General features: G+C 34.8%; 62 protein-coding genes (1 of these 62 running past the window's edge). 14 read left to right on the top strand and 48 right to left on the bottom strand.

Going from position 1 to position 57,671, the window contains the following annotated elements:
• The 15 genes from ACWNMZ_RS11255 to ACWNMZ_RS11185 all read right to left on the bottom strand — a co-directional run.
• Positions 1 to 1,666, bottom strand: partial view of a stage V sporulation protein D gene (locus tag ACWNMZ_RS11255; RefSeq protein ID WP_031534292.1) — the 5' portion only. 245 nt of this gene lie to the left of the window's left edge; only the first 1,666 of its 1,911 coding nucleotides appear in the window; the start codon lies at positions 1,664 to 1,666; its stop codon lies beyond the left edge, outside the window.
• Between the two features lie 316 nt (positions 1,667 to 1,982).
• Entirely contained in the window at positions 1,983 to 2,306 is a 324-nt protein-coding gene (locus tag ACWNMZ_RS11250; RefSeq protein ID WP_235251140.1) for a hypothetical protein, read from the bottom strand.
• 182 nt (positions 2,307 to 2,488) lie between these two features.
• Positions 2,489 to 2,887, bottom strand: a complete 399-nt coding sequence (locus ACWNMZ_RS11245) for a nuclease-related domain-containing protein (RefSeq protein ID WP_449598628.1) — start codon at positions 2,885 to 2,887, stop codon at positions 2,489 to 2,491.
• A 126-nt stretch (positions 2,888 to 3,013) separates the two neighbouring features.
• Complete coding sequence (locus tag ACWNMZ_RS11240; protein ID WP_251627355.1) at positions 3,014 to 5,137, bottom strand: penicillin-binding protein; 2,124 nt, start codon at positions 5,135 to 5,137, stop codon at positions 3,014 to 3,016.
• 3 nt (positions 5,138 to 5,140) lie between these two features.
• Positions 5,141 to 5,500 carry a cell division protein FtsL gene (gene ftsL, locus ACWNMZ_RS11235; protein WP_235251148.1) on the bottom strand — a complete coding sequence of 120 codons (360 nt, stop codon included), beginning with the start codon at positions 5,498 to 5,500 and terminating at the stop codon, positions 5,141 to 5,143.
• A gap of 24 nt (positions 5,501 to 5,524) precedes the next feature.
• Entirely contained in the window at positions 5,525 to 6,457 is a 933-nt protein-coding gene (rsmH, locus tag ACWNMZ_RS11230) for a 16S rRNA (cytosine(1402)-N(4))-methyltransferase RsmH (RefSeq protein ID WP_031534285.1), read from the bottom strand.
• 63 nt (positions 6,458 to 6,520) lie between these two features.
• The gene (gene mraZ / locus ACWNMZ_RS11225) at positions 6,521 to 6,952 is read right to left on the bottom strand and encodes a division/cell wall cluster transcriptional repressor MraZ (protein ID WP_031534283.1); all 432 of its coding nucleotides are present in this window, start codon (positions 6,950 to 6,952) and stop codon (positions 6,521 to 6,523) included.
• Positions 6,953 to 7,201: 249 nt separating this feature from the next.
• Entirely contained in the window at positions 7,202 to 7,501 is a 300-nt protein-coding gene (locus ACWNMZ_RS11220) for a TIGR04104 family putative zinc finger protein (protein ID WP_031534281.1), read from the bottom strand.
• A 326-nt stretch (positions 7,502 to 7,827) separates the two neighbouring features.
• On the bottom strand, positions 7,828 to 9,462 hold the full coding sequence (gene bshC / locus ACWNMZ_RS11215) for a bacillithiol biosynthesis cysteine-adding enzyme BshC (protein ID WP_235251173.1): 1,635 nt from the start codon (positions 9,460 to 9,462) through the stop codon (positions 7,828 to 7,830).
• A gap of 337 nt (positions 9,463 to 9,799) precedes the next feature.
• The gene (locus tag ACWNMZ_RS11210) at positions 9,800 to 10,195 is read right to left on the bottom strand and encodes a DUF3397 domain-containing protein (RefSeq protein WP_031534276.1); all 396 of its coding nucleotides are present in this window, start codon (positions 10,193 to 10,195) and stop codon (positions 9,800 to 9,802) included.
• Complete coding sequence (locus tag ACWNMZ_RS11205) at positions 10,188 to 11,105, bottom strand: 2-dehydropantoate 2-reductase (RefSeq protein WP_031534274.1); 918 nt, start codon at positions 11,103 to 11,105, stop codon at positions 10,188 to 10,190. The genes ACWNMZ_RS11210 and ACWNMZ_RS11205 overlap by 8 nt, the downstream gene beginning before the upstream one ends.
• A 341-nt stretch (positions 11,106 to 11,446) precedes the next feature.
• Positions 11,447 to 12,013: an RsfA family transcriptional regulator gene (locus ACWNMZ_RS11200; RefSeq protein ID WP_031534273.1), complete on the bottom strand. Its 567-nt coding sequence runs from the start codon at positions 12,011 to 12,013 to the stop codon at positions 11,447 to 11,449.
• Positions 12,014 to 12,163: 150 nt separating this feature from the next.
• Entirely contained in the window at positions 12,164 to 12,613 is a 450-nt protein-coding gene (locus ACWNMZ_RS11195; protein WP_031534271.1) for a DUF523 domain-containing protein, read from the bottom strand.
• A gap of 173 nt (positions 12,614 to 12,786) precedes the next feature.
• Positions 12,787 to 12,960: a 50S ribosomal protein L32 gene (rpmF, locus tag ACWNMZ_RS11190; protein ID WP_016200993.1), complete on the bottom strand. Its 174-nt coding sequence runs from the start codon at positions 12,958 to 12,960 to the stop codon at positions 12,787 to 12,789.
• Between the two features lie 93 nt (positions 12,961 to 13,053).
• Positions 13,054 to 13,566, bottom strand: a complete 513-nt coding sequence (locus ACWNMZ_RS11185) for a YceD family protein (protein ID WP_031534268.1) — start codon at positions 13,564 to 13,566, stop codon at positions 13,054 to 13,056.
• Positions 13,567 to 14,041: 475 nt separating this feature from the next.
• Between ACWNMZ_RS11185 and ACWNMZ_RS11180 the strand changes: the two genes are divergently transcribed.
• A complete protein-coding gene (locus ACWNMZ_RS11180) occupies positions 14,042 to 15,256 on the top strand; it encodes a nucleotidyltransferase (RefSeq protein ID WP_031534266.1) in 1,215 nt (404 codons plus the stop codon).
• 82 nt (positions 15,257 to 15,338) lie between these two features.
• Here the strand turns inward: ACWNMZ_RS11180 and ACWNMZ_RS11175 are convergent, their stop codons facing one another.
• Positions 15,339 to 16,130: a patatin-like phospholipase family protein gene (locus ACWNMZ_RS11175; RefSeq protein WP_031534264.1), complete on the bottom strand. Its 792-nt coding sequence runs from the start codon at positions 16,128 to 16,130 to the stop codon at positions 15,339 to 15,341.
• A 208-nt stretch (positions 16,131 to 16,338) separates the two neighbouring features.
• Between ACWNMZ_RS11175 and ylbJ the strand changes: the two genes are divergently transcribed.
• On the top strand, positions 16,339 to 17,559 hold the full coding sequence (gene ylbJ, locus ACWNMZ_RS11170; protein WP_031534261.1) for a sporulation integral membrane protein YlbJ: 1,221 nt from the start codon (positions 16,339 to 16,341) through the stop codon (positions 17,557 to 17,559).
• Between the two features lie 161 nt (positions 17,560 to 17,720).
• Here ylbJ and coaD read toward each other — a convergent pair whose 3' ends face one another.
• From coaD to ACWNMZ_RS11110, 12 genes are all read right to left on the bottom strand, one after another.
• Entirely contained in the window at positions 17,721 to 18,212 is a 492-nt protein-coding gene (gene coaD, locus ACWNMZ_RS11165; RefSeq protein ID WP_031534259.1) for a pantetheine-phosphate adenylyltransferase, read from the bottom strand.
• Between the two features lie 4 nt (positions 18,213 to 18,216).
• Positions 18,217 to 18,783 (bottom strand): 16S rRNA (guanine(966)-N(2))-methyltransferase RsmD, encoded by a 567-nt coding sequence (gene rsmD, locus ACWNMZ_RS11160; protein WP_031534257.1) that lies wholly within the window; start codon positions 18,781 to 18,783, stop codon positions 18,217 to 18,219.
• Between the two features lie 557 nt (positions 18,784 to 19,340).
• Positions 19,341 to 19,616, bottom strand: a complete 276-nt coding sequence (locus tag ACWNMZ_RS11155; RefSeq protein ID WP_031534255.1) for a YlbG family protein — start codon at positions 19,614 to 19,616, stop codon at positions 19,341 to 19,343.
• 154 nt (positions 19,617 to 19,770) lie between these two features.
• Positions 19,771 to 20,217: a YlbF family regulator gene (locus tag ACWNMZ_RS11150; RefSeq protein ID WP_031534253.1), complete on the bottom strand. Its 447-nt coding sequence runs from the start codon at positions 20,215 to 20,217 to the stop codon at positions 19,771 to 19,773.
• A gap of 76 nt (positions 20,218 to 20,293) precedes the next feature.
• Positions 20,294 to 20,722: a hypothetical protein gene (locus ACWNMZ_RS11145; RefSeq protein WP_048717759.1), complete on the bottom strand. Its 429-nt coding sequence runs from the start codon at positions 20,720 to 20,722 to the stop codon at positions 20,294 to 20,296.
• A gap of 94 nt (positions 20,723 to 20,816) precedes the next feature.
• A complete protein-coding gene (locus ACWNMZ_RS11140; RefSeq protein ID WP_031534251.1) occupies positions 20,817 to 21,056 on the bottom strand; it encodes a YlbE-like family protein in 240 nt (79 codons plus the stop codon).
• A 14-nt stretch (positions 21,057 to 21,070) separates the two neighbouring features.
• Positions 21,071 to 21,490 (bottom strand): YlbD family protein, encoded by a 420-nt coding sequence (locus tag ACWNMZ_RS11135; protein WP_031534249.1) that lies wholly within the window; start codon positions 21,488 to 21,490, stop codon positions 21,071 to 21,073.
• Between the two features lie 227 nt (positions 21,491 to 21,717).
• Positions 21,718 to 22,776, bottom strand: a complete 1,059-nt coding sequence (locus ACWNMZ_RS11130; protein ID WP_449598636.1) for a CAP domain-containing protein — start codon at positions 22,774 to 22,776, stop codon at positions 21,718 to 21,720.
• 203 nt (positions 22,777 to 22,979) lie between these two features.
• Entirely contained in the window at positions 22,980 to 23,447 is a 468-nt protein-coding gene (locus ACWNMZ_RS11125) for a DUF420 domain-containing protein (protein WP_031534245.1), read from the bottom strand.
• 123 nt (positions 23,448 to 23,570) lie between these two features.
• A complete protein-coding gene (cyoE, locus tag ACWNMZ_RS11120) occupies positions 23,571 to 24,488 on the bottom strand; it encodes a heme o synthase (RefSeq protein ID WP_031534243.1) in 918 nt (305 codons plus the stop codon).
• Between the two features lie 410 nt (positions 24,489 to 24,898).
• The gene (locus ACWNMZ_RS11115; protein WP_031534241.1) at positions 24,899 to 26,137 is read right to left on the bottom strand and encodes an FtsW/RodA/SpoVE family cell cycle protein; all 1,239 of its coding nucleotides are present in this window, start codon (positions 26,135 to 26,137) and stop codon (positions 24,899 to 24,901) included.
• Between the two features lie 225 nt (positions 26,138 to 26,362).
• Positions 26,363 to 26,644, bottom strand: a complete 282-nt coding sequence (locus ACWNMZ_RS11110) for a YlaN family protein (protein ID WP_031534239.1) — start codon at positions 26,642 to 26,644, stop codon at positions 26,363 to 26,365.
• Positions 26,645 to 26,893: 249 nt separating this feature from the next.
• On the opposite strand from ACWNMZ_RS11110, the gene ACWNMZ_RS11105 reads away from it, so the two are divergent.
• The gene (locus tag ACWNMZ_RS11105; RefSeq protein ID WP_031534237.1) at positions 26,894 to 27,382 is read left to right on the top strand and encodes a hypothetical protein; all 489 of its coding nucleotides are present in this window, start codon (positions 26,894 to 26,896) and stop codon (positions 27,380 to 27,382) included.
• Positions 27,383 to 27,444: 62 nt separating this feature from the next.
• On the opposite strand, the gene ACWNMZ_RS11100 is transcribed toward ACWNMZ_RS11105, so the two are convergent.
• Positions 27,445 to 28,773, bottom strand: coding sequence for a PhoH family protein (locus tag ACWNMZ_RS11100; RefSeq protein ID WP_035415906.1), 1,329 nt, complete (start codon positions 28,771 to 28,773; stop codon positions 27,445 to 27,447).
• A gap of 223 nt (positions 28,774 to 28,996) precedes the next feature.
• On the opposite strand from ACWNMZ_RS11100, the gene ACWNMZ_RS11095 reads away from it, so the two are divergent.
• Both ACWNMZ_RS11095 and ACWNMZ_RS11090 read left to right on the top strand, forming a co-directional pair.
• Positions 28,997 to 29,605 (top strand): YhcN/YlaJ family sporulation lipoprotein, encoded by a 609-nt coding sequence (locus ACWNMZ_RS11095; RefSeq protein ID WP_031534233.1) that lies wholly within the window; start codon positions 28,997 to 28,999, stop codon positions 29,603 to 29,605.
• A gap of 81 nt (positions 29,606 to 29,686) precedes the next feature.
• Positions 29,687 to 29,887: a YlaI family protein gene (locus ACWNMZ_RS11090; RefSeq protein ID WP_031534230.1), complete on the top strand. Its 201-nt coding sequence runs from the start codon at positions 29,687 to 29,689 to the stop codon at positions 29,885 to 29,887.
• Positions 29,888 to 30,281: 394 nt separating this feature from the next.
• On the opposite strand, the gene typA is transcribed toward ACWNMZ_RS11090, so the two are convergent.
• Positions 30,282 to 32,114, bottom strand: coding sequence for a translational GTPase TypA (gene typA / locus ACWNMZ_RS11085; protein WP_031534229.1), 1,833 nt, complete (start codon positions 32,112 to 32,114; stop codon positions 30,282 to 30,284).
• Between the two features lie 339 nt (positions 32,115 to 32,453).
• On the opposite strand from typA, the gene ACWNMZ_RS11080 reads away from it, so the two are divergent.
• Positions 32,454 to 32,648: a DUF5325 family protein gene (locus ACWNMZ_RS11080; RefSeq protein ID WP_031534228.1), complete on the top strand. Its 195-nt coding sequence runs from the start codon at positions 32,454 to 32,456 to the stop codon at positions 32,646 to 32,648.
• Between the two features lie 4 nt (positions 32,649 to 32,652).
• Here ACWNMZ_RS11080 and ACWNMZ_RS11075 read toward each other — a convergent pair whose 3' ends face one another.
• A complete protein-coding gene (locus tag ACWNMZ_RS11075; protein WP_031534226.1) occupies positions 32,653 to 33,453 on the bottom strand; it encodes an inositol monophosphatase family protein in 801 nt (266 codons plus the stop codon).
• Between the two features lie 290 nt (positions 33,454 to 33,743).
• A complete protein-coding gene (locus ACWNMZ_RS11070; RefSeq protein ID WP_031534224.1) occupies positions 33,744 to 33,938 on the bottom strand; it encodes a hypothetical protein in 195 nt (64 codons plus the stop codon).
• Between the two features lie 260 nt (positions 33,939 to 34,198).
• Here ACWNMZ_RS11070 and ACWNMZ_RS11065 point away from each other — a divergent pair, with 260 nt between their 5' ends.
• Positions 34,199 to 34,819: a DUF1054 domain-containing protein gene (locus ACWNMZ_RS11065; RefSeq protein ID WP_031534223.1), complete on the top strand. Its 621-nt coding sequence runs from the start codon at positions 34,199 to 34,201 to the stop codon at positions 34,817 to 34,819.
• 159 nt (positions 34,820 to 34,978) lie between these two features.
• Here ACWNMZ_RS11065 and ACWNMZ_RS11060 read toward each other — a convergent pair whose 3' ends face one another.
• Positions 34,979 to 35,251 (bottom strand): UPF0223 family protein, encoded by a 273-nt coding sequence (locus ACWNMZ_RS11060; RefSeq protein ID WP_031534221.1) that lies wholly within the window; start codon positions 35,249 to 35,251, stop codon positions 34,979 to 34,981.
• Between the two features lie 379 nt (positions 35,252 to 35,630).
• Here ACWNMZ_RS11060 and ACWNMZ_RS11055 point away from each other — a divergent pair, with 379 nt between their 5' ends.
• Positions 35,631 to 37,100 (top strand): aminotransferase class I/II-fold pyridoxal phosphate-dependent enzyme, encoded by a 1,470-nt coding sequence (locus ACWNMZ_RS11055; protein ID WP_251627356.1) that lies wholly within the window; start codon positions 35,631 to 35,633, stop codon positions 37,098 to 37,100.
• Positions 37,101 to 37,211: 111 nt separating this feature from the next.
• Positions 37,212 to 37,547 carry a hypothetical protein gene (locus tag ACWNMZ_RS11050; RefSeq protein ID WP_251627357.1) on the top strand — a complete coding sequence of 112 codons (336 nt, stop codon included), beginning with the start codon at positions 37,212 to 37,214 and terminating at the stop codon, positions 37,545 to 37,547.
• A gap of 208 nt (positions 37,548 to 37,755) precedes the next feature.
• On the opposite strand, the gene ACWNMZ_RS11045 is transcribed toward ACWNMZ_RS11050, so the two are convergent.
• From ACWNMZ_RS11045 to ACWNMZ_RS11020, 6 genes are all read right to left on the bottom strand, one after another.
• On the bottom strand, positions 37,756 to 38,001 hold the full coding sequence (locus ACWNMZ_RS11045; RefSeq protein ID WP_031534215.1) for a hypothetical protein: 246 nt from the start codon (positions 37,999 to 38,001) through the stop codon (positions 37,756 to 37,758).
• A 217-nt stretch (positions 38,002 to 38,218) separates the two neighbouring features.
• Complete coding sequence (lpdA, locus tag ACWNMZ_RS11040; RefSeq protein WP_031534213.1) at positions 38,219 to 39,628, bottom strand: dihydrolipoyl dehydrogenase; 1,410 nt, start codon at positions 39,626 to 39,628, stop codon at positions 38,219 to 38,221.
• Between the two features lie 3 nt (positions 39,629 to 39,631).
• Positions 39,632 to 40,912 (bottom strand): dihydrolipoamide acetyltransferase family protein, encoded by a 1,281-nt coding sequence (locus ACWNMZ_RS11035; protein ID WP_251627358.1) that lies wholly within the window; start codon positions 40,910 to 40,912, stop codon positions 39,632 to 39,634.
• Positions 40,913 to 41,002: 90 nt separating this feature from the next.
• Entirely contained in the window at positions 41,003 to 41,980 is a 978-nt protein-coding gene (locus ACWNMZ_RS11030; protein ID WP_031534209.1) for an alpha-ketoacid dehydrogenase subunit beta, read from the bottom strand.
• A gap of 3 nt (positions 41,981 to 41,983) precedes the next feature.
• Positions 41,984 to 43,099, bottom strand: a complete 1,116-nt coding sequence (pdhA, locus tag ACWNMZ_RS11025) for a pyruvate dehydrogenase (acetyl-transferring) E1 component subunit alpha (protein WP_031534208.1) — start codon at positions 43,097 to 43,099, stop codon at positions 41,984 to 41,986.
• Between the two features lie 725 nt (positions 43,100 to 43,824).
• Positions 43,825 to 44,508, bottom strand: coding sequence for a YkyA family protein (locus ACWNMZ_RS11020; RefSeq protein ID WP_251627360.1), 684 nt, complete (start codon positions 44,506 to 44,508; stop codon positions 43,825 to 43,827).
• A 295-nt stretch (positions 44,509 to 44,803) separates the two neighbouring features.
• Here ACWNMZ_RS11020 and def point away from each other — a divergent pair, with 295 nt between their 5' ends.
• The 3 genes from def to rnjA all read left to right on the top strand — a co-directional run bounded on the left by def (position 44,804) and on the right by rnjA (position 48,052).
• A complete protein-coding gene (def, locus tag ACWNMZ_RS11015; protein WP_031534205.1) occupies positions 44,804 to 45,358 on the top strand; it encodes a peptide deformylase in 555 nt (184 codons plus the stop codon).
• 814 nt (positions 45,359 to 46,172) lie between these two features.
• A complete protein-coding gene (locus ACWNMZ_RS11010) occupies positions 46,173 to 46,385 on the top strand; it encodes a DNA-dependent RNA polymerase subunit epsilon (RefSeq protein WP_031534203.1) in 213 nt (70 codons plus the stop codon).
• Positions 46,385 to 48,052, top strand: a complete 1,668-nt coding sequence (gene rnjA / locus ACWNMZ_RS11005; protein ID WP_251627362.1) for a ribonuclease J1 — start codon at positions 46,385 to 46,387, stop codon at positions 48,050 to 48,052. Before ACWNMZ_RS11010 ends, rnjA begins: the two co-directional genes overlap by 1 nt.
• Positions 48,053 to 48,224: 172 nt before the next feature.
• Here rnjA and ACWNMZ_RS11000 read toward each other — a convergent pair whose 3' ends face one another.
• Together ACWNMZ_RS11000 and ACWNMZ_RS10995 are read right to left on the bottom strand one after the other, a co-directional pair.
• On the bottom strand, positions 48,225 to 48,884 hold the full coding sequence (locus tag ACWNMZ_RS11000) for a potassium channel family protein (protein ID WP_031534199.1): 660 nt from the start codon (positions 48,882 to 48,884) through the stop codon (positions 48,225 to 48,227).
• Between the two features lie 228 nt (positions 48,885 to 49,112).
• A complete protein-coding gene (locus ACWNMZ_RS10995; protein ID WP_031534197.1) occupies positions 49,113 to 49,568 on the bottom strand; it encodes a TlpA family protein disulfide reductase in 456 nt (151 codons plus the stop codon).
• A 130-nt stretch (positions 49,569 to 49,698) separates the two neighbouring features.
• On the opposite strand from ACWNMZ_RS10995, the gene ACWNMZ_RS10990 reads away from it, so the two are divergent.
• Positions 49,699 to 50,550, top strand: a complete 852-nt coding sequence (locus ACWNMZ_RS10990) for a mechanosensitive ion channel family protein (RefSeq protein WP_251627364.1) — start codon at positions 49,699 to 49,701, stop codon at positions 50,548 to 50,550.
• Positions 50,551 to 50,630: 80 nt separating this feature from the next.
• Here the strand turns inward: ACWNMZ_RS10990 and ACWNMZ_RS10985 are convergent, their stop codons facing one another.
• From ACWNMZ_RS10985 to ACWNMZ_RS10965, 5 genes are all read right to left on the bottom strand, one after another.
• The gene (locus ACWNMZ_RS10985) at positions 50,631 to 51,758 is read right to left on the bottom strand and encodes an N-acetyldiaminopimelate deacetylase (RefSeq protein ID WP_031534193.1); all 1,128 of its coding nucleotides are present in this window, start codon (positions 51,756 to 51,758) and stop codon (positions 50,631 to 50,633) included.
• A 97-nt stretch (positions 51,759 to 51,855) separates the two neighbouring features.
• Positions 51,856 to 52,566, bottom strand: a complete 711-nt coding sequence (gene dapD, locus ACWNMZ_RS10980) for a 2,3,4,5-tetrahydropyridine-2,6-dicarboxylate N-acetyltransferase (protein ID WP_251627366.1) — start codon at positions 52,564 to 52,566, stop codon at positions 51,856 to 51,858.
• Positions 52,567 to 52,665: 99 nt separating this feature from the next.
• On the bottom strand, positions 52,666 to 53,559 hold the full coding sequence (locus tag ACWNMZ_RS10975; RefSeq protein ID WP_031534189.1) for a LysR family transcriptional regulator: 894 nt from the start codon (positions 53,557 to 53,559) through the stop codon (positions 52,666 to 52,668).
• A gap of 107 nt (positions 53,560 to 53,666) precedes the next feature.
• Positions 53,667 to 54,113: a cyclic-di-AMP-binding protein CbpB gene (gene cbpB / locus ACWNMZ_RS10970; protein WP_031534187.1), complete on the bottom strand. Its 447-nt coding sequence runs from the start codon at positions 54,111 to 54,113 to the stop codon at positions 53,667 to 53,669.
• Positions 54,114 to 54,442: 329 nt separating this feature from the next.
• Positions 54,443 to 54,679: a YkuJ family protein gene (locus ACWNMZ_RS10965; protein WP_016200943.1), complete on the bottom strand. Its 237-nt coding sequence runs from the start codon at positions 54,677 to 54,679 to the stop codon at positions 54,443 to 54,445.
• A 412-nt stretch (positions 54,680 to 55,091) separates the two neighbouring features.
• Between ACWNMZ_RS10965 and ACWNMZ_RS10960 the strand changes: the two genes are divergently transcribed.
• On the top strand, positions 55,092 to 55,325 hold the full coding sequence (locus ACWNMZ_RS10960) for a glutaredoxin domain-containing protein (RefSeq protein WP_031534183.1): 234 nt from the start codon (positions 55,092 to 55,094) through the stop codon (positions 55,323 to 55,325).
• Between the two features lie 97 nt (positions 55,326 to 55,422).
• On the opposite strand, the gene ACWNMZ_RS10955 is transcribed toward ACWNMZ_RS10960, so the two are convergent.
• Together ACWNMZ_RS10955 and ACWNMZ_RS10950 are read right to left on the bottom strand one after the other, a co-directional pair.
• Entirely contained in the window at positions 55,423 to 56,025 is a 603-nt protein-coding gene (locus tag ACWNMZ_RS10955) for a DUF3993 domain-containing protein (protein ID WP_048717754.1), read from the bottom strand.
• A 92-nt stretch (positions 56,026 to 56,117) separates the two neighbouring features.
• Positions 56,118 to 57,335, bottom strand: coding sequence for an EAL domain-containing protein (locus ACWNMZ_RS10950; RefSeq protein ID WP_251627400.1), 1,218 nt, complete (start codon positions 57,333 to 57,335; stop codon positions 56,118 to 56,120).
• Positions 57,336 to 57,671 lie beyond the last annotated feature (336 nt).

Genomic DNA, 57,671 nt, shown 5'->3' with positions numbered 1-57,671 from the left:
CCATAATCGCCCCAACGATTGGCGCTGCAACAGCACTACCAAATTGCACCGTTCCTTTTGGATTATCTACTGCAACATAGACGACTAATTCTGGGTCATCAGCAGGTGCAAAGCCGATAAAGGAAAGGATATAGTTATTTTCTAAATATTTTCCTCCTGATGCTTTTTGGGCAGTTCCTGTTTTCCCGCCAACTCGATATCCTTCCACAAAAGCTTTACCTCCAGAACCTTTTGCAACAACGTTTTCTAATGCTCTTCTCACTTCTTTTGACGTTTCCTCTGAAATAACCTTTCTTTTTGCAACAGGCTCTTTCTCCATAATGACGTCCCCTGTAGCTGGATCAATTAACTCCTTTGCTACATATGGAGTATACAAAGTTCCGCCATTAATTGCTGCTGATAACGCTGTTACTTGCTGAATTGGCGTTACAGCAACCCCTTGCCCAAACGCTGTAGTTGCTTGCTCAACTGGCCCTACCCTATCCATGTTAAACAAGATTCCTTTTGACTCTCCTTGTAAATCAATGCCCGTTTTCTGTCCGAATCCAAAATCGCGAATATATTGAAAAAGTGTATCTTTTCCAAGACGTTCCCCTAATTCCACAAAGCCAGGGTTACAGGAATTTTGAACGACTTCTAAGAATGTTTGCGAACCGTGACCACCTCGCTTCCAGCATTTCAACTTCGCTCCACCAACTTCTGCGTAGCCTTTATCATAAAAAGTATCCTTGTCTAAATCTACTTTTCCTTCTTCAAGTGCAGCTGCCAGTGTAATAATCTTGAATGTGGATCCTGGTTCATACGAACTCCAAATAGGTAAATTTCGATTATAGACAGTAGAATCTACATTTTGGAAGTCTGCAGGGTCAAATCCAGGACGACTAGACATCGCCAATACCTCTCCAGTTTTCGGATTCATAGCAAGTGCAATTATCGATTCAGGAGAATACGTTTGCTCAGCAATATCCAATTCCCTTTCTACAATCGTTTGGATCCTTGTATCAATTGTAAGCACTAAATCATTTCCATTGACTGGTGCCTCATAAGCATCCGCCATATCATTCATTCTTTGTCCTTTTGCATCAGAGTAATATTGAACAGATCCTTTTTTTCCCTTTAACTCATCATCATATTCTAGTTCCAAACCAATTAGCCCCTGATTATCAATACCCGCAAACCCCAACACATGGGATAAGTAATTTCCGAACGGGTATGATCGCTTGGAATCCTCTCCAATATAGACACCATCTATATCAAGCGCTCGAACTTTTTTCGCTTTTTCATGCGTAATTTTCCTTCCTTCTTTTAAACGAACACTCATCTCCTTTTGAATAATCTGCTTATAGACAGATTCCTTATCCGCTTCCAATACTGCCGCAAGCTTATCCGCTGTGCCCGCTGGATCTTTAATTTGGCGTGGTACTATATAAACCGTTGGCGCACTGACATTTGTTGCAAGCGCTATTCCATTGCGATCCAAAATTTCTCCCCGCTGTGGCTCAAAAGCAATTTGTCGACTCCATAAATTTTTCGCTTTCGTTGTAAGCTCGTCCCCCAGAAAAAATTGAACATAAGCTAATCTTGCATCAATAATAAGAAAAATTATTATCCCAGCAACTAATGCTATCAATAATCGTTTCCGAACGGTTACGTTTGAAACCCGCATACAGATGGAACCCCTTTTATACTAGCTCGATTAAAATATATGCTTGTACGAAAAGGAATAGAACGTAGAGTATTTGTTGGGGGATAGGGGTGTTGAGTGGGGTGGGGATGTTTTAGGATATCTTGACTTAATTAGGGGTTTGCTTTTTTGATGAACGCTGGTTTCTTTTGCGCTTCTAGGAATTTTGGTTTTCATTTCATTGATGAACGCTACTTTCTCTTGCGCTTTCGGGAATTTTGGTTTTCATCCCCCTAATGAACACCACTTCTCACATCTTCTTTGAATAACGGTTTTCACACCTTTTATAAAGAATCCTTCACTCATAATACGCCCATTGATGCACTCCAATAAGTGTATATTGCTTATCTAATATTCTCTTAATTCTTCGCATCTCTCCTGAAATCAGGCACCATTCATACATTTCTTTTGTCGTTATCTTTCTTTCTGGAAAAAGCAGCTTAAACTCTTCTACACTTCGTAAAACCGCTTCCTCCAAGCTTTCTGTATTTCCACATGCATCACATTTTATGATCGATCGTTCTGTTGAAACGGTCAATGAGTTACATTTATCACAAAGGATTCCTTTCTTAAGTTCATCAAAATTATAACTTGGAAGTCTTCGGTAAGGTGATTCGTCCATATGGAGAGCAATCAGCTTTCCGCTAAGTCAATATGCTGTTTATTTACTTTTGTTATATTTTTTTCTAATGATTTAATGTAACGATTTAATGGAGTAGGGTAAAGACAAGGCAAATAAAAAGGAGCTTGATGTAAGGTGAATTCGGGGTTTACAAATACAACATGAGGTATAATTGGAATGGACTAGCCAAGCTGATGAATTAGTTGTCTTAAGGAAGACTCTGTTCGTTTTAATTGAGTAATAGGATTTTTCATTTCCATTTTATTACAACGCTTATAGAATCGATCCTTTTCATAGTAAAAATCTCCTTCATAGTTCTTAATTTCATAGAGATGAAGTGCTTCTCCTTCGATCAGTATAGTATCAACTTGAAATGTTGTTTGGTTCGATTGCAGTAATAAATCATTTAATATAACATAATCTTCCGTGAATTTTCCGAGTAATGTATCAAATTTTCGCTCTCCTTCCCAGCCTTTTATTTGATTAGTGTATTTCCGCTTCCTTTCCTCTGATAATTCCATCCCGCTATTCAATGATTTTAACATAGCTAATTCTGGCGGTTTCTGTCTCTGCTTGTACAAATTTTATCCCTCCTGTTATTCTTTAGAGTGTAAAAACAACTCTTGTTTTTTAGTATACTATACCTTTTCCTACTCTACTAAAAAAAGCCCCACCACATCCCAAAAAATGTAGTGAAGCTTCCTCTCTTATTCCGGTTCCTTTAACTTAACCGTTAACGTATCATTTTCTTTTACCTTTGAACCTGCCTTTATGCTTTGGGAAGATACGTACCCGCTTCCTGAGCTTTCCAGCTTTAATTTATTTAGGTCTGCTACTTTTAAAACATCTCGTAAAGACCAGCCCTTCATATTAGGGACTGTTTCATTACCATTTGTTTTTAAGATTACCTTTTCCCCTTTTAGATAGGTTTCGCCTTTATCAGGAAGCTGTCCTTCAACTGTTTTACCTTCTCCGATAATAATAGCATTTAGGCCTTTATCTTTCAGGACTTTCTTTGCTTCTTCTGCAGTCATTCCACTTAAATTTGGAATTTCAATCGGATCAGAAACTTTTTCTTCCGTTGGAACAATATCCATATATTGAAGACTACTCTTCATAACAGAAGTAAAAATTTCTGCAACAGGCTCAGAACCCACTTCTGTATCTTTAAGTTCTGGCTGCTGTACAGCTACATACATAATCAATTCTGGATCATCTTTCGGAGCCATTCCTAAAAAGGAAAAAATATAATTTTCCTTGCCAGTTAGATAACCGCCACCGCTTTTAGGAATTTGTGCCGTTCCAGTTTTACCAGCAACAGAATATCCATCAATATCGAATTTTTTGTATCCTGTTCCCTTAGGACTAGTTATTACCGTTTCAAGAATATCACGCACCTCTTTTGCCGTTTCAGCAGAAATAGGAGTTCCCGTCACTTCTGTCTTGCCTTTTTTAATAATCTCGCCTGTATTTGGATCTTTGATTTGCTCGATTACGTACGGCCTCACCATTTTCCCATCGTTAGCAACAGCAGTGGCTGCTTGAATTTGTTGAATCGGTGTTAATGCTGTTCCTTGCCCAAAAGCCGTCGTGATTTTTTCAATTGGCCAGTTAAAAACAATGGAACTATTCGCTTCTCTTGGTAAATCAATACCTGTCGGCTGATCTAAACCAAATTTCGTCAAATATTCCCTAAACGTATCAAACCCTATTTTTTCTTTAGCAAGTTTTGCGAAGGCTACATTGGAAGATCGTTGAACCCCTTCCAAATAAGAAATAGGGCCCCAACCAACACCACCATTATGATCGCCAATTCCCTCATATCTACCTGACTTGTATTCTTCATTAGGTTTAAATACTCCTTCTTCCACAGCAGCTGCCAAAGTAAATATTTTCATTGTAGAACCTGGTTCATAATTGGTTTCAATTGCTTCATTATGCCAAGAATCTGTAATTCCATCCCTTGTTTCAGGATCAAAAGATGGTCTTTGACTCATCGCTAAAATTTCTCCTGTTTTCGGATTAGCTACAATTGCAATCATTTTTGCAGGATTATATTGATCATCCACTTTATTCATTGTATCTTCTAAAAAGGATTGAATTTTCTTATCAAGGGTCAAATAAACATCATCCCCATTTTTTGCAGGCTCAATTTTGTCCTTACTGTTTGGTAAAATATATCCCCAAATATCTTTGCTATACTCCATGCTGCCATCCGTACCTGTTAACAAATTGTTTAGACTTTCTTCAATGCCAAGCCTACCGGTTTCTTTGCCATCTGATTCTTCTAAATAGCCAATTACATGGGAAGCAAAAATCCCATTCGGATAAAATCGTTTTTTGCCTTCAACGATTTGTATGCCAGGGAGGTTCAAATCTTCAATTTTCTTTTTGGTTTCATAGGAGAGGTCTTTACCAGCATTCCCAAATTCCACTTGCTTGGCGTCCTCTTTTGTTAAAATTCTATAAATCTCTGATTCTTCTAAATCAATATATTTAGCTAGCTCTCTAGCCGTCTTTTCTGGATTATCCACATGAACCTTTTTGTCTAAATTCTTACTTAATGAGGCGTCTGTTACAGCCACTAGCTTATATGAAACAGCATCTTCTGCAATCACTTCGCCATTACGGTCTAAAATACTGCCTCTTGATGCTTCTAACACACGAGATGTATTATGTTTTTTTTCTGCTTGAGCAGCTAGCTCAACTCCTGATACTTCTCCTGTTGCCTGAATATAAACAAAGCGAATAACTAAAACAAAAAAGAGCAGACAAAATAAAATAAATAGGATGGCTGCTCCAAAATTAATATTAGGCTGCTTTCGAATCATTGCTTAATGCACAACCTTTACATTATCTTTACTAAAATCAAGTCCTAATTTACTAGCTACTTCGCGTAAACGCTCAAAGCTGCTTAATTCCTTTACTTGTGTGTCTAATTCCTTATTGGACTTTTCAATAGAATTAATGGAGCTTTGTGTCACTTGAATTTCTTTATTCACTTGATAAATTTCACTTTGATTGCTGACAATTTTCACACCGCCAAAACAAATAATCGCTATAAAGGCAATTCCTAAAACTTTCTCTCCAGGAGATAATAATGATTTTGTTTGTTTAATGACCTTTTTAACCGACTGTTTTTCCTCTTGATGCTGATACTGATCCTGTTGAATTTTTCTAGCTAAATTACTCATTTAATTACCTCCTGCATACATGGATTATTGTTTTTCAGCAACACGTAATTTTGCTGATCTCGCTCTGTTATTAAATTCCAATTCTTCCTCTGATGGAGTAATTGGCTTTCTCGTAATTAATTTCAATTCTGGTTTAAATTCATCTGGAATAATTGGAAGTCCTGGCGGCAATGGCGGCAGGTCGCTCGCTTTTTTAAATGTCGACTTACAGATTCTGTCTTCAAGGGAATGAAAAGTGATAACACTAATTCTTCCGCCTGGATTTAATAACTTCATTGCTTGCTCTAACGATGATTCAAATACACCTAGTTCATCATTAACCGCAATCCGTATTGCTTGAAATACTCTTTTTGCAGGATGTCCACCTTTTCTTCTTGCAGGTGCTGGAATTGCCTCTTTTATTAATTCAACCAGCTCTCCTGTCGTTTCGATTGGCTTACTTTCTCTTGCTGCCTCAATTTTTCTTGCAATTTGCTTAGAGAATTTCTCCTCGCCATAACGAAAGAATATTTTAACTAACGATTCATACGACCATGAATTAACGACATCATATGCAGTAACATCTGCTTCATTATCCATGCGCATATCAAGTGGCGCATCATGATGATAGCTGAACCCACGCTCAGGAGTATCCAATTGAGGAGAAGAAACACCTAGATCATATAGAACGCCATCAACATGGGTAATTCCTAAATGATGAATCTCTTCTTCCAAATAGCGAAAATTACTTTTGACAATTGTTAACCTGTCCTTGTAAGGAGCTAATTTCTCTTCTGCATTTTTTATAGCTACTTCATCTTGATCGAACGCTATTAATCTTCCACTCCCTGATAATCTCGAAAGAATTAACTCGCTATGCCCAGCTCCACCTAATGTACAATCTACATAGATTCCATCCGGCTTAATGTTAAGGGCATCGACCGCTTCATTGAGTAAAACTGTTGTATGATTAAACATGAATCCACACCTGTCTATAAATTTTCTTGTAAGTAATAATTAGTATGTACATGATGATAAAAATTAAATATCGAATCCAATCATATTCTCTGCAATTTCTCCAAAAGAATCCTCTGATTCTGAAAAATAATTTCCCCACTCTTGTTTGTCCCATATTTCAATACGATTAGAAACACCTAAAATAACACATTCCTTCTCTAACTGTGCATATTGAAACAGGGGCGTTGCAATATTTATGCGTCCTTGTTTGTCAATTTCGCATTCTGTTGCTCCGGAAAAGAAAAAACGGGTAAATGCTCTAGCATCTTTTTTCGTTAATGGTAATTGCTTGAGCTTTTCTTCTATAATCTCCCATTCGCTAAGGGGGTAACCAAAAAGGCATCGATCGAGGCCACGGGTTAGGATAAAGGTTTCACCTAAGTTATCTCTGAATTTAGCAGGCACAATAATACGTCCTTTTGCATCGACATTATGATGATATTCCCCCATAAACATACCCTTGTCCCCCACTTTCTAACCTCAATGTACCACAATCCCCCACTTTCCTCCACTATTAAATTTAATTCTAGCTATTTTGTTTATTTCCTGCAACAAAATTAATAATTTTGAAAAGACCGACAAAGCTTATTTCTACTGTTAAGAGTACATAAAAAGCTTGGCTAGAAAAAATTCTAACCAAGCTTTTTTGTATTTATCTACATTTTATTATTCTTAATCCATGGAGGCTTTATAGAAAAGGATCATTTACTTCCATAATGCTTCCTCTTCATTAGATAATTCCATTAGAAAAGGAAGTAGAACCATTACGATGATAAAGTAAGCAAGATAAATTCCAATTATTTGGTATGCTGAAATATTAAATAAACGGAGGAAAATAAGAAAGAGAGATAAAAAGGATACAACAACAGTTTTCTTCCGTGCTTTTTTAGAATAATACTGTTTTTGGCCACATTGAGGACAGTCTATAGCGGGATTTAAAGTAAACATCTTTTTAAAGGTTTGTTTCCAGCTCCAATCTTTGCCGCATTTTTGACAAGTTGGCATTTAATTATCACTCCTTTTTCATTCATTTTCATCATAATAAAAATAGTATACCAATCCTTCTACTATTTGGCATACTATTTTCTCTTGTTTATTTAGGCTGTTTTCGTAAAGTTTGTTGCGATTACCCGCAGCCGGAATACACTTCGCTTTCCGTGTGGCGAAGCTTAAGCCTCCTCAGCTTCGCCTCCGGGGTCTCAGACTGTCTCGCTAATCCCACAGGAGTCTTCGTGTATTCCGGCTGCTAATTGTTTCCAACTAATTCTTTTTCCTATTGAAAAAACAACAATCCTTTAGAAAACAGCCTTTATATAAAAGGAAAAACTGCATTATAATTTAATTACTTTATGGGTTCCATCAAAATCCATCGGTAATTTCATGACATCTTCAAGAAAATCAAGACCATACTTGTTTAAGAAATAAGTAATGTTCCAGACTCTCTCTTGAGGAGAACCTTCTGGTTTTAAATTTTGCTCAATGCGGCTAAACTTATTTACAATGACTTCATGCTTTAATTTAACCGAATCATTCACTTTATTCTGTAGAAACTCGATTTGACTCCTTAAAAAGTCTTCATTTTTCTCCATAAGTGGGAGTAAACCTTTATACTCGGATGTCATTTCCTGTTCAAGCAAATCGTATTTGGTTTCAATAACACCTTTTAACTCATTCAGTAATTGAGCTATCTTTTCATTTGAAACAGACTGTAAAAATTGCTCACACTTTTCTGATGTTCCATTTATCAGAATATCCTTCATCGATAATTCTAATTCTGTGATATCAGCTTCTACACTTCTCTCTAATAAAGTAATATTTAGACGAGGTACGATAGGTGGCATTTTGATCCCTAAATGCTCAAACGCTCCTTTAAGTTCCGCCCAATAAGCTATCTCTCCTGGTCCGCCTATAAACGCTAGTGTTGGAAAGAGAAGATCTTGTGTTATTGGCCTGGTAACGACATTATTGCTTAGCTTCTGAGGAAATTCACTTGCCATTTCCCTTAATTCCTCGAATGTAAAAGATACGGTTTTATCTTTTCCGATAAAACGTCCTTCTGCTTTATCGTATTGCAATAATATTCTTTCTTGCTCCCCCTCATCATAATAAAACAAGTTAGCTGGATTTTCCGCCATTTCAATAACAAGAGAATAACCGCTATCCTGCACTAGTTTTTGCTGTTCTGAAACGGCATCCGCCAACTTGTGAAATTCATTGATTTGCTTTAGAAAAATTTCTTTCTCTAGCTTACGAATTTCTTTATCACCAGAATCAACCAAAAGTAGGCCGTAATCTTTAAATAAACTCATTGTCATATAGCTAAAAAAGTCAACAATTGTCTTGGATTCGTGAACAGCTGACTGTAAAAGCTGCAATAACGGCTTAGAATGCTCTGTTTCCCCATACGATTCCACCACTGTTTCCAGCCAGTCTATACAGACCTGTTTTTCTAGTGCTATATCGGAAGCCATTCTTTTATCCAATACTCTTTGCGGAAATACAACCTTTTTCATTTTTTCCTTATCAGGTGTATAAATATGATTAATTTCCAAGTAATCATGATCCTCTCCCGCTACCCAGAAAACAGGTACAACTGGAATGCCCAATTCTTTTTCTTTCTGTTGAGCTAAAAGAATAATGCTGATAACCTTATGAATGGAATATAACGGACCTGTTAAGACACCTGCCTGTTGCCCACCAATCACAACGACACTATTTTCCTGTCTCAATTTAGCAATTGATTGCCTCACTTTTTCACTTTGAGGAAAATTTTCCATATACACTTCAATATAGTTAGCAAGATCATTTCTCATAAAAGATCTTGTTTCCAACTCTTTCAATCTTTCCTCATAGCAACCGTTGTCAAGATAAGAATAATGAAAAAATTCCTTTGTGCTATTTTTTTGTTCTAAATAATCTGTTACAAACTTATTTGCCACAGGCAAAGAGAGATTTATCATCTCCATCTATGTACTTCCTTTCTCCAATTCGAGTTTTCCCTTTTATGTATTTTTCCCTTTATAATAAAGACTCTTTCATTAGTGGGAGCCCTGCCACAAGTTTTCCCTAGGCTACTTACTCTCTAAAAACATCTATTCATCCCTTTTATTTCGTTACATAGAAAAGTATAGCATCCCTTTTAAATAAAAGAAAAAAAGTTGCTTATGCACTTTTTTCTAGCTGGTATTTTTGCTAATTACAGCTTGCTTCTAGCATCTACTAGTTAATTGCCCCCTATACATTTCAAGAAGGTCTTTGCTTAGAGGTTTTTGGAGATTCTCCAATGCTACACTATCTATAACTTTAAACCGTTCCCATTGCCTTTAGGATAGAAAGTACAAGGCCATAAATGACTAACACAACATACAAGGTGAAAAAGCATAGAAATGTTACACGCCAAATTCCTTTAAACACTTTTTTATACTCAATTTCCTCTTTCCATTTCCAATGAATAATAACAAATAACATTCCAATCAACAAAATAAAAATCACGATATATAATAATAGAGATGTATTCCAAATAGACCGAATAAGAAAATGCACGGAAAGGATAAAAAAGAAGGTGCTAATATCTAGTGCTAGATGTACTGAAAACCGCTGTTTTTTTGTCAACGACTTGCTTATGACAAATACAATAAACAACGTAAAGATTGGAAATACAACGAGAAAACTAATGAGCTGTGAAGTTAAATTAAGCATTTAAACACTCCTCTCTTCCTCGTTCTTTTCCTTTAATCATTAAATAAACAGTTGCAGCAATAGGCGAAGAGATTTTTTTCCTTTTCGCTTTTTCTACTATGTATCCTAAAATAGCGTCTATTTCTGTTGGTCTCCCAGCCTCTATATCCTTTAGCATGGAAGATTTATTCAAAGCAGTATTACGAATAACCTCTATACAATAATCTCGATAAAGTATTCTATTTTCTTTCGTTATCGATAAAATTTCCAACACTTCTTCTAAAAATAAACTCATTACTTGATAATAATAAGCATTTTGCAATAATTGGCCATTTTTGACCTGCAATATACTTGTTAAACTATTTACAACGCTATTTACCACTAATTTTTTTTGCATCATTGTCACATAATCGGGTTCATTGATGAATGGAAAAGCTTGATTATTTTCTGTTGTTAGGGAGAGTAAAATCTCTGCCACCTTTCCTTTGACACAAGCTAGTTTAATAGCTCCTATCCCCGTGTGAACAACTGTTTGCTCATCATCCTTCATTGCACCGTGCTCTACTATGCCAATCATTAAATTGGGAATATTAGATTCCAAAATCGTCTCTATGTGACTCATTCCGTTTTGTAGAAAGCACATTGCTTTTATGCGACTCCCAAGCATCTCCATTTTTTCATAAATTGGTGCTAATTGATATTGCTTTACTGTTACAATTGTAAGGTCTTCTGCCCCATCCCACTCTGCAAAATAACGAACTTCCACCGTGCGAGACTGCTTATCCTCATTCACTTTATAATAAATACCTTTGTTCTTAATCAACTCATATTGCTTTGGGGACCGAACGTATAAAGTTACATCATGCTTTTCCTTTAACTGGTATGCACATAATAAGCCAATTGCACCAGCTCCTATAATTCCAATTTTCATCCGAAGCTCCTTTACCGTTTCAATTATTGTTAGTTCTATCTTAACATTTTCTGAAAAGTTTGTTAGTACGAAAAGCATAGGAAAAGGAAAAAATTTATCAAAAAAACTTTTGATTTTTTTATATAGAGAATAGAATAAGGTGAGAAATGGTTAGAATAATAAATTTGTAGAAGAGGAATAGAACGGTGAGATGTGATTAATTCTGTTTTTGCTAAAATCAGAAAATTTCAAAATATAGTTAAAGCAGGAGTCGAGCGAATACCTTTCGGAAACTATAGGCTCCCTCCTGCGTAAAACCAATTTATTTCTTGCTTATTTGAATTTTAAAAACTTTGGAGTAATTATACTTTGGGTAATTTATCTTCATCTTTAAACACGACCATTTGTCTTGCTTTTTCCATGAGCTCCACTAATGCCTTATAGGCACCTTCCATGGAGTCTAATTCACTTTGTAACTCTTCATTTTCTTTCTTCAATATAGTCAGTTTTTCTTCTAGTTCCTTCGTTTTCACTTTTACGGTGGATGAATCTATATTTTCTTGCTCCCACTTACTCGCTTTATCATATAAGTCTTTTAAATACAAAAGCATCTCATCAAATTGGTTTTGAACTGGGATGGGAGAAGCGGAAGGGCTGACGATCACTTCGTCTGTAGAATATTCCTCTGTTCCAGTTGACTTTTTTAATTGCTTTCTTTGTTTCTTGGCAAGCTCAATACCTGATTTATATTGTTTGCGTACATATGAATTCCACCGAAACCCACATGCTGCACTTGTTCTTGATAATAGCTTTCCCACTTCTTCAAACGCTTGAAGTTGTGTACCGCCTTCTCTAATATGACGAAGAACGATTTCTGCTAGCAGAATATCTTCATCCTTTGACCAAGCATCTTGTCTTGTTGTTGTCATCAGTAAACCCTCCTAGTGTTTTTTATTCATACATATGCATCTACTAGAAAAGATAGACTGATTATTCCTCATTGAAAAAAGAAAATTGACAGAATGCTTTTTAGGAATAGATAAACCTTTATAAAATCTACACACTTTAAAGATAGCGGATCACTGAAATAATTCGTTCTCTGAAATCACTTTAATGCCATTTCTTCTTAACATAGCTGTGGTAACACCCACCCCGTCCTTTTTTGTTCCATCAAAACAGCCTGTGTAAATAAAACTACTTCCACAAGAAGGACTATTTTCTTTTAAGACTACCATTTCTGCGTTCAAACTTTTAATAAATTCTAATGTTTTATAAGCTCCATCCATATACATTTGGGTAACATTATTTCCTGTACAATCCTGTACAACCGCTTTACCATCGAGAACATCATAACCATCCCCACCAATTATCTCTGCAGGTTCTCTTGGTGTAGAGAATCCACCCATTAACTCTGGACAAACCGTTCTTACCTTATTATCAGTTAAAAGCTTTTCTATCGTATCATCTAAACAATCGGTTCCATTATACCGAACTTTCAATCCTGCTAAACAAGAACTAACGACAATCATATGTCCTCTCCTTATCTTAGTAGTATTTACTCCTATTATTGTACAGGTATATTGTCTTTTTCTATTTATTCTACTCTCTCTATTTTAACGCATCTGTTTTTATAAAAGTAGCCATATATGGAAAAAAGCACAAGAACCTAAGTTCTTGTGCTTTTAATCAAACAAAAAAGATATTAGTTGCTTACAACTTCTTTCCCTTTGTATGTTCCGCAAGCGCTGCATACACGGTGAGCAAGTTTCATTTCACCACAGTTAGGGCATTCTACCATACCAGGCACTTGTAATTTAAAATGTGTACGACGTTTTCTCTTTGCAGTTTTAGATGTTCTTCTAAAAGGTACAGCCATTCGTCCCACCTCCTTAAAGAGTATTAAGAAAGTAATGAGAAAAGATAATTCCAATCTCACGTTTTTCTTTTGCATAATTAAGTATGAGTTTAATTACTCATTTTCAAAAAACTTAGCAAGCCCAGCAAGACGAGGATCTACTTTCTTTTCCTGTAAATCTTGCTCTTGGATAACTTCCCAATCATTACCTGATTGAGGAGCACCTTCTTCTTTAGTATCTTCACAGAAGACTTGCATCGGTACCTCAAGTAAAAGTATTTCAGCAATAATTGGCTTTAAGTCAATTACATCCCCTTTTACTTGATGAACTTCCTCTTCGTCTGTTTCATATTCTGAAACTTTTAATAGGAAGGTTTCTGTTGTTTCAACATTAATTGGATAATCCACGTCTACTAAAGTACGAGAGCAAGGTAGCACGAGAGACCCTTTTATATTTAAATGAAAAGTCACTTTCGTTGAATCAATATCTGTACGTCCTGTTATATGAATAGGAGATACTCTTCTTATGGTTGGATCTGTTTCTTTGATCTCATCCATATTTATTGTTTCATCAATTGGCAATCCCTTACTTCGAAATTTTTGTAACTGGCTTAACGTCCATTTCATATATATCACCCCAAGGCAACAAAGGTAATTATAGCTTTCATATAATTATTTGTCAATATTTTTTCTTTACAGTAAATAATAAGCAATAAGTGAGTTAATCCCTTATTATTCGATTTCTTTTTTATTCTACCCATATTCAACAGAATTGCAACCAACAGTTCAATAGAAAGATTCTTTTTCTTCTATATTTACTTTTTATTTATGCACCAAAATGGAACCCCTTTTTCAAACTAACAAAATTTCGTTTCCACCTAAAAGTACCTAAATGAGATTGTATTAGTAATCCTACCCTTTTCTTCTCCCAAAAAACAAATGAATGTTAGTAGTTTATAAACACCCTTCTCCCATAAAAAATAATAAAATGGTTGTTATTCCCTCATGTTTCTCTTTTACAACCAATATTTTTAGGATAAACTTTTACTAGTAAAAACATTGGAGCTAATGTTTTAAATGAATAATAATTAGGGAGAGTGTAATGAAAGCTGTTGGTATTGTTGTAGAATATAATCCATTTCATAATGGACATTTGTATCATATCCAAAAGGCAAAGGAACAAACAGATGCAGATATCGTAGTTGCTGTAATGAGTGGTCCATTTTTACAGCGAGGGGAGCCTGCCCTTGTATCAAAATGGTGCCGTGCGAAAATGGCACTGGAAAATGGAGTTGATCTCATAGTCGAGCTTCCCTACTCTTTTGCTACACAGCATGCAGCTGTGTTTGCTAAAGGTGCTGTAGATATTCTCCAAGGATTAGAATGTGATTATTTATGCTTTGGAAGTGAGTCTGGGGATATAAACGAGTTCTCTCATACTTTCATCCAGTTACAAAGAAAACAGGACGAAGAAGATTTACTCGTGAAAAAATTTTTAAAAAATGGGTCGAGCTATCCAAAAGCCAAATCATTAGCAATGCAAGAATTAACATGTAGGGAAAACGATAGGGGACTAAATCTTAGTTTGCCTAATAATATATTGGGCTATGAATACTACAAAGCCGTACATACTAATCATTATCCTATGGAGGTTTGCACAGTTGCCCGAATGAATGCAGACTACCATGATAAAATATTTACATCTGACTCGATAGCAAGTGCAACAAGTATCAGGCAAGCACTATTAAAGGAAGAAGGTTCCTTAAAAACAATTGAGCCCTACCTCCCGCTTGCAAGTCTTAATCTACTTCGAAAGTATAAAGAAACCTATTTATCTTACCACACTTGGGAGAATTACTGGAGTTACTTAAAATTCCGGCTATTGCAAACAACCGCCAAAGAGCTGGCCACTATTTACGAAATGGAGGAAGGGTTAGAATATCGGTTCCTTAAATATGTGAAAGAAGCTTCATCTTTTCAAGCGTATATCCGCTTACTAAAAACAAAGAGATATACTTGGACAAGACTGCAAAGAATCTGTGTACATATTTTAACAAATACAAAAAAAGAAGAAATGGCTGTCCATTCACAGCCTTCCTATATTCGTTTACTAGGTACAACTGCAAATGGTCGGTACTATTTAAAAGAAAAGAAGAAGCAGTTCGCACTGGACATTATTAGTAAACTTTCTTCTTTTGATAAAGATAAAATCGCACTGGACATTCGCGCCTCCCAAATTTACGCTCTAGGCGCACAAGCAACAGCTCAAGAGCAGTTACTAAATATGGAATACTTACAGCATCCCATTATAAAGTAACCTCCTGTTGCTTCAATTAGGGATTTGTATTTTCCGAAAAAAAAACCGGGTGCTTTTGCCAATGCGCGCGGTTTTTTCCTATTTATTTCTTCTCATTTGTTCTTCTTTTCTTGATTTCCTTTTTAATTACATCGATATACTTTCTTGTTTCTGTTTCTCCTATTGCGATTATTTTCTCTAAATCAGTAAATGCTTTACTATTAAACATTTCTACTGGCGGTTTAATCATCACATCACTTGCAACTTCTCGCGATTCCACTAATTCCATCTGCATAATATCCAATGAACGCATAATTACATCATAAATATTTGAAATCTCAGCATTTACATTTACCTTTGCTACATCTACCGCAATAATGATATCCGCTCCCATCTCTTTTAAAACCGAAACAGGGACACGGTCAATTACTCCTCCATCAACAAGTAAACGCCCATCCATTTTCTCTGGAACAAATATGCCAGGAATAGATATACTTGCACGCACTGCATTAGCAATTGATCCTTTCCTAAAAACGACCTTTTCCCCTGTTAATAAGTCAGCAGCAACAACAGCAACAGGAATATCCAATTCCTCTAATTTTTTTCCGTAGGTGAATAAATGGATTAATTCCTTTACTCTATTCCCAGCAATAAAGCCCATTTTGGGGACAGTAAAATCTAAATAGTATTTCCGCTTAAAAAACTTCGATAATGTATATAGTCGCTGTATATCAGATCCTGCTCCATATAAGCAGCCCACAATTGCTCCTATGCTGCTACCGGCAATATAATCTATTGGAATATTCTCTTCTCTTAATACTTTGATTACCCCAATATGTGCAAATCCTCTCGCTCCACCTGAGCCTAGCGCTAACCCTATTTTTGGGCGTTCCATATCGTCTCACCTATTCTCTCTAAATTCAATCTACCTTAATCTTATGGTCTTTTTTTTCAGGTTATGAGTATATTGATTGGTAGAGGGATATTCTTTAGGCTAATTGTGTACAAGTATTGCTTCTACACGTTAAGGTTTTAAACCAGCCTTCCTTACATAGATGAGAATAAAAACCTACTATTATTATTTGAAGGGGGAGCAATATAATTTGTTACGCTCAAAATTTAAGACAGTCGCACTTGCATTATCCGCGTCTCTATTAGCTCTTGCCCTGATTTCTTTTCCTGGGGTAGCAGTTGACGCGTCAAAAAATGGACTGAATACTTGGTGGACGATTGTTTTTCCTTCACTTCTTCCTTTCCTTATCTTATCTGAAATTTTAATAGGTTTTGGTGTCGTTCGTTTTATTGGTGTTTTATTAGAGCCCATTATGCGACCGCTCTTTAAAGTTCCAGGAGTAGGCGGATTCGTTTGGGCCATGGGGATGGTATCCGGCTTTCCAACTGGAGCAAAATTAACAGCACGAATGCGTGAGGAAAAACAATTAACTAGAACGGAAGCGGAAAGGCTTGTTTCTTTCTCTAACGCTTCTAATCCAATGTTTATCATCGGCGCTGTTTCTGCCTCTTTTTTTCATAGTCCTAAACTTGGTCTCCTGCTTGCTTTCTCACATTACTTAGCCAATTTTACCGTTGGACTATTTATGAGATTTCACGGAAAAGATACAGAAAAGACAACAAAAGAGCCAAAAGAAAAAGCCTCCTTAAAAAGGGCGCTGCGAGAACTGCATCATACTCGTCTAAAAGACAAGCGCCCACTTGGAAAACTAATGGGAGATGCGGTAACCTCCTCGATTCAATCTTTATTAATGGTTGGTGGCTTTATCATTCTCTTTTCCGTTATTAATCGTTTATTATTTCACTTACATATTACTTCCTTTTTTGCAAAATTATTAGAATCTTTATTCCAGCTGTTTACTTTTTCAGGTGACTTAACGATACCCTTTATCGCCGGCATATTTGAAATTACATTAGGAAGTAAATTAACGAGTGATGTGGAAACATCTACCCTTATGCACCAAGCCATTTTAACGAGCTGTATCCTTGGATTTAGCGGATTAAGTGTACAAGCGCAAGTAGCAAGTATTCTCGCTCAGACAGATATTCGCTTTAAGCCTTTTTTCTTAGCGAGAATTATGCAAGCAATCTTTTCTGGCATCTACACTTTTATCGCATGGGACTTCTTTTACAAGACATTCTTGTCAAAAGATACACCAACAATTGCAATCCCAGGGATAAATAGGGAAGAAGTCTTCTTTCAGCAAATATTTGAAAATATAAGTACATGGGGGCCAATTGTAACAATTATTTCCTTAACAATCTATTGTTTTATTTTAGTAAAAAGATTAAGACCAAGAGGAGAATTATAAGACAATCTGGAGGAAAACTTCAAGACTCACATCGTTCACTGGGTGCCTAGAGATAAATTCAAACAAAAACTTCCTTAATTATAAATAAGACATCTTGCCACTATTTTGGCAAGATGTCCTTTTTTTGCTTGCTATAAAAAGAATTCCACTTTTTGAAAAACTTATTTTCCATCATAATGAAATTTTGCTCTTAATGCATCATTCACAATCTTAGGAACAAGCTCTGAAATGTCACCATCATATTTGCTTACTTCTTTCACTATGCTAGAGCTTAGGAAAGAGTATTGGTTATTTGTCATGATAAAAAATGTCTCGATATCGTCTGATAGTACACGGTTCATCGACGTAATCTGCATTTCATATTCAAAGTCTGATACTGCTCGTAATCCTCTAATAATTGCATTTGCATTTACGCTTTTTGCATAATCAATTAGAAGCCCTTCATAAGATGATACAGAGATATTCTGAATATCCTTCGTTACCTCTCTTATTAGCTCCAATCTTTCATCCACCGAAAAAAAAGGTTTTTTGGCAGAATTATTTAATACACATATGTATACATGATCGAATACTTTAGCAGCCCTTTTAATTATATCAATATGACCATAAGTAATCGGATCAAAACTACCTGGGCAAACTGCTACACTAGCCATCTTTTTAGTCCTCCGTACCATTTTGTAAGGAATAAATAGAAACTCCAATTATTCCATATTTTTCATGTCTCACTTGTTGAAGTCTATTTACTGCCACAGGTAAAGAAATATCCGAACCATGCTCACATACAATGACTCCTTCATCCTTTAACAGACCTGCTTCATCAATAAATGTTAACATATTTTCTAATTGTTGCTTTTTATATGGCGGGTCTAGGAAAATATAATCAAAGCTTTTTTCTCTTTTTTGCAATGCTTTTAAAGCACGATTCGCATCATTGCGAAATATTTCGGCTTGGCTGTCCAATTTACATGTAGAAAGATTTTCTTTAATCGTATGTATTGCTTTTCCTTCTTTATCTACAAAAATAACAAGATCTAACCCTCTACTTAAAGCTTCAATGCCAAGTCCGCCGCTTCCAGCAAATAAATCAAGGCCTTCTCCTCCTTGAAAGTAAGGACCTATCATATTAAAAATAGCCTCTTTCACTTTATCTGTAGTTGGTCTAGTCGAGTTACCAGGAACAGCCTTTAATGGAATCCCCTTATTCTTACCGGAGACAACTCTCATTTCAATCACCACAACCCTATTTTACTTAAAGTTATTTTACCTTCCCTATCCTACCATAAACCTATTAGAGAGCCAACATTTTAACGATTTATTCCTTTTATCTGTCAATTTTTATTCGTAAAAAGATAATCAAATCGGAATATTATTACCATTGCATCCTCTTTATATGGTATAGATTAAACCTAATAAATTTTGTTACCTCTAAAAAATAATTTGTTTTTATGTATAAGTGGTCACCGTATGGGGATAATGTAAGTAACAGCATCTATTCGAGGATGTTGTTGCCAACCGCGGAGAAGACTTACGTTTCCCCATAAGTTCTTCCTCCGGTTTCTCCTCTCCCTTTACCTTCTGTTCTTATGAATAATAAGAACGTAGAAGGACCCTGCAGGCATATGCTTGCAGGCTTTTTTTGTCTTTTTCATAGAAAAAACAGTATTCAATGAAGGGCATGGCGGATTCCACCTTTCCTTTACATAAAATACTGCTTTTGTTTTTCTTCAACTACTTATAAGGGATTGTCCTTAGAATGAACATTCCAATAAAGAACAATTTTCTTAAATCCCCATTTTATAATCATATTCTTTCGCTTTATCTGGTCGCGAATTTTCAAATTCCACTTTTAAAAATGGCTTATAGGAAGGCTCTACCTTTTTAACGAAAGAATGAGCATTAATTTTTTCCATTATGCCATCCACATCACTTTGATTCGTGTAGAGCACAACATATTTTAATCTTTTGGAAATAAAATGAACATTTCCATATCTTCTTAACATTTTTGCTTGCTTTAGTGAAAATAGCCAAACAATGATTCCCTGTCGTTGCCCTAGCATAATTTAACCCCTTTAAAATACCATTATTTATCATAATAGCATAGGCAACCAAAATAGAAAAGTCGGAATCTGCTTTTACGAACGCTAGTAAGCCATAAGAAACGTCAAAATAAAAAAGCAATGATCCTAGATTTGATCATTGCCTCTTCGTATATTATGCAGAACAACTACAGCTTCCACCACTTCCACAACCACCGGCGCAACCAGAAAGTTCATCAAAAAATGGATTTCCTGTTGGTACTTTAATAAAAGTAGAAACAGAACGTCCGATAATAACACTGACATCATCTAGAAGCTTTTGCAAACCATTCTCCGCTACTTTAAATGCTGCCACATTATCATCTACATCCATATCGCGTTTTAGCTGTCTAATTTCCATCATGACTTTTTTATATTCAGGATGGTATTTTCCAAAACGCTGAACCTCTTCATAAAGCTCTTTCATTTGGTTAAAAGAATGAATTTTTTGCTGTGTTTCCTTATTTGATTGTAAATTGGCCAAACAAATACGGTATTGTTCTGCAACATCTGAGTTTAATATCATTTCTGCAATGTCTTCTGCTTCCTCTTGAATAAGAAGTATTTCAGTTGTCGCAAGCACGTATTCGCTCACCTCCAATTCTTATTCTACATGAAAGACAGAAGAAAGAAAAGGCTTGTGACTTCCTTTTTCTTCCCTACTCTTTAATCATTACTTGAAATGACTTTTTAAACTTTGTTGTTTTGCTGGCAACATCCATAACAGATAAGTTCATTGTATGTTTTCCTGTTTTTAATCCTTCAATCACAAATGCAGCAGAAGAATATTCCTTCTTCTCCCCATTTATCTCCAAAACGATTTTTCCTAATTTCCCATTGCTATCTTCTCTAAAAGAATAGTCTCTCACTTTACATTCCACAAATACTTTATTTCCTTTAACAATATGACGCACATCAAATTCCTCTTTTGCTGTAGGGGAGAAAGAGGCTTGTACATCTGCAGCCGTAGGTATGGCAGAATAAGTTGCAGCTTCTTTATTTGTCTTTACTTCTGGATCTGGAACATCATCACCACATCCGGTTAAAAGGAGAAAAGCAGGAATACAAATCATTCGGATTTTTTTCAAAGTAAACACTCCTGGTAATTTTTAATGAATTTTCATTTCGGTTAGTATTACCATTCATGCTTTTTTTACTCTAAATAATGTTTATCTTAAAAAGTTATGATTCGGCATTCATTGCTTGAAACATACTAACCATCATGGATGCCATTTGAACACCATTTGAAAATTTTTGTACGTGATCTGGAATGGTTTTCTTATAATAATGAAGAGATGCTATCTCAAAGGTTTCCAACTGATTTGGATTTCTGCTTAATTGTCTATACCATTGCGGCTGTTCTCTTATAAATTGTTGTAATTCTGGATTCTGCGCAATATATTCTTTAATGCTTTGTCTCATATCCATCCTCCTACTTAATCTTTTCTAAAAGAAAACGGCCCAGAAGGTTTTTGTTCTTTTGGCGCAGATGATCCACTAGAACCACTATTAGGAGCAAATTGTGAAATGACACCTTGAATCGTTCCTAAAGCTTGATTTAAGTTTGCTAAGTATCCCTGTATTTGATTTTGATCCATCTTTTTTAGTGTATCAACAATATTAGACATCCAGACAGTTCGATTTGCTTCTGTCTCTTCTTCCTTTTTGCTAGAAGATTCAGAAGCACCTTCTCGTAATCCGTCCCATCTTGCATCATCAGAACCTAATAAATACCAATCTTCATATAATTCTTGTAATGTCACCTTGCCACTTCTCGCTTCTTTTAATATTTTGGGATTTGCTTTCACAAATGCTTTAAATTCTTCTACAGAAGGATGAAGTTCTTTATTAGCCATCATTATTTCACCTCTAATTTGATACATCTGCCTATATTACTTTATGATGCACTTTAGAAAACGTGCAAATCCTCTGTGTCATCCTGTAAATTTTATTGCTATAAACCCGTGGCCTATTTTATTTATTTTTCCTATTGAAAAAGCAATAATCTTTTAGAAAAACCAAACCAAAAAAGCTGACAACCAATCAAATGATTGTGGTTGTCAGCTTCTTTCATACTATTATTTCACCATTTTTCAATAAAATTCTGTGTATAGTATTTATCAAATACGCCTGCTCCAAGATGAGTAAATTTCTCATTCAATAAACACTCTCGATGTCCTTTGCTATTTAACCAGCCTTCGATTACTGCAGGGGCATCCGCATAGCCTGCTGCAATATTCTCTCCAGCAACTTGATAAAATACGTCTCCTGCCTTTAAACGGTCCTCTAGATCTCCATACTTCTCTGATGTATGGGAGAAATCCTCGGTTTCAAACATATCTTTACTATGGCCTAATGCGACTTCAGCAGTAGGTTGATCCCATTCTACTTTATTTAATTTAAATCTTTCTCTTAACACATTTGTCATATCTAATATTTGTTTTTCATTGCCTTCTTGAATTTCTTCACTATATTCCACATTATTATCTGTTTCTAATAGTTCTCCTCGATAAACTAATTCATAAGGCCTTAAATGAAGTAATGTTCGTGCATCCATGTAACGAACACTTGATAAAGTTCCATTAAATTTATCAAAGTATAGCTGTGCATAATAATCACCTATCTGAATTAATGGACGGTTATTTATTTCATCCTCCGATAATTCGAATCGGTAAGAAGAATTTTCATAATTAAAGCTAATATTTGTTTCAATTGGTGTCATCGTATATATATCCCCAACTTCTTGTCCGATTTTATAAGGATTAATATTCACAGCACTACCAATTGCATAGACAGTCACCACTTTGTCATTTAGAATTCCCACCTGAAAATACTCAGATACATTCTTATTATAAATCCACCAATCGTATTCATAGGCTGACGGATCGATTCTAGTTGGTTCACCATATTTCTCTTTTAGTTCATTGACACTTTTACCAATCAAGCTCCCTAATCCTTCTTTAGGAACTGGTAGAATTTGCGAATTCTCTGCTGCTTCATTGAGATTATCCTCCACTTTTGTAGGGTTATCTCCATTTTCAACTAGTACGTCTGGCTGTTCCTTATCATCTGTTATATTAAAATAGAATCCAATTGCTGATAATACTGCAATAATTACGACAGTTCTTAATAAGATTTTCAGAGGATTCCCCCCTCTCTAGCATTGTTTCTATCAATATATGTTGACTTCTTACTAAATAGTATAACTTAATTTAAATAATTTTAATAGAATAAGTAGTTTTTCCATTTTTAGTCCACAAAATAATAAAAAAACTGAAAACAGAGTCCTTTTATTCCAAGGAATTTGTCTTCAGTCTGAATGCTTCTATTCTCTCGAAGCATTTATTAAAATCCTAATATTGCCTTTATAACAGACGTTGTTTCTCCACCATGATAGAAAACATAGAGAAGTAAATAGACGGCTGTTCCTGTAATAGCGGTAATAAACCAGATAATGCTTGTCATTGGACCTAATTTACGATGTTTCGCATATTGTTTTTTATAGCCTGTATACAACATAATAATTCCTAACACCGCCCCGATTGTAGCTAGTGTAATATGAAATATTAAGAAGATTGTATAATAAATCTTAATATCATCTGGTCCCCCAAAAGAAGTATTGCCAATAAAAACCGTTCTTGATGCATAGATAACAAAAAAGATTACGGCAAAAACAGCTGCAAAAAGCATTACCATCTGATGTTCTTTTCTTTTTCTTTTCTTGATTAACCCCCAGCCAATAGCTACAAAAATGCCACTCAAAACGATAAATGTAGTACTTATTGTCGGCAAAATCGGTAATGTAAATTCCATTAAACTACCCACTCCATATAGTATTTACCTCTTTGTTTAACTAACTCCCCAAATTCCCTTATTTCTATTAAAACAAGTCATTATTCTCGAAACTCGTTTTTCCCCTAAAAAAGCGATTTTTCTTTAGAATAATGTAAATACCACCATTGATACAAATAGTATTGTTAAATATTGAATGGAATAGATGAACATTGCTGTAGCCCATTTATATTCATCTTGCTTTTTACTTGCTCGAATTCCTGTAATAACCCAGCCAATATTTAGTAACGTTGCTAAAACTAAAAATGGGATACCAATTTGATATAACAAAAATGGTAGTGGAAATAATGCAACAATCCATATATACGTATGTTTCTTTGTTACTTCAAATCCTTTTACAACAGGTAACATCGGAATTCCTGCTGCTCGATACTCTTCTACTCTTCTAATCGCTAAAGAATAAAAATGCGGTGGCTGCCAAACAAACATAATTAAAAATAGGCTCCAAGCAATAACATCAAGTCCAGGATCAATTGCGGCCCATCCAATTAGTGGAGGCACTGCTCCTGAAAAACTCCCGATAACAGTATTTGATACCAATCTCCGCTTAGACCACATTGTATAAATCACAACATAGCTAAATGCTCCAACTAAAGCAATAACTGTAGCAGTGATAGTTGTTAGCAATAAAAACAAAGTACCTATTAAAAGAAATCCAAAACCTAGGACTGCAACATTTGAAGGCTTTGCTTTTCCTGTTACAGTCGGTCTTGCCTTTGTTCTTTCCATTAATGGATCAATATCACGATCAATAAAATTATTTAACACACACGACCCAGCAATAATTAGTCCTGAGCCAATCAAAGTATATAAAATGATATCAATGTGCTCTAAAAACTTTGCATCTGTAAAGACAATTGCAAGCCAGATACCTGTAAATACCGTAATTAAGTTTGAATTCACAATTCCTATTTTAATTAATGCAAGAAAGTCCTTCCAGGCACTTGTTTCGGCTTGCTTATCCGTCAATTTGGCATTTGAATATGCACGAAAATTAGCCATTGATTATGTCTCCCCCTTCTATTACATAGTAAAGAAAATACTATTTAAATAACCGTTCATTTCCATTTGTGTCATTATTCACATTTAACAACATAGTAATGTTAAAAAAGACTCTTTTGCTATTAAAACATATTTTCACAGAGATTTCTCTCTTTTTTTTGAAAAAACTTCAGTTTTCACATTATTGGAAAATTTGTCCATTTTAGATAAACACTTCGAAAGCGTTTTAGGAATAAAAGACACTCTTTTTATTATAGCTTTTTTTTACAAGGAAGCAAATTAATTAACCTTTTAAATATCAATGTTCAGATTTTAAAATATAAAAAAGATAGCACCAACTATCTGTGCTATCTTTTATGAATCTATTAATTAGGCATTTTTCGTAAAGTTTGTTACTAGGAAGCCCTTTGCTATAAAGGTCTGTTTGTTCGAACAAATGGGGAAGTAGGTTGATTCGCCTGTGGAATATCAGCAACATCTTCAACTTTTGGTTTATAAACCCTCTCATATTTTACAAACATCGAAACATTCACTAAAATCCCCATTCCAATAGATAATTGTAAAAGGGACGATCCACCATAACTTACAAAAGGTACTGGCACACCGGTTAATGGGATTAATCCAGAAATCCCGGCAATATTAATAAACGCTTGAATCCCAACCATACTCGAAATCCCTATCGCTAGTAAGCTTCCAAAAGGATCTTTGCACTTTAATCCCGTATAAATGCCCCGTAAAACAATATAGCCAAGACCTAATACTACAAAGCCTACACCAAAGATACCTAGTTCCTCCGCTATTACAGCCATAATAAAATCGGTGTGACCATCTGTTAAATAGCCAAGCTTTTGTACTCCTTGTCCCAAGCCAACTCCTTTAAGACCACCAGAGCCAATCGCAATAAGTGAATTACTCATATGATAACCAGAATCTTGCACAACATCTTCGCCAAAAGGGGAATCCATAAACACAAATATTCTCGCCATTTGCTTTTCCGTAAACACACTTTTACCAGCCAGCTGCATACAAAGTAGCAATAGGAGTATAAATCCTAATCCAATAAGCATCAGCTTCGATAAATTCTTCCAATTCATTCCTGAACAGAGAATAATTGTTGCACCAATCATCAGAATAATAACCGCTGTCCCAAAATCTGGTTGAACCATAACTAAAGCACAAACAATAACTAAATAGGCTAGTGGTGGGACAACACCCCTATTGAATTCATTAATATAAGACTGCTTTTTTGAATAGATAGCCGATAAATAAATGATTACAGATAGTTTAACAAACTCTGCCGGCTGAAGACTTGAGGTTCCAATTTTATACCAACTTTGCGCATTTCCGTAAACACTACCAAACAAAAATATTCCACCTAAGAAAAAAATAGACCCAAACACCATTGGTACTAATATTCTATTGCTTAGTAGGGCCTTGTATGGAAAAAGTGCGACAACAATGAATGCAGCACCCGCTACTATAATATTCATAATCTGCTTCTTATAATAAAAATCACTACTATCATGTCCATAATATTGGACTGCTGAAACCATGCTCGCACTATAAATCATAATTAAGCCAAATAAAATTAACAGCACCATCGCTATAATAATTGTGTAATCATACGATTTTAATATCTTCTTTATCATTCAACCGCATCCCTTATTCATTCTCCTCATTTAGAGTATTCGTTGTCTCTTATCTATTTCCTGCTGAAAAGGATAAAACTTCTATTCATTCTCTTAAAATATCGGGCGTAAACTTATATATATTTTTAACTAATCCTATTTCGTATGTACTTCCCTTATTTTAGAATAATACACCTAACCACTAAAAAAACTCAAACAATGAATGCTTTTGTTTGAGTTTACTTTTTATTTTCTTATAGAAGCTTCATGCAAATTCGATAATTCTTTTTCCAACTCATCTAAAATCTTCTTGCCAACATGCTCTTCTACTAATCCTAATCGAATAGCAAAATCTATCTCTTTAGACAATCCATACATTTGCGTATCCAATACCTCTTCATATAGAGGACATTGAGGCATTGTTAAATTATCCATCTGAACTTTAATTAGTTTTAATATCTTCTCAGCATCAGCTTTCAATAGCTCATTTGCTTTTTCTTTATGATTAATAATCATTTCAGAAGTCAATCCTATCCCCCCGTTTCCGAGCGATTATCCTATCTATAAAGTTTAAACTCAACCTAGGAAAATTGCAAGAACAATCCCCCTTAAAAAATCTAAAATTTCGTTTCTAACCTTCTAAATGACAGAAAGACAAGAAGAAGCTATACTTAAATTAATATTGTTTTTAGACTGCTAATTATAAATCAATCATGTCCTCATTAATTAGCAGAATTTTAATACAATCAACGAATAAAGAATAAGGAGGAGAATTTAATGAATACTATTATTCAAGTTACCGGATTAGTAAATTTTCCGATAACCATTGATCCGACTGTATGGATATTTGATGATCGTAAACAAACCGCTGAGTCAGTATTCGCGCCAGTCGAAGTAAAGGATGAATTAGAAGCATATACAAAAGAAGCATCCAAGCACTGGGATCAAGAGATTACAGAAGGTGCTAAAGTGCCAGAGCAATCCACAAAAACTTATAAAAAAGTAGAAATGCTAACTGGTACCTTTTATATGCCTTTAGCTCCTTTTATAAAAAATACTGAACCAAAGGAAGTAGCAAAAAATCTGTTAATCACAACAGATGAAGAAGAATATACTATTCCACTAGAAGAAATCGATTCGATTTTCTTATTATTTTGCGTAAAAGGAAAACCGCTTACAGAAGATGGTCCTGTATATATTTTTGATAATACAAAAGCCAAGAAACAAACGCCTATCAAAAATGTCAAAGCATTTAAAATTACATAATAGAGCATCCATCCACATTTACGCCATCTAGCAATTGCTAGATGGCGTAAAAAAGCTAAAGTTTATAATAAATCTGCAGCTAACTGTGCTAGAGACGATCTCTCTCCTTTGACTAATTTTACATGTCCAGCTATTGGCTGGTCTTTAAAACGTTCTACCACATAGCTTAATCCATTATTAAAAGCATCTAAATAAGGATGGTCGATTTGTTCTGGGTCTCCCATTAAAACAATTTTACTTCCTTCTCCTACCCTTGTTAAAATCGTTTTCACTTCATGCTTTGTTAAGTTTTGTGCTTCATCAATAATAATAAATTGATCAGGGATACTTCTTCCTCTAATATACGTTAATGCCTCTACTTCTATTGAGCCCATTCCTGCAAGAATTGCTTCTAATTCACCAGGTTTCTTTGTATTAAACAAATACTCGAGATTATCGAAAATCGGCTGCATCCATGGCCTTAATTTCTCTTCCTTCTCTCCAGGAAGAAAGCCTAGATCCTTCCCCATTGGTACAATAGGTCTTGCAACTAATAATTTTTTATAATCGCCAAAATCTTCTGTTTGCATCAATCCTGATGCTAATGCCAATAAAGTTTTTCCTGTTCCTGCTTTCCCTATTAGCGTAACTAACGGCATGTCTTTCTTTAATAACATTTCAATTGCCATTGTTTGCTGCACATTTCTTGGGCGAATTCCCCAAATATGCTCATGATCAAACACTAGCTTTTTCACATATTTTCTTGATGAATCAACAATTGCTAACGCAGATGACGAAGACCCTAATACATCCTTTAAGATGAGAAACTGATTAGGATAATAACTTCCATTGCCAATTTCCGTGACAGGAAGCTGTCCAATCTCATAAAAGCGATTTAATACATCAATCGTTACTTGTACATCCATAAAACCGGTATACAAATCTTCATTTTCAACAACTCGGTCACTTAAGAAGTCCTCACTCATAAGCCCAATTGCATCTGCTTTAACACGGACTAGTGTATCTTTACTTACTAAAATAACGGTTCGTCCATTTTCTTTTTTGCTTTCTTCTATTGATAAATTTTTTGCAACTGCTAATATTCGGTTATCATTCGTTTTTTCCACAAATATTTCTTGAAGCTCATGAAAAGATCGGTGATTTAGTTCAATTCTTATAGTTCCGCCATTTTCCAAAGGAATCTTATCATGCAACTTTCCTGCTTCTCTTAAATTATCGATCAATCTAGATATTTGTCTTGCGTTCCTTCCGATTTCATCCATGTACCGTTTTTTGCTGTCTACCTCTTCTAATGCTACTGCTGGAATTACTACATCATTGTCACTAAAAGAAAAAATGGAATATGGATCCTGTAACAAGACATTTGTATCCAATACGTAAATTTTACTCAAACCGATGCCCCCTGCTCTAAAACGTCATATATTGCTGCACTATCCGTGTAACGGAAAGAACCTTGGTAAAATATATGTTTTATCGCATAAAGATAGAAGATATTTCTCACAATAAAGAGAGAGGAAGTATAAAAAAACATAAAAATGCTCATTTCCACCAACAAATCAGGTGAAAATGCACACTTTTAGAAGTTATTCTTCAATATTAAAGGAGGTAATTTTTATGAAAAAAGGATATTTGTTCATTGCAATCCTTTTTCTGCTTGCTGGATGTAATAACAATAATGTAGAAAATAGCCAACAATCAGAGAATAGAGATGATACCCCTCATGTTACAAATGTAAAAAATTCTACTATCGAGGAAGTTGACCGTAAAACAGGACAGGATATTGCCAAAAGACTCGTTTCCCTTGCAACAAGTATCGAAAATGTCAATGATGCAACAGCAGTAGTCATCGGTAAATATGCCCTTGTAGGTGTGGATATTAACGCTGACTTAGATCGTTCAGAAGTCGGTTCCATCAAATATTCTGTTGCAGAAAGCTTAAAGAACGATCCTGATGGGGCAAATGCTGTCATTATTGCTGATCCTGATATGAATGCAAGACTAAAAGAAATTGGCGAAGATATACAAAATGGGAAGCCAATCCAAGGTATCTTTAATGAATTGGCCGATATTAGCGGAAGACTAATCCCTGAAGTACCTGCTGATATGATTAAAAATGAGCCAGATGGGGATATGAAAAAGCCGAATGAAAAATTGAATGAAGAAGAAGAAAAAGAACTGAAAAATGACCAAGATGAGCAATCGAATAATCGTATAAGAGATTAAAATTCGATTTTCTATACGATTTTATATATAATGTGCCTATAATCTATTTTTTTCGATCTTATAGGATTAGAGGTGCAGCTGTTGAAAGTAAAATGTGTAATATGTGATAAAATTGAAGATATAGACGAAAATTCCTTTCAGGCAAAACGACTACGAAATCGGCCGATTCATACGTATATGTGTAAAGAATGTGAAGAACGAATTGCGGAAAATACAAAGAAACGAATAGATTCTGGCAACTTTGTTCTTTATCAAAACAAAACGCAAGAAGATGATTGGTAAGTAGACAAGCAGTATCAATAAAAAGAAGATCTTTTAGCTAAGGTCTTCTTTTTTTTACATACTTCTTTTTTAACTGCTTCGTTATTTAGAGGTTATTTGTTGGAAACACGAATTTATGCTTCTATTTTTATTACGTTTGGTTTTAGATCATGGTAGCTAGTATGAGATATTCTCTGTTACCTTTCACTTTGGATTTTCTTGCTCAATGGAAAAAAGTGGGGGTTATGAACACCACTTTTCTCTTTCAACTTGCGAAATCTGGTTTTCATCTCCAATAAAAACACTATTTTTCCACCTTACTCACTCTAAATGACAATTTCCAGCGAAATCCCTACCTCCGCCCTACTCTAAACACAAAAAAGAAGCCATCAACAGATGACTCCTTTTCTTTTATTTATTCAGCAGATTTTTTCTTCTTGCCAGCTCTTTCACGTTCTGCTTTATTTAAGATTTTTTTACGTAAACGAATGGATTCTGGAGTTACTTCACAATACTCATCTTCATTTAAGTATTCTAAAGATTCTTCAAGTGTCATAATTCTTGGTTTTTTCATTGTTGCTGTTTGGTCTTTGTTTGCTGAACGGATGTTTGTTGCTTGTTTTACTTTTGTGATATTAACAGTAATGTCATTTTCACGTGTATGCTCACCAACAATCATCCCTTCATAAATTTCAGTCCCAGCTTCTACAAAGATAATTCCGCGGTCTTCTACTTGCATAATCCCATAAGTAGATGATTTTCCAGATTCCATACTTACTAATACACCTTGACGACGTCCACCAACTTGGCCTGATGCCATTGGTTGATAGCTATCGAATGTATGGTTGATGATACCATATCCGCGTGTTAATGTTAAGAATTCAGTTGTATAACCAATTAGTCCACGAGCAGGTACGTTAAAGATTAAACGAACTTGTCCGTTACCATTATTAATCATATCTAACATTTCACCTTTACGAGCACCAATTGACTCCATTACAGAACCTGTATGCTCTTCAGGAACATCAATTTGTACACGCTCGATTGGCTCACAACGAACACCATCGATTGTTCTAACAATAACTTCTGGTTTTGAAACTTGAAGCTCATAACCTTCACGACGCATATTTTCAATTAAGATAGATAAATGAAGCTCTCCACGTCCTGATACAGTCCATGCATCTGGAGAATCTGTATTTTCAACACGTAAACTTACGTCTGTTTCTAATTGAGCGCGTAATCTTTCTTCAATTTTTCTTGAAGTTAAATATTTACCTTCTTTACCTGCAAATGGAGAGTTATTAACTAAGAAAGTCATTTGAAGAGTTGGCTCATCGATACGTAAAACTGGAAGTGCATCTTGATGTTCAAAAGGACATACAGTTTCACCAACGTTAATATCTTCCATTCCTGATACTGCGATTAAATCTCCAGCGTATGCTTCTTCGATTTCTTGACGTTTCAATCCGAAGAAACCAAAGATTTTTGTTACACGGAATTGTTTAACAGTTCCATCTAATTTCATTAAAGCTACTTGTTGACCAACTTTCATCGTACCGCGGAATACACGACCGATACCAATTCTTCCAACATAGTCGTTGTAGTCTAAAAGAGCTACTTGGAATTGTAAAGGCTCTTCGCGATTATCAACTGGTGCAGGAATATGCTCTACAATTGAATCATATAATGATTGCATGTTTTCATCTTGTTTTTCAGGGTTTGTGCTGGCTGTACCATTAATAGCTGATGCATAGATAACAGGGAATTCTAATTGTTCTTCTGTTGCATCTAATTCAATAAATAAGTCAAGAACTTCATCAATTACTTCAGCAGGACGAGCAAAGTCACGGTCAATTTTGTTAACAACTACAATTGGAGTTAAGTTTTGCTCTAATGCTTTTTTCAATACGAAACGTGTTTGAGGCATACAACCTTCATATGCATCAACAACAAGTAGAACACCGTCAACCATTTTCATGATACGTTCTACTTCTCCACCAAAATCAGCATGTCCTGGTGTATCTAGGATATTAATACGTTTATCTTTATATTGAATAGCAGTATTTTTCGCTAATATTGTTATTCCACGTTCTCTTTCTAAATCATTGGAATCCATTGCACGTTCTTCCACATGCTCGTTTGTACGGAATGTGCCGGATTGTTTTAGCAGCTGGTCAACCAACGTTGTTTTACCGTGGTCAACGTGAGCAATAATAGCAATGTTACGAATATCTTCTCTAATTTTCAAAAATTTCACTCCTACCTAAATATGTCTATCTTGATTTAATTTATTTTTTTAATAATATTATAACTGAGTCATTATATCACATAATTCCGAAGAAACCTAAAAGCTTTTATAAAAAACACTGAATGAAAACGCTATTTTCGAAAATATTTTTTAAACTAACCTTTTTATCCGATAATTATCAATTTCTTTACATTTTTTCTGTTCTTTCCAAGCCATCCCATTGTATTATAGAAGGAGAAAATAGATAAAAAACCCACATCTAGTCGCTGTGGGATCATTTAATCATTATCATACGCTATTATTTCCGATTAATATATACCATAATAAAGGAAGATAATCATGAATTTTGATAAATATCCATTTTTTTACTATAACATCTATGGAATTTCAAGTTTTATTGGTATCGGTATATGTATTGCTGAAAAAACATTAGTTGGCACACTCATTTGTTTTTTCTTAATGTGTGGGATTTGGTCACTTCGATCCCAAAAGAAAAAGAAAATGCAACAAATATTGGAAAAACAGCAGTGTTAGTCTTTTACCAGTTACCATCCTTTAAATATTTTTCGAGTATTTCCTCATGTAATCCAGGTTTAGAAGCAAAAAAAGATTGTTGTGTTAATAAATCAAGAGGCTCATTTTTTAAAGTTGTTACCTTTCCTCCAAGTTCTTCCACCATTATCTTGCCTGCTGCGTAATCCCATGGCGATAATCTTAAAGTGAGATAAGCATCCATTCGTCCAGCTGCAATATAGGCAAGTTCTAAACAAGCTGACCCGAAAGATCTCGTTCCTCTAGATTCCCTTACCAGTGGTTCTAAAATGCTCGGATCTATACGTTTATTTTTCGTAACCCATGTTGCATTTAATCCAATAATAGCCTCATCAACAGCGGTGTCCTTTAAAGGGAGTAGCTTTGTTTCGTTCATATATACCCCATTCCCCTTTTGAACATGGTATAGTTCATCTGCAACTACATCATAAATTAAGCCGATTTTCCCTATTCCATCCTCATAAATACCGATTGAAATCGCGAAATCCCGTTGCATATGGACAAAATTCATCGTTCCGTCAATTGGATCAATAATCCAGACAATCCCCTTTAAATCTTCTAAAGATTCACTTACTCCCTCTTCTCCTAAAATTCGATGAGCAGGAAAAACATCATTTATTTTATTTATCAAAAACTCTTCCGTCCCCTTGTCTATTTGCGTAACTAAATCATTTTTATTAGATTTTGTTTGAATAATGAGCTCAGATGAAAAAGACTTGATGATCCTTTCCCCCGCTTCTTTTATCCATTCTTTTGCATACTTATCAATTTCAAGCCAATTTGTCATTTTCTCAACCTTCTTTACATTCTTTTTTCCAGCACTTCCTATATTTTAGCTAATATAATCTCTAAACATACTTCAAAAGAAGCTATCTTATTCTCTATAGTATCATAAAATAAGAAAATTCTATAAATTGCAGTGCTATAGAATAACTATTTAAAAAGTCGATTGCCATTAAACAAGTTTCCTTCCTATCATTCCCTAAATAATGTAGCAAGCAAAATCATGCAGCTGACTCTATAGGAATTCAAATTTCCTTCCTATAGAGTCAGCTGCATGATTATCTATTATATTCCTTATAATGCTTTAAGTCTTAGAAGTTCCTGCCTGATTCTTTCTAGTTTTTGCTTACTTAATTTTTTTTGTTTTTCATCTTTTTCATTGATTGCATCGAATAAGGTAGCCAATTCATAATCCATTTCTAGACGAAGAACAGCCCTTTTTTCCTTTTCCACTTCCATTTTCTTCGCTAAATTCATCAATTGTTTCACTGACAGTACACCCCTTTCATCGACTTGCATTTCTGTGATTTCATATATATTATGTGAAAACCAATTAGCTTGCTCCTTTTTTGTGCGATAACCTAGTGCAATCCAAATTTCTTCATAATATTATTTATGTATGCTACAATATTGGCGAAAAGCATATCAAAAGATGAATATACAAGAAAATAACTAAATAGCTTACTTGATTATATATAAACTATTTACCCGGAAACATAAGAGATAAACTCAAAAGGAGATAAGAAATAATGTCGTTCACTGGTTTTATACAAAAAGATTTTGATACATTTAAGATTGAAGGACTGGATTCAAGAATGGAAGCAATTCAAGAGAGAATTCAGCCGAAATTCCTCGAAATTGGCGCAGAGCTTACAGATGAACTTTCAGGTAAACTCGGAATGGAAATGTTCCTCCATATTGCCAAGCACGCAAGACGGACCGTGAATCCCCCAAAAGATACATGGCTTGCGATTGCAAATAATAAGCGTGGATATAAACAACATCCACATTTCCAAGTTGGCTTATTTGATGACCATCTCTTTATATGGCTAGCTTATATATACGAACTTCCAAAAAAGAAAGAAATTGCACAAGGCTTTTTAGAAAATTACGAGCTAATACAGTCATCTCTGCCGAAAGATTATTTCCTTTCCATGGATCATATGAAAAAAGAGGCTATAAAAATAGAAGAAGCCGATTTAAAAGCAGCTTTAACAAGGTTCCGCGATGTAAAAAAAGCTGAATTTTTAGTTGGTCAGCAAATCCCAGTTGGTAATCCGATTCTTTCAAATGGAGAAGCATTACTCTCCTTAATTGAACATACATATGATACATTACTTCCAATTTATAAATTATCAATGGAGTATTAAAGAGGACAAAAAAACTTGGGTATACCAAGTTTTTTTGTCTATTAAGAATCACTCTACTAGCCTTCAATAGATGCGGAAAAAAAAAGCACCCTAATTAGCATCATGACTTTACAGTTAGCAAGATTGCTCTTAGAATGCTTTTTATGTATAACCCTTTTCCTATGGCATCTTTATTCTGCTATTCTCTGTAGCATCTTTCGCCTTTTTGATTGTTCGATATGTAGAATATCCACTTACTTCTTCAAATTCATCACAGACATTCTTTTCTTGCGCTTTCCCTGGGACAATTTTTTTAAATGCTCGATATTGTTCCATTAATTCAGCTTTTTCTACACCTTTTTCATAGGCTTTCTCAATACATTCAAAAAACTTAACTACCGTAATGATTTCATCTGTTGACCAATCGATATCGATTGGGTATTGATAATCCATTTTTCCACATCCTATTATTTAAAGTATTTTCAGATAAAATCTATTGTAATTTAAGTAAGCAAGAAAGTAAAACTTGTTTCTTCATACTAACTTTTTCCTTTGTTTTATAAGCTTATGCACCCAAAAAGGCATGTAAAAAAATAATTCTTTTTGCTATAGTAAAAACTAATTGTATGCAAAGAAAATAAAAAATGCTATAATTCTTTTGTTTTATGATTTTTATAATTTGAAATTAGGGTAAAACTTGTTAAGAGTAACGAAATTAAAGACAATAGGGCGACAAATAGGTACAATAAATTTCTAGCACGTACATAAGAAATTTCAATAAAGTTCGCTAATGTTTGCATAAAAATACTTAATAAAGAGGTGTAGTAATAAATTGTCACAACACGAAACACCGTTATACCACGGATTATTGGAACATGTTAAAAAAGATCCTATACAATTTCATATACCTGGGCATAAAAAAGGGAATGGAATGGATCCAGAATTTAGAAACTTTATCGGAGAAAACGCCCTTTCGATAGACCTTATTAATATTGGTCCTCTTGATGATCTTCATTATCCAAAAGGGATGATTAAACACGCCCAGCAACTTGCTGCTGAAGCGTTTGGAGCAGATCATACTTTCTTTTCCGTTCAAGGCACAAGTGGTGCTATCATGACAATGATCATGAGTGTTTGTGGCCCAGGAGATAAAATTATTGTTCCAAGAAATGTTCATAAATCTGTTATGTCTGCGATTATATTTGCCGGAGCTATTCCAATTTTTATCCACCCAGAAGTAGATAAAAACCTTGGTATTTCTCACGGAATCACGGTTGAGTCTGTTCAGCATGCTTTTGACCTTCATCCAGATGCGAAAGGACTACTTGTTATTAATCCAACTTATTTTGGCATTTCAGCTGATTTAAAAACAATTGTGGATTTAGCTCATTCCTACAATATTCCTGTTCTAGTGGATGAAGCACATGGAGTTCATATTCACTTTCACGAGGCTCTGCCCATGTCTGCAATGCAAGCAGGTGCAGATATCGCAGCAACAAGTGTACATAAACTTGGTGGTTCTATGACACAAAGTTCGATTTTAAATATGAGAGGCGACCTAATTAGCTACAAGCGAGTCCAGTCCATTCTAAGTATGTTGACAACAACTAGCACATCCTATCTGTTGCTAGCATCATTAGATGTTGCGAGAAAGCGACTTGCAACAGAGGGAAAACAACTAATAGATAAAACGATAAATCTTGCACAATACATTCGAAGACAAATTAATGACATTGAACACTTATACTGTGTTGGAGAAGAGATTCTTGAGTCAGACTCTGCATTTGATTATGATCCGACTAAACTAATTATTTCCGTGAAGGATCTTGGCATAACAGGCCATGATACGGAAGAGTGGCTTCGTAAAAATTATCGGATAGAAGTGGAAATGTCAGATTTGTATAATATCCTGTGCATTATTACACCTGGAGATTCAGAAAAAGAGGCCAATATTTTAATTGATGCCCTAAAAGCACTTGCTGAAGAAAGAAAAGATAAAGCGTCTAAAGTGGAGGCACGAGTAATGCTGCCAAACATCCCTCTACTAGCGCTAACACCAAGAGATGCTTTCTACTCTGAGACAGAATTAATTAATTTTGATGATTCAGTTGGAAGAGTCATTGCGGAATTTATTATGGTATACCCTCCAGGAATCCCTATATTCATCCCTGGCGAAATTATTACAGAAGATAACCTTGCCTATATAAAACGAAATATGGAAGCAGGATTACCTGTTCAGGGGCCTGAGGATTACGATTTCAAAAAGCTTCGCGTTATTAAAGAGCATCGCGCGATAAGATAATAGTGCTTTAGGTAACAGGAATGCCAAATGAAGGTATTCCTGTCTTCTATTTGGATATAAAAAATGCTAAACATTTATTTCTATAGGTAAGAACAGATTGGAGTTTTCTTTTTGAAAAATTATTTGATTATGACGATTATAAGTTTACTAATTAGTCTTGCTACCCCGTTTCTCTTTAAAAATTACATAGTACAAAAACCGACGCAATTAACACAATCCTTTCGTTTTGGTGGTCCCATCCCATTTGCAGAACAACAAAAGCTGTTGCCTGCCTCATCGAATGCCTATCCATTAGAAGTTTCATTCGAATCTCCCATGCAAACGAAAACTATTTTTCATCCCGTTTCATTTATGTTTAGCTTTCTTATGTTTTTCTTATTAATACTATCGATCTTCACTGTTCTTAAAAGCTATTTTGGAAAAATACCATCAAAGCGGAGACAATAAATAGTTGCATGGTTTTTAATTCTATTTAAATAAAATGCCTTTGATTATCCAAGGGCATTTTTTGTATTGTATTACTGTTTTGTTTATAAGGAAATGGCAATGGTAACAGAGATTGCCTCTCTACTTTCTTCTTATCCAAAAAAGCAAGTCCAAATGATTCAGAGCAAAACACTTATCTAATCCTTTTTAATTGTATGTTATGTTATATTTAGACTACAGAAATAATCGTCATAATTAAATGGAAGGATCCGTAAATAGATAAACTAATCATCGTGGCTAACATCGTTTTTCTTGTTGATTTTATGATTGTATTTCCTATAATAATCGCTAAATAAAAGAACACCCCAAACATAAACACTTTATAGAGGATTAAATCATGTCTTGATAACCATTCTATGATCGAAAAGCCACTCCAAATGATTAGTTGAAATAAAATTGCCGTATAAATCTTCAAGAAAAACCACCACCCTTCCTTCCTAAAACCTAACAATTAATACTAGTATATGTATCAATCTTTTGTTTTATTTTATAATTATTTTCTTCAAAAAAACAGTAATATGGCTGGACGGAATAAAGCTGACTATATGAAAAATGGATAAAATTAATAGATTTCTTTCCTTTTTAAAGTCAAAAAAAAGCCCTCTTATAAAGAGGACTTCTTTTTTTAGCAATTAACGTAAGATATGAATTGGGTTACCAATTGCAACTTCCGCTGCTTCCATTGTTACCTCACCTAAAGTTGGGTGAGCATGGATAGTCATAGCTAAATCTTCAGCTGTCATACCAGCTTCGATTGCTAAACCTAATTCAGCGATCATATCAGATGCACTTGGACCAGCGATTTGAGCACCGATTACAAGACCATCTTCTTTACGTGTAACAAGCTTCATGAAACCTTCAGCATCATTAAGTGCTAATGCACGTCCGTTTGCTGCAAATGGGAATTTAGCAGCTTTCACTTCGATACCAGCTTCTTTAGCTGATGCTTCTGTGTGACCAACTGTAGCTAATTCTGGCTCAGAGAATACAACTGCAGGAATTCCTAAATAGTCGATTTCTGCATTATGTCCAGCAATAACTTCAGCAGCAATTTTACCTTCATAAGAAGCTTTATGAGCTAATGGAGGACCAGAAACAACATCACCGATAGCAAAGATATTGCTTACAGTTGTACGGCATTGCTTATCTGTCTTAATGATTCCGCGTTCGCCTAATTCGATACCAACTTGTTCTAATCCAAGTTCGTCTGTATTAGGTTTTCTACCAACCATTACGAATACATAATCAGCTTCAACTGATTTTTCTTCGCCTTTAACTTCATATTTAACAACAACGCCAGTGTCCGTTTCTTCTACACCTTTAGCCATTGCTTTAGTGATGATTTCAGCACCTTTTTTCTTTAAGTTACGAGTAACTAATGAAGACATTTGTTTCTCGAAACCACCAAGAATTTCATCAGCACCTTCTAGGATAGTCACTTGAGTACCAAAGTTAGCGTAAGCTCCACCTAATTCAGTACCAACATATCCTCCACCGATTACAACAATTTTCTCTGGAATTTCTTGAAGTGCAAGAGCACCAGTTGAATCAAGAACTCGCTTAGAGAATTTGAAAGTAGGGATTTCGATTGGACGAGATCCTGTTGCGATAATTGCGTTTTTAAAAGTATAAGTTTGAGATGATTTTTCATCCATTACTTTTAATGTGTTAGCATCTACGAAATATGCTTCCCCATATGCAATATCAATTTTGTTCCCTTTTAAAAGTCCTTCTACTCCACCAGTAAGTTTTTTAACAACACTGTCTTTCCAAGCTTGAACTTTTGAGAAGTCAACTTTTACATTTTCAGTTGTAATACCCATGTCTGCAGAATGTGCAGCATGCTCATAACGGTGTCCAGCAGAGATTAAAGCTTTAGAAGGAATACATCCAACGTTTAAGCAAACTCCACCTAATACGTTTTTCTCAACAATTGTAACTTTTTGTCCTAATTGTGCTGCGCGAATTGCTGCAACATATCCACCAGGACCCGCACCAATGACTATAGTATCTGTTTCAATAGGAAAATCTCCAACTACCATGTTTTACGCCTCCATTAACAATAGTTCTGGATCGTTCAATAAACGCTTAATATGATTCATTGCATTTTGAGCAGTAGCTCCGTCGATCATTCTGTGGTCAAAGCTTAAAGAAAGTGCTAATACAGGAGCAGCAACAATTTCTCCATCTTGAACGATAGCTTTTTCAGCAATACGACCAATACCTAAAATAGCAACTTCAGGATGGTTGATTACTGGAGTAAACCATTGTCCACCAGCAGAACCAATGTTAGAAATTGTGCAAGATGCACCTTTCATTTCAGCTGGAGCTAATTTACCGTCTCTTGCTTTAACAGCAAGTTCATTAATTTCGTTAGAGATGTTAAAGATACCTTTACGATCAGCATTTTTAACAACAGGAACTAATAAACCTTTTTCTGTATCAGCAGCAATACCGATATTATAGTAATGCTTATGAACGATTTCGCTTGTAGCATCATCTAATGATGTGTTTAAAGCAGGGAATTCTTTTAGTGCACTTGTTAAAGCTTTTACTACATAAGGTAAGAATGTTAATTTAATACCTTTTGCTGCAGCAACTTCTTTATATTTCTTACGATGTGCAACTAATTTAGACACTTCCACTTCATCCATCAATGTTACGTGAGGAGCAGTATGCTTAGAGTTTACCATTGCTTTAGCAATCGCTTTTCTAATTCCACTCATTTTCTCACGAGTTTCTGGGAAATCACCTTCTGGAATAGCAAGTGGCTTAGGAGCTTCCGTTGCTGTTTCAGCTGGAGCAGCTTCTGCAGCTGGTTGGCTAGCAGGTGTTGCACCACCATTTAAGTAAGCATCAATATCTTCTTTTGAAATACGTCCGTTTTTACCAGAACCAGAAACAGCTTGAATTTCTACGCCTTTATCACGAGCATATTTACGTACAGAAGGCATTGCAATAATGCGTCTGCTTGGATCAACATCTGCTTCTTGTGCTTTGCTTTCTTCAGCAGCATCAGGTTTTGCTTCTTCAGCATCAGCTGGAGCTTCATCACCATGATCGCCTTTGAATTGAAGATTTTCATATCCAGGAGCATCAAATGTAATTAAAATATCGCCTACAACTGCTACTGTTCCTTCTTCAACCTTAACTTCTTCTACAGTACCTTCAACAGGAGAAGGTATTTCTACTACTGCTTTATCATTTTGCACTTCACATAATACATCATCTTCTTGAACTTTATCGCCTGGTTTAACAAACCATTTTACGATTTCGCCTTCGTGAATACCTTCACCAATATCAGGCAATCTAAATTGAAAAGCCAATGTGACAACCTCCTAATAATCTTATGAAAAAATTTTCTTCGTTCAACTAACTTATCTTCTAATTGTTGCGTAAATATTATTCGGTATTAATTAGAAAGTTAGAACTTTTTTAGCTGTTTCAATAATATCTTTAAAGTTTGGAAGCCATACAGTTTCAGCTTGTGTAAATGCAAATACAGTATCTGGTGCAGTTACACGTAAAACTGGAGCTTCTAAGCTTAGAATTGCACGATCATTGATTTCAGCAACAACATTAGCCGCAATACCAGCTTGTTTTTGTGCTTCTTGAACAACAACTGCTCTACCTGTTTTTTCAACAGATCCAATGATTGTATCGATATCAAGTGGGCTTACAGTACGTAAGTCAACTACTTCCACTGAATATCCTTCTTTTTCTAATTCTTCTGCTGCTTTAATAGACTCTTGAACCATCGCTCCATAAGTAATGATAGAAAGGTCTTTACCTTCACGCTTTACATCCGCTTTTCCAAGAGGAATAGTGTACTCTTCTTCTGGAACTTCTTGACGGAATGAACGGTATAATTTCATATGCTCTAAGAAGATAACAGGATCGTTATCGCGAATAGCAGAAATTAACAAACCTTTAGCGTCATAAGGAGTAGATGGGATAACAACTTTAAGACCAGGTTGTTGTGCCATTAATCCTTCTAAGCTGTCCGCATGAAGTTCAGGAGTATGAACCCCACCACCAAATGGTGAACGAATAGTTACAGGTGCGTTGTAACGTCCACCTGAACGATAGCGCATACGAGCCATTTGTCCAGAAATACTGTCCATTACTTCATATACGAAACCAAAGAATTGAATTTCAGGTACTGGACGGTAACCTTGAAGTCCTAAACCGATTGCTAAACCACCAATTCCAGATTCAGCTAATGGAGTATCAAATACACGATCTTCACTGAATTCTTTTTGAAGACCTTCTGTCGCACGGAATACACCGCCGTTTACACCTACGTCTTCTCCAAATACTAATACATTTGGATCATTACGTAATTCTGTGCGTAACGCATCAGTGATTGCTTGAATCATTGTCATTTGCGCCATGGCTTACTTCGACTCCTTTGCTGCATAAATTTCATATTGTTCTTGAAGATTAACTGGTAGCTCTTCATACATGATGTTCATTAAGTCAGTTACTTTTTGTTTTGGAGCTTCGTCAGCAATTTTGATTGCTTCTTTAATTTCTTCTTTAGCACGCTCAATTACTTCGTTTTCTTTTTCTTCGTTCCAAATGCCTTTGTTTTCAAGGAATTTACGGAAGCGCACTAATGGGTCTTTCTTTTCCCACTCGCTGTCAAGATCAGCTGTACGGTAACGAGTTGGGTCATCTCCAGCCATTGTATGTGGACCATAACGGTAAGTTAAAGTTTCGATTAATGTTGGACCTTCACCATTGATTGCTCTTTCACGAGCTTCACGAACAGCAGCATAAACTGCTAAAGCGTCCATACCATCTACTTGAATTCCAGGAATCCCTGCAGCAACTGCTTTTTGAGCAATTGTTTTCGCAGCAGATTGTTTCTCAACTGGAGTAGAAATTGCAAAACGGTTATTTTGTACAACGAAAATTGCAGGAGCTTTGAATGCACCAGCAAAGTTAATTCCTTCATAGAAATCACCTTGTGAAGCACCACCATCACCTGTATACGTAATTGCAACAGATTTAGCACCACGTTTTTTCATTCCTAATGCTACACCAGCAGTTTGGATGTATTGTGCACCGATAATGATTTGTGGAGAAATTACGTTTACACCTTCAGGAATTTGATTTCCTTGGAAGTGACCACGTGAGAATAAGAATGCTTGAGATAAAGGAAGCCCGTGCCAAATAATTTGCGGAACATCACGATATCCTGGAAGAATAAAATCTTCTTTTTCTAATGCAAATTGTGAAGCTAATTGAGAAGCCTCTTGTCCTGCAGTAGGTGCATAGAAACCTAGGCGACCTTGTCTGTTTAATGAGATAGAGCGTTGATCAAGAATACGTGTATATACCATACGAGTCATTAATTCTTGTAATTGCTCATCACTTAAATCAGGCATTGCAGATTCGTTTACAACTTCGCCCTCTTCATTTAGAATCTGAAGTGTTTGAAATTGGTTTGCCACTTGTTCAAGCTGTGCTTGCACATCAAATTGTGCCTTCTTTGTTTTAGAAGCCATTAAAGCCACCCTTTCCTTTCATATTAAAAGACTTTTTTCTGTAAAAACAAATAGATGTTTACAATGTGTTTGAATGTGGTAAACATTCAGTTGGGTAACGCTTTCTATTACTTACAGCATATCACTTTAAGTAACAAAAAAAACCATACTAAAACAGTTTTCCACAAATTACGCAAGAAAAAACGTCTTATAAATTAATTCGGTTTCCGTATAGACTGTATCAATTATTAATATGTAAATATTAATACAACTGTTCAATACATTTATAAGTTTAATATACTTAAATATTATCCGTCAATCTTTAAGCTCTAAGTTTTTATTATTTTTTACATAAAATTAATACAACTGTATTATTTATAAAACTACATCTGTATTATACAGATACCACTATTTACAACTGTTTTATAATAATTTTCCTCCTTGTCGAATAAACACATTATTGCGATTAAAGAATACAGAAGTACAGTAACAACAGTTTCTATCATTAAATGTATTTTAATTCGCAGGAATTTCCGTAAAACTTTTGCTAATTCTCACCTCCACCATTGTGCCATGTTGGTCCATCTTTAGACAGCCACGTATTTCAAAAAAATTTATTTTCCCCTATAAAAAAACCACAGTAACAGTTTGTCCAATTCAGCAATTTTCTTGCTCCTTGACAGATTCTGTTCCTGCGGTAAATGAAAATAAAACTTGGAAGACATAAAAAAATATAAAAAAGCTACTTACTCCTCTTCCTTCTCATCACTCATCTTAATTTTTATTCCTGCTTCATTATAGAAGTCTACTTTTAGTTCATTATATTTTTTCGTCAGTTCATTAAAGGTTTGATTATTTTCATACACTTTTTCATATGTTTCATTTATTTTCTTTACTTGCTTTTCTAAATCATCCATATTCACATCTTCATCTTTAAACATTTCATATAGTTTTTTATCACTGTTAAGCCCTTCTATGTAATTAGCGTATAATTTATCATGTTCTTCATAACGGGCCATCATTGTTTTATAAAGTTCGTCTGCTTTTTCTTTTAGCTCTTTATCTTCTTTTTCTTCTAGTTCTTCCATATCAGTTGTAATTGTCTCAAACTTTTCTTGCGACTGTTTAATGCTTTCTGCTTCTTTATCCATATATTCTTTTCTCTTGGCAATAGATTCTATGGCCTCATCTGATAATTTTGTGATTTCATCCATATCTTCTAAGCCAAGACTAATTATTTCGGAATAGATGTCTTGTTCTTTCTTCTCTAAAGTCACAAGAGGCTCTTGCTGCTCTTCAAAGCCAATTTCAATTTCAACCACTTCTTCTAGTTTTTCATACATTTTCTCACTTGGAGACTGAAAATTACATCCAGCAGCAATCATTGCAAATAGCAAGATTGTACTAAACAATAGCATACTTCGTTTCATCTGTTTCCTCCTCACTTTCTTATTACTATATCGATTCTTCTGTATTTTTACAATAACGGTTGGCTTATTATTACTCCCTTTTCCTTATTACTAACCCTTTTTAATTCCGTCATAATATAGTGTTATTCAATTTAAGTAAAATGAAACGGTTTATATATTAAACATATTAGCCTGTCCTATAATATATTATGGGTATATATGATTATCTTATTGCATAAAGTACTATTCTCTTGTATTAACTTTTCATTCTTTCTCTGTTAGACTACTTTATAGATAGAACAAGGAAGTGATTATGATGATAACAATGGCAGATATTATTCGGGATGGTCATCCAACATTAAGAAGAGTAGCAGCAGAAGTTACAATGCCACCAAGTCAAGAAGATAAAGAAATTTTAAAAAGCTTACTTGAATATGTAATAAATAGTCAAGACCCTGAATTAGCGGAAAAATATGGTTTAAGAGGCGGTGTTGGATTAGCTGCACCACAAATAAATGTTTCCAAACGAATGATTGCTGTTCATGTTAAAGATGAAAATGGCAAGCAATATAGCTACGCCCTTTTCAATCCAAAAATCATTAGCCATTCGGTTGAAAAAGCCTATTTAACTACAGGAGAAGGTTGCCTATCTGTAGACGAAGCCATCCCAGGATTTGTGCCAAGATATGCAAGAATCACATTAAAAGCTATTGATTTAGATGGCAAGGAAGTAAAGCTACGACTAAAGGGCTTACCAGCTATTGTATTCCAACACGAAATTGATCATTTAAATGGTGTCATGTTCTATGATTACATTAATGAAAATGATCCTTTTCTTCCTATTGAAAATGCAATTCCAGTGGAAAGATAGAGTTAAGAACATTCCTTCTTTCCTCCTGGTTCGATCATTTAATAAATTTCTTCGAGCCTTCTTCTCCCTTCCACTCCTAAACAATTACAATAGAAATAAATCAATCTTCTTGCTTCCCCTCTTCCATTAGAGGGGACCCATTCGCTTTCATATAAAGTTAATTATTACGAAATAAAAGCCTATTTTACAATTACCAACATTAACCATGAGAATCCTGCAATAAATTTCATATACTATTACTATAAAAGGCTGTTTTTAATAAGATTGTTGTTATCATATATAAAAAAGCCTATTAAATGAACGAACCATTCGATGTGATTTAACACATGTAAAATCACCTTCAGTTAAAAAAAGAAAGAATCGGTAAAAAAACAACATCTCAAAAAACTATTTTTTTACAAAAAGAAAATATAAAATGTGAAGATGACTTTACTTTGTACAAGAATGGTTTAAAATAGAATTAAGGAGATGATCCACTATGTTAAAGAAGCTAAGAAAAAAGCTCTTAAAACAGTGGAAAGATTTACTGCGTAAAAAAACAATAGCTTAAAAAAATTGAAGGGTATTCTTATGGTCCGACCTATGCCACGCTTTGTTAAATATAGTGGTTATTATACCACTATATAAACCAAGCTTAGTGGGAAGAGTCTGACCTTTTATTTTATAAAGATTTAAATATATTTTACATAATAAAGTTGATTATCTTTCAAACAATGGATTTTGATAATAATTGCTATTAAAAGAAAAAACATGAAAAACATGTTATTTTTTTATATAATAATTTTAGATATAAATGATTAAGGAGCGAATTACCATGATATTTAAAGTATATTTTCAAGATTTAAAAACAGAGGTACCAGTAAGAGAAAACACAAGAACAATATATGTTAAAGGTGTTTCTGAAAGAGATGTTAGAACAAAATTGGCAGAAAAACCATATAATATCGAGTTTATAACTCGTGTAGAAGGTGCATTCTTAGAGTATGAACAACAAAACGAAGACTTTACAGTATTGGAGATTGAATAATGAAATTTGTAAAAAATGATCAAACTGCTGTATTTGCCCTCGGTGGACTAGGGGAAATCGGTAAAAATACTTATGGTGTCCAGTTTCAAGACGAAATTATTTTAATTGATGCTGGTATTAAATTTCCGGAGGACGAGCTTTTAGGAATTGACTATGTTATTCCCGATTATACTTTCTTGGAGAAGAATGTAGACAAAATTAAAGGCTTATTTATCACGCATGGTCACGAAGATCATATTGGTGGTATTCCTTACCTTTTAAGACAAGTTAATATCCCTGTATATGGTGGAAAATTAGCATTAGCACTTGTTCGTAATAAGTTAGAAGAGCATGGACTATTGCGTCAAACTACGATGCATGAAATTCAAGAAGATGATGTGATTAAATTTAGAAAAACATCTGTTTCCTTCTTTCGAACAACTCATAGTATACCTGATTCCTATGGTATTGTCGTGAAAACTCCACCAGGAAACATCGTACACACTGGAGATTTTAAATTCGATTTTACGCCCGTTGGGGAGCCTGCCAACTTAACAAAAATGGCTGAGATCGGTAAAGAAGGCGTTTTATGTTTATTATCTGACAGCACAAATAGTGAAGTGCCTAATTTCACAATGTCCGAAAAAAAGGTTGGCAAAAGTATTCATGACATATTTATTAAAGCAGATGGTAGATTGATTTTCGCTACTTTCGCTTCTAATATTTATCGTTTACAGCAAGTAACAGATGCTGCCGTAGAATTCGGTCGTAAAATCGCTGTTTTCGGAAGAAGCATGGAGGCTGCCATTAATATTGGCTTAGAGCTTGGGTTTATAAAAGCTCCAAAAGAAACCTTTGTAGATCCTCAGCAAATTAATCGTTTACCGGCTAATCAAGTTGTGATTTTATGTACAGGAAGTCAAGGCGAACCTATGGCTGCTCTTTCAAGAATTGCCAATGGAACACATAGACAAATCCAAATTATTCCTGGTGACACAGTTGTTTTCTCATCTAACCCTGTACCAGGTAATACACTAAGCGTTAATAAAACAATAAACATGCTTTTTAGAGCTGGTGCTGAAGTTATTTCTGGGCCACTTAGCAATATTCATACTTCCGGTCACGGTGGACAGCAGGAGCAAATGCTAATGCTACGACTAATTAAGCCTAAATTCTTTATGCCAATCCATGGAGAATTCAGAATGCAAAAAACACATGCCCAGACTGCTGTTGACTGTGGCGTCAAGGAAGAGAACTGCTTTATCATGGATAATGGTGAAGTATTGGCACTTTCGAGTGATACAGCGCAAGTTGCTGGTAAAATCCCATCCGGAAACGTTTATATTGACGGAAGCGGAATTGGAGATATAGGCAATATTGTATTACGCGACCGCCGAATTCTTTCAGAAGAAGGCTTAGTCGTTGTAGTAGTAAGCATTAACATGACAGACTTTAGAATCGCAGCTGGACCAGATCTTATTTCAAGAGGATTTGTATACATGCGCGAGTCTGGCGATTTAATAAATGATGCACAGAACTTAATAAGCAAGCATCTAAATAAAGTAATGGAACGCAAAACAACACAATGGTCTGAAATCAAAAACGAAATTATTGATACGATTTCTCCATTCCTTTACGAAAAAACAAAACGTAGACCAATGATTCTTCCAATAATTATGGAAGTATAACGGTATATAAAAGGCGCTGTATGTTCAATTCTTGAACATACAGCGCCTTTTTTTCGGTTATGAAAGTATTTTTAAAAAACTAAATAATTATAAGTCTAGCACCATAAACCCAATATCTTTCTTTCATTTGTACTGTATTTAGGCAAGAGTCCTCGCTTTTTCTTATTAATGATTAAGACATTACCTTTTTTTCAAAACGATTAATATCTGAATCCGCACCAATAACAATCAAAATATCATTTTCTCTTATTGGTTCTGATGCCTGAGGAGAAACAATAATCTCCTTGTCTCTTTTTATAGCAACAATCGTGATTCCATATCTCGCACGAATATCTAAATCAATAATGGAACGACCATCTAATTTGTGGCTAGCCTTAATTTCCACAATACTATGTTCATCAGAAAGCTCCAAATAATCAAGGACATTATTAGAAACAATATTATGCGCAATCCTCTTCCCCATATCTCTTTCTGGATGAACTACTGCATCTGCTCCTATTTTACTCAACACCTTCTCATGATAATCATTTTGAGCCTTTACCGTTATATTTTTAACACCTAGCTCCTTTAACATTAAAGTAGTTAAAATACTCGCTTGTATATCCTCGCCTATCGCAACTATAACGTGATCAAAATTACGGATTCCAAGACTCTTTAATACCGTTTCATCTACTGCATTACCGACCACTGCATGTGAAACTAGATTTGCATATTCATTTACTTTTTCTTCACTTTTATCAATTACCATAACATCCATACCTAGTTCCGTTAATTCCCGACAAATACTGCCTCCAAATCTTCCTAGGCCAATTACCGCAAATGCTCTTTTCACTATTAAATCCTCCAACTATCGTATAAATTTTATCTCGCATCACATGTATTATTATCTCCTATAATAAACATTCATTTTAAGCGAGAAGCAACACCTATTCATAACTATCTTATCAATGCCAGTTAAAACTCCTAAATAATGATGTTTCCCGTTATCTAATGAAACGCCATTATTATAACATTAATTGAAGCTGTATTGATATACTTTCCAGATGCCAAATTATATTCGCTAAGTTCTGTCTAATTGGCCATTTAATACTCGACTTATTCGGGTATCTAACATTTTCAAATTAATCCCGCCAGCCTGATAGTATCGTAATTTCCCAGCCTGATCAAATAAATAATAAGATGGCACATATTCATTTGAAAATGCTTTGGCTAGCTGAAATTCATGATCTACATAAATGGATTGTGTCATCTTATATTCCTCCACCGTTTTTTTCACTAATTCTATGTTCAAATCATGTTCCGAACGAGGAAAATGTACAGAGATAACAGTCAAATTTTCTTGATAAAAATCTCTGTATTGGTTTAGTTCTGACATAGCCCTTTTACAAAAATAACAGCTTATAGACCAAAAGTGAATTAAAGTTACTTTATTTCCACCTTTCTCCATTCCTTTTGTTTCTCCATTAATCCATAGTGTCGGAGCACCCCATTCGGGAAGTGGATCACCTATTTTCACAGTAGTATTTACCCTCTTTCCTTTTCTCTCTAAAAAATATTAATATAACCTCTAGTTTATCAAATACATATAAGGGAATAAAAAGAAAATACTTGGCTAGTTAATTTTTACAAAAGGAGTACAGCATTAAATGTTCTATTTAAACAATTTAAAAACCTATATACAAACCATACATTGGGGAGACTTCTTCTTAAATACTGCCCTTGTAGCAATAAAAATACTGCTTATCCTTCTTAGCTATCTTCTAATTAAAAAAATGGCTAAGCAGCTAATAAATAAATTATTCGAATCCTATATTAAAAAAAACTCTATCTCTAGAGGTAGAGCTTTTACACTGGAGAGCCTGATTAATAACCTAATTACCTATGTACTATTTTTCATTCTCATTATAACCATACTCCAATTGCTCGGTATCGATGCTACAGCAATATTGGCTGGTGCAGGAATTATAGGATTAGCAGTCGGCTTTGGAGCTCAAGGACTTGTTAGTGACCTAGTGTCAGGATTTTTTATCCTATTAGAAAAACAATTAGATGTTGGGGAACTTATAACGATTGGAGAATTTTCAGGCACAGTAGAACAAGTTGGCCTTAGAACAACCCAAATACGAGCAGCAGATGGCACTTTACACTTTATCCCGAATCGAGAAATTACACAGCTTAGTAATCATTCCCGGGGAGAAATGCAAGCTCTAGTGGATATAGATATTTCAGTCAACAATGATTTGCAGAGAACATTAGAAATACTACAGCAAGTTTGTGAACGTATTGCAGACGAAAACGACACTATAACAGATGGCCCAAATCTAATTGGTATACAAAATTTAGGTGCAAATACGATTACAATAAGAATAATTGCAAAAACAAAAAATATGGAGCAATGGGGAATGGAACGCTTGATTAGACAGGAAGCGAAAGTCGCGCTTGATGAAAATGGGATTCAATTCCCACAAGCACCCCTAGTGATTGAAAAAGAAAATTAATGCTTTAAAAAAGCTTACTGCTATTATTCCAATATAAAGCAGTAAGCTTTTTGTTTACAAATAAGCAACCGTCCGAACAATTAATTTCCTTTTTTCATTAAATACGCAGTTAAAACATTAACAGCTACTTGTAATGCGTCTTCTTTCGGATTAAGCTTGCTATGATGTAAACCATATGGAGAATCAACACCTAGCCAAAACATAAACCCTGGAATGTCCTTTAACATATAGCCAAAATCTTCGCCCGTCATTGCTTCTTTGCATTCCAACACATTTGCTTCTGTTTCGTATTCAATAAAATCCATAAACTCTCTTGTTAATGGCTCATTATTATAGACTTGATAATAACCACTACCGAAATCAATCGTACTCTCACAGTCATAGCCAATTTCAATACCATTCACCAAAGCTTGGACACGTTTCTTTACTTTATCCATTGCCTCACTTGAAAGGGTTCGCATTGTCCCTTCTAGTCTTGCATTTTCAGCAATGACATTTTGCACAGTTCCACCTGTGATTTTTCCGATGGTCACAACAGCACTATCGAGCGGATCAATATTCCTGGATACAACAGACTGAAGCTGGGAAACCAGACTACATGCTGCAACTACCATATCATTAGTAAGATGTGGGTATGCTGCATGCCCGCCTTTCCCTTTTAAATCAATAAAAAGCTCAGAAGTGTTTGCAAATAGCAAGCCCGGCTTTACTGCGATGGTGCCTACTGGATATTCAGGAGCTACGTGAAGAGCCAGGATAATATCAGGCATCCATTCTTTAAGCTCCTTACTTTCAAGCATAGGCTTTGCTCCGCCTGGTCCTTCTTCAGCAGGCTGAAAAATAAACACAACATTATCTTTAATAGGAGTTTCCATTATATTTGCAAGTAAGCCTAAAGCAATGGTCATATGAAAATCATGTCCACAAGCATGCATTTCTGTAGGGTGCTCAGATAGAAATGGTAATTCCGTTTCTTCAACAATTGGCAATCCATCAATATCTGCTCGGTAGCCAATCGTTTTCGTTGGGTTAAGTCCATGAACCTTAACAATAATCCCCGTTTTCCATGTTCTTATTTCTACTCGTTCATTTGAAAAGCTTTGAATTTTTCCGAGTAAATATTGTTGTGTTTTAAATTCCTTAAATCCAAGCTCTGGAATTTTATGCAAATCTCTGCGGATTTGGATTAAATCAATCGTATTCCCCATATAAATCCCCTTCTCTTCCTATTTTCTGATGAATGCTTTCCTTTTCTCTATTTCTAAAACAAAAGCGTGGAAACTTCTCCACGCTTTACACTGAAAATTATAGTTGACGTAGCTCTTGCATAATTTCCGTTTTTGATTTAGTTTTATCATCAATTTCTTTAACTACACGTGCAGGAGCTCCTGCAACTAATGTGTTTGCTGGGACATCTTCTAGTACAATAGAGCCTGCAGCTACTACAGATCCTTGACCAACTGTAACTCCTTCAACGATAACTGCATTTGCGCCCACTAATACATCATCTTCAATGATAACTGGTTTAGCAGAAGGTGGCTCAATAACACCTGCTAATACTGCACCTGCACCAATATGGCAGTTCTTCCCTACGGTAGCACGTCCACCCATAATAACGCCCATATCAATCATTGTACCTTCGCCAATTGCAGCACCAATATTTATAACTGCACCCATCATGATTACTGCTTTGTCGCCAATATCCACTTGATCACGAATAATAGCACCTGGCTCAATACGCGCTTTAATATTTTTTAAGTCTAGTAAAGGAATTGCAGAGTTTCTACGATCATTTTCAATCACATAATCTGTAACTTTGTCCTGGTTTCCTTCGATGACACTTTGAATATCAGCCCATTCTCCGAAAACTACACCAGAATTTCCACTGATAAAGGTTTGAACATTTTCACCAAAATCAACTGCAGATAAATCGCCTTTCACGTATACCTTTACCGGTGTAGATTTTGTACTATTTTGAATAAATGAAATAATTTCATTTGCATCCATCATTTTCATAAACTAATACCTCCATTATGTATATATGCAATACTAAAAATTACTTTACCAAACAAAAGTGATGAAAACAAGCCATAAATACTAACTTTTATCTTCGATTCATCCCTTTCCCCTTTTTTCTTCTTCCAGATATTCGTGAACAATTTCTAAAAAAGCTTGTACCTGTTTTAATTGAAAAGTTGCTTCATAGCCAATTAACCAAGTTCCTCTTGTGATTGGCTCATTATAATCATTAAATAACGGAATTCGGGAAAGTGCATCATCTACTTTTTTTAAGGCAATAGAAGGAAGTATACTATAACCAATCCCATTAAAAGAAAGCTGTTTACATGTTTCAATCTGATCCACGACAATAGTATTGTTCGGAGGCAGTTGAAAATTCCGATGCCACCAAACCTGTATTTCTTCGTAATAGTTTGAATCACTTTTAAATTGGATAAACGGCCGATTCGTTAAAGCAATATCCTCAAGCTTCGCAATTTCTCGATCCACTAAATAAAGGGGGTCATCAAATAAATGAATTTTAATTCCCTTCCAATCGGATACTCCTCTTACAATACCTATATGCATACTATCCTCAGAAACAGATTTCATCATATCGCTACTCCAGCCTGTTACTAATGATACCTTTGCCTGAGGATAGCGCTCAACAAATCGTTTTAAGACCTCCGGAAGCCAGTTCTGTCCTACGATACTTGCAACAGCTATCTTTAATGTTCCATACACTTCTTCTTTGAAAGCATGAATGGATTCTTTCACTTCTTCTTCTTTCTTTAGCGTTTCCATTGCGAATTTCGTTACTAATTCGCCAGCAGCAGTAAGCGAAAGCCCTCTTTGTGACCTAATAAATAATGGTGTCCCCCAATCTTTCTCGATATTTTGCAGCCTTTGAGAAAGGGCGGGTTGTGTGACAAAAAGTCTTTCTGCTGCTTTTCTCATATTCATTTCTTGTGCAAGAACGGTTAATAATTTTAATTCAGAAATCGTTGACATGATAGTATCCTCATATAAAAAATTTGTTATCAAAAGAGGGAAAGAACTCTAATGAAGAGGTGAATAAGAGCGGCTACAGTAGGTGAAAGGAATTTAATTGTTATAGATTATTGGTGATTGTTTTGATGTAAATAATTGTTAAGTCGCTTTAATATTGCTCTTCTCGTTAAAATCCCTTCAAAATAGCCATCTTCTGTTTCTACACAAATAAAAGGATGGTCTACCAAATGTTTAATCGTATGTAATACAGAACTATTACTCTTCACTCTCGGCATTACAGTGTTCATAATTGTTTCTACTTTTATTTCTTCTAATTTTTCAAATTCAATTCTTTCTAGTCCAAGTATACTCTCCATAATAATTGGCGTACTCACCAATCCATGGAGCTTATAATGTGCATCTAATACAGGGATTGCTGAGTATCCACTTTTTGTTAAGACTAGCAGAGCGTGTTCTAAACTGTTTCCTACCTGTACATGTGCAACCCGTTCAGACGGAATTAATAAATCATTTAAAGTGATGTTTAAAAACTCTTCGCTGTGCATACTTATCATAGCCGAAAACTCCTCACAAAATATATTTATACCTCATTTTATCACAGTTTCCGGCTTAATGCTCCTTTAACCCTTACTCGTTTTTATATTCCTTACAAGTAGTTGACAATGAGGGCATTGAAAGATTACATTTTGATTAGATTGAGCTGTCAGTACATTCTCTAATTTTTCCTCACGAGAGCATTCTGGACAAATAACCGTTGGCATCATGTTTATCACCTCAACTATTAGTATGGATTCACTTGCTTTTTTCATGTAGTAAAATTAAAAGTATAAAAAAAGCTTTCTGCATTTGGGTATCCGTAAATGCAAAAAGCTTCTTAAAAATCTTACTGAATTAAATCAAAAATCTCAATTGTAATCATATCAACATTATCAAATTGATATCTTTTTGGTTTTTCTTTGTCATTATAGACTTCTAGTTCAAACGTTTCTGTTTTTGGATGAAATGTAACTTGACACTTTCTCTCCCCATTTACCTCGAAGAAACGTTGAGTTGGTTCTCCCCCAGTTGCCTGCTCTTGCAGATTCTTTAATCTTGTTAATATGCCTTGTAATTGTGACATGCTCTCTCTCCTTTCAAAACAAACCTTTTGTTAACAATAGGTTTCACTATTAGCATGTTTCTATACACTTTCTTCGTTAAATAAAGTACCATTCGCCTCTTGTGTAAAATGCCAATACTAACAGAATAAAAGATTGTCGAGAGTTTGTCCAAGTAAAACTAAAAAAAACTAGTTGTTTTTTTATTATTTATTTCATCTGAATATTCTAACATATAAAATCATAACAAAAAAACACCTTTCTTATAGCAAAATGGAAATAATCATTTGTCTAATTCCGCACATCTACAGCTCCCTCAGAATCCAAAAAGTAACCTTTCCTGTTTAAACCTATTCCTATCATTTGCTAAAATGAATTGCACGAAAAAAGCTTTCTTTGTATGATTAGAAGTAGAATGAATGTAGGAGGAACAAAATGCACCAAATCACGTTATATACCCAGCCTGACTGTCCCCCTTGCGAATATTCCAAGCTCTTTTTAAAAGAACATGGATTTGACTTTGTAATAAAAGATATTCAAAAGGATTCGCGTGCGAAAACAGAATTAATAAAGAAATACCAATCCTTTTCAACCCCAACTTTTGTGGTAGATGGAACTGTAATTTATGGTTTCGATTTGGAAAAACTTAAAATTGCTTTAAATCTTTAACAGCAAGTCACCAATGTGGCGTACACTATACGTAAAAAAGTGCGCCACACTTTCATTATAGCTAATACCTCAAAATCTAGAAAATAACTCTTACAAGCTATTTTAGCGTTTGTACATTATGATTTTTCCAATTGTTACTGATATAAGTTACTTGATTTTCTATTGCAAACAAGGGCATATAAACCAATGTACTATAGTTATTTTCTTTGTTATTTATAATGGTTCTTACCTCTTTATCTGTCAGCATATTCGTAACAATCCAATTCTCATTCACCTTTCTTATAAGCACTCCTTCATAGGCTCCTTCATATACTTTTTCTCCAAATATAATTGGTTCATAATATTCATATAGAAGAATACTATTTTCTTCTGTTTCTATAAAGGTTTGATCGGATAACTGATAAAAAGGCAGATAATATTTTCCGAATTCATTACCGTATGTATAAAATGCCCCATTTTCTCCAGTCAAGTTTTCATTAAGAAATAAATAGATTAGTTTCTCCGAAAAATAAGGTGCCAATATTTCTTGTATCTCCTCCATATCCCTCGCTTCTTTACTTAATGACACCTGTGCTCGAAATGCCTTTTCTACAAAAGCAAAGACTTCATCCCTACTTGTCAAATGGCTGGTAGCATGTGCGGAATATGGAAATATACCAAGAAGCAAAATAATCACTATAGTAAAGAAGCTTTTATTCATCCTACTCTCTCCTTCTCTATTTATTTCATTTAAACTTTACCCTTAATTTATGGCATAAAAACAAGCTGAAGAGAAAATCTCTTCAGCTTGTTTTAACTAAGTAGCAATTTCTTTCGATCAAGAAAATTATAAGATAAATCAATAAACAAATATTCCTTGGCGTTTAATGGGTATGAATAAGTTCTTACTGTTTCTCCTGTTTCGATATCACTATATAAATCAGACAATATCCCTCTTTTTTCATTCCTCATTTTTATAATATTTTCTAGGAAATATGGTCGCCAACTCCAATTTTTGTGTGCATATTCAGGCTGAATAATCCAATCACTATCGTATTTAATAATATTTGCAGATTTTTGAAATCCATCTTCATCACATACATACATTCGAAAAGCAACATCTGTTAAATCAGCAGTAAGTAATTTCAAAAGCTCTTCATAGGAAGAATATTTCTTATATTTAACAAGCAATGACTGTAATTGAACTTGAAAATCCTCTGTTAATTCAAAAATTGTTGATAGTTTTTTCTTTTCTGAAAAAATGAACTCATGAAACAAATCTCTTAATATTTCTTTTCTACAATTGCGATCAACGAAATTTGCCTCAGGATAGTGTAAATAGTATCCTTGATAAAATCTCCCACCATTTTTCCAAGCAAATTGAAGCTGATATACCATCTCAATATTTTCAAATAATAAAGTAGCACCAATTTTTCGAGCAAGCATAGATAGCGAATATAAAACATTTTGGTAAGCATGCGAGGTAGATGTAGATCGCAAAGCTAATAAATCAATTTTTAGGATATCAGGTGCTAAATCACCGAGTCTGTCTAAATAGCTACTATCACTTCCCATTTTATCAATGGCAATTTTAATGCCATATGTTCGATAATAAAGTAATAAATGATCTAAATGATAAAATTGCCCATGATAATTTCGCTCTGAAATCTCCAGAACGATTCGATCTAACTTGAAGCCTTTCCCTTCATATTCCAGCAATGTTTCTAAAAATGATTCTCCATCATCCTTCATCAAGATTTCAGCATCTCTATTGATAAAGAGCAATACATCCTCGTCAAAGGACAACGCTTTATCCAGCGCCTTCGTTAAAATAACTTGATCTACCTCAATTTTATATTCATCAGGAATTCCTTCATCAAAAAAGAAATCTCCAAGGCTTTCAACACCATCTGCTCCATTATATCTTCCTAATATTTCATAACCGATTACTCGATGTTCATCAGCGCTAAATATAGCTTGAAAATAAGGGATGACATTTTCTAAATCAGTCAAAATATCCAAAGCATCCATATTTTGATAGCCTCCCCACAAGAAAAGCAAACTCCTTTGCTTATCGCTTCCGTTATAAATCATTTCGTCCTTTTTTTGATGATATTTATTTTTAGACAGTAAGTAGGCAAAGGTTCTTCACTTTATTCTAAGAATTAAAATAAACCTTATTATATCATATAAATCCTTAGCTAAAGAAACATTGATAGAAAATTCTTTCAATTTTTAGCTGAAACACAGTTTCATCCGATGATATCATTCCACAGGCAAGCACAATAAAAAAAGGATAAGGTGTTGGTAATAATATGTCCTTATAATTTTGTTTGAAATTTCGTATGATAAAAAATAGGAGTTGGC

Source organism: Niallia sp. Marseille-Q9988 (assembly GCF_976954375.1).
This window is presented reverse-complemented; position numbering and strand designations above follow the sequence as displayed.

Coding starts and splice junctions, on each gene's coding strand:
- ACWNMZ_RS11250 (WP_235251140.1), bottom strand. CDS start 2,306: ATGGACGAATCACCTTACCGAAGACTTCCAAGTTATAATTTTGATGAA.
- ACWNMZ_RS11240 (WP_251627355.1), bottom strand. CDS start 5,137: ATGATTCGAAAGCAGCCTAATATTAATTTTGGAGCAGCCATCCTATTT.
- ftsL (WP_235251148.1), bottom strand. CDS start 5,500: ATGAGTAATTTAGCTAGAAAAATTCAACAGGATCAGTATCAGCATCAA.
- rsmH (WP_031534285.1), bottom strand. CDS start 6,457: ATGTTTAATCATACAACAGTTTTACTCAATGAAGCGGTCGATGCCCTT.
- mraZ (WP_031534283.1), bottom strand. CDS start 6,952: ATGTTTATGGGGGAATATCATCATAATGTCGATGCAAAAGGACGTATT.
- ACWNMZ_RS11220 (WP_031534281.1), bottom strand. CDS start 7,501: ATGCCAACTTGTCAAAAATGCGGCAAAGATTGGAGCTGGAAACAAACC.
- bshC (WP_235251173.1), bottom strand. CDS start 9,462: ATGGAGATGATAAATCTCTCTTTGCCTGTGGCAAATAAGTTTGTAACA.
- ACWNMZ_RS11210 (WP_031534276.1), bottom strand. CDS start 10,195: ATGCTTAATTTAACTTCACAGCTCATTAGTTTTCTCGTTGTATTTCCA.
- ACWNMZ_RS11205 (WP_031534274.1), bottom strand. CDS start 11,105: ATGAAAATTGGAATTATAGGAGCTGGTGCAATTGGCTTATTATGTGCA.
- ACWNMZ_RS11200 (WP_031534273.1), bottom strand. CDS start 12,013: ATGACAACAACAAGACAAGATGCTTGGTCAAAGGATGAAGATATTCTG.
- ACWNMZ_RS11195 (WP_031534271.1), bottom strand. CDS start 12,613: ATGATTGTCGTTAGTTCTTGTTTAGCAGGATTGAAAGTTCGGTATAAT.
- rpmF (WP_016200993.1), bottom strand. CDS start 12,960: ATGGCTGTACCTTTTAGAAGAACATCTAAAACTGCAAAGAGAAAACGT.
- ACWNMZ_RS11185 (WP_031534268.1), bottom strand. CDS start 13,566: ATGAAATGGACGTTAAGCCAGTTACAAAAATTTCGAAGTAAGGGATTG.
- ACWNMZ_RS11180 (WP_031534266.1), top strand. CDS start 14,042: ATGAAAGCTGTTGGTATTGTTGTAGAATATAATCCATTTCATAATGGA.
- ACWNMZ_RS11175 (WP_031534264.1), bottom strand. CDS start 16,130: ATGGAACGCCCAAAAATAGGGTTAGCGCTAGGCTCAGGTGGAGCGAGA.
- coaD (WP_031534259.1), bottom strand. CDS start 18,212: ATGGCTAGTGTAGCAGTTTGCCCAGGTAGTTTTGATCCGATTACTTAT.
- rsmD (WP_031534257.1), bottom strand. CDS start 18,783: ATGAGAGTTGTCTCCGGTAAGAATAAGGGGATTCCATTAAAGGCTGTT.
- ACWNMZ_RS11155 (WP_031534255.1), bottom strand. CDS start 19,616: ATGCTAGGGCAACGACAGGGAATCATTGTTTGGCTATTTTCACTAAAG.
- ACWNMZ_RS11140 (WP_031534251.1), bottom strand. CDS start 21,056: ATGAGACAAAGCATTAAAGAATATATTGCGCAGAATCCAGAATTACAA.
- ACWNMZ_RS11135 (WP_031534249.1), bottom strand. CDS start 21,490: ATGGCTAATAAAGAACTTCATCCTTCTGTAGAAGAATTTAAAGCATTT.
- ACWNMZ_RS11125 (WP_031534245.1), bottom strand. CDS start 23,447: ATGGAATTTACATTACCGATTTTGCCGACAATAAGTACTACATTTATC.
- cyoE (WP_031534243.1), bottom strand. CDS start 24,488: ATGGCTAATTTTCGTGCATATTCAAATGCCAAATTGACGGATAAGCAA.
- ACWNMZ_RS11115 (WP_031534241.1), bottom strand. CDS start 26,137: ATGATAAAGAAGATATTAAAATCGTATGATTACACAATTATTATAGCG.
- ACWNMZ_RS11105 (WP_031534237.1), top strand. CDS start 26,894: ATGAATACTATTATTCAAGTTACCGGATTAGTAAATTTTCCGATAACC.
- ACWNMZ_RS11095 (WP_031534233.1), top strand. CDS start 28,997: ATGAAAAAAGGATATTTGTTCATTGCAATCCTTTTTCTGCTTGCTGGA.
- ACWNMZ_RS11080 (WP_031534228.1), top strand. CDS start 32,454: ATGAATTTTGATAAATATCCATTTTTTTACTATAACATCTATGGAATT.
- ACWNMZ_RS11075 (WP_031534226.1), bottom strand. CDS start 33,453: ATGACAAATTGGCTTGAAATTGATAAGTATGCAAAAGAATGGATAAAA.
- ACWNMZ_RS11065 (WP_031534223.1), top strand. CDS start 34,199: ATGTCGTTCACTGGTTTTATACAAAAAGATTTTGATACATTTAAGATT.
- ACWNMZ_RS11060 (WP_031534221.1), bottom strand. CDS start 35,251: ATGGATTATCAATACCCAATCGATATCGATTGGTCAACAGATGAAATC.
- lpdA (WP_031534213.1), bottom strand. CDS start 39,628: ATGGTAGTTGGAGATTTTCCTATTGAAACAGATACTATAGTCATTGGT.
- ACWNMZ_RS11030 (WP_031534209.1), bottom strand. CDS start 41,980: ATGGCGCAAATGACAATGATTCAAGCAATCACTGATGCGTTACGCACA.
- pdhA (WP_031534208.1), bottom strand. CDS start 43,099: ATGGCTTCTAAAACAAAGAAGGCACAATTTGATGTGCAAGCACAGCTT.
- ACWNMZ_RS11020 (WP_251627360.1), bottom strand. CDS start 44,508: ATGAAACGAAGTATGCTATTGTTTAGTACAATCTTGCTATTTGCAATG.
- def (WP_031534205.1), top strand. CDS start 44,804: ATGATAACAATGGCAGATATTATTCGGGATGGTCATCCAACATTAAGA.
- ACWNMZ_RS11010 (WP_031534203.1), top strand. CDS start 46,173: ATGATATTTAAAGTATATTTTCAAGATTTAAAAACAGAGGTACCAGTA.
- rnjA (WP_251627362.1), top strand. CDS start 46,385: ATGAAATTTGTAAAAAATGATCAAACTGCTGTATTTGCCCTCGGTGGA.
- ACWNMZ_RS10990 (WP_251627364.1), top strand. CDS start 49,699: ATGTTCTATTTAAACAATTTAAAAACCTATATACAAACCATACATTGG.
- ACWNMZ_RS10985 (WP_031534193.1), bottom strand. CDS start 51,758: ATGGGGAATACGATTGATTTAATCCAAATCCGCAGAGATTTGCATAAA.
- dapD (WP_251627366.1), bottom strand. CDS start 52,566: ATGAAAATGATGGATGCAAATGAAATTATTTCATTTATTCAAAATAGT.
- ACWNMZ_RS10975 (WP_031534189.1), bottom strand. CDS start 53,559: ATGTCAACGATTTCTGAATTAAAATTATTAACCGTTCTTGCACAAGAA.
- cbpB (WP_031534187.1), bottom strand. CDS start 54,113: ATGATAAGTATGCACAGCGAAGAGTTTTTAAACATCACTTTAAATGAT.
- ACWNMZ_RS10965 (WP_016200943.1), bottom strand. CDS start 54,679: ATGTCACAATTACAAGGCATATTAACAAGATTAAAGAATCTGCAAGAG.
- ACWNMZ_RS10960 (WP_031534183.1), top strand. CDS start 55,092: ATGCACCAAATCACGTTATATACCCAGCCTGACTGTCCCCCTTGCGAA.
- ACWNMZ_RS10955 (WP_048717754.1), bottom strand. CDS start 56,025: ATGAATAAAAGCTTCTTTACTATAGTGATTATTTTGCTTCTTGGTATA.
- ACWNMZ_RS10950 (WP_251627400.1), bottom strand. CDS start 57,335: ATGGATGCTTTGGATATTTTGACTGATTTAGAAAATGTCATCCCTTAT.